This is a genomic window from Rhizobium sp. 42MFCr.1 (assembly GCF_000377185.1).
Lineage (GTDB): Bacteria > Pseudomonadota > Alphaproteobacteria > Rhizobiales > Rhizobiaceae > Rhizobium > Rhizobium altiplani.
Window position 1 is genome coordinate 1 of record NZ_KB897859.1, and the last position, 48528, is coordinate 48528.

At 61.4% G+C, this 48528-nt stretch carries 38 protein-coding genes and 2 pseudogenes; 17 read left to right on the forward strand and 23 right to left on the reverse strand.

Features of this window, described 5'->3' with window-relative positions; translation table 11 throughout:
- Positions 1 to 199, reverse strand: a pseudogene (locus tag C934_RS35430) (hypothetical protein); the annotation flags it as partial.
- An 11-nt stretch (positions 200 to 210) separates the two neighbouring features.
- On the opposite strand from C934_RS35430, the gene tam reads away from it, so the two are divergent.
- The 4 genes from tam (at position 211) to C934_RS0126640 (ending at position 3751) form a co-directional block, all read left to right on the forward strand.
- Positions 211 to 981, forward strand: a complete 771-nt coding sequence (gene tam, locus C934_RS0126625) for a trans-aconitate 2-methyltransferase (RefSeq protein ID WP_018859598.1) — start codon at positions 211 to 213, stop codon at positions 979 to 981.
- 139 nt (positions 982 to 1120) lie between these two features.
- The gene (gene zwf / locus C934_RS0126630; RefSeq protein WP_018859599.1) at positions 1121 to 2629 is read left to right on the forward strand and encodes a glucose-6-phosphate dehydrogenase; all 1509 of its coding nucleotides are present in this window, start codon (positions 1121 to 1123) and stop codon (positions 2627 to 2629) included.
- 388 nt (positions 2630 to 3017) lie between these two features.
- Complete coding sequence (locus C934_RS34840) at positions 3018 to 3209, forward strand: hypothetical protein (protein ID WP_169682815.1); 192 nt, start codon at positions 3018 to 3020, stop codon at positions 3207 to 3209.
- Between the two features lie 110 nt (positions 3210 to 3319).
- Entirely contained in the window at positions 3320 to 3751 is a 432-nt protein-coding gene (locus C934_RS0126640) for a hypothetical protein (protein WP_018859601.1), read from the forward strand.
- Positions 3752 to 3807: 56 nt separating this feature from the next.
- Here C934_RS0126640 and C934_RS0126645 read toward each other — a convergent pair whose 3' ends face one another.
- Entirely contained in the window at positions 3808 to 4203 is a 396-nt protein-coding gene (locus C934_RS0126645; RefSeq protein ID WP_018859602.1) for a hypothetical protein, read from the reverse strand.
- A 230-nt stretch (positions 4204 to 4433) separates the two neighbouring features.
- Between C934_RS0126645 and C934_RS0126650 the strand changes: the two genes are divergently transcribed.
- On the forward strand, positions 4434 to 5993 hold the full coding sequence (locus C934_RS0126650) for a helicase HerA-like C-terminal domain-containing protein (protein ID WP_018859603.1): 1560 nt from the start codon (positions 4434 to 4436) through the stop codon (positions 5991 to 5993).
- Positions 5994 to 6050: 57 nt separating this feature from the next.
- On the opposite strand, the gene C934_RS0126655 is transcribed toward C934_RS0126650, so the two are convergent.
- The gene (locus C934_RS0126655) at positions 6051 to 6353 is read right to left on the reverse strand and encodes an alkylphosphonate utilization protein (RefSeq protein WP_018859604.1); all 303 of its coding nucleotides are present in this window, start codon (positions 6351 to 6353) and stop codon (positions 6051 to 6053) included.
- A 404-nt stretch (positions 6354 to 6757) separates the two neighbouring features.
- Here C934_RS0126655 and C934_RS0126660 point away from each other — a divergent pair, with 404 nt between their 5' ends.
- Both C934_RS0126660 and C934_RS0126665 read left to right on the forward strand, forming a co-directional pair.
- On the forward strand, positions 6758 to 8278 hold the full coding sequence (locus C934_RS0126660) for an ABC-F family ATP-binding cassette domain-containing protein (RefSeq protein WP_026372108.1): 1521 nt from the start codon (positions 6758 to 6760) through the stop codon (positions 8276 to 8278).
- A gap of 120 nt (positions 8279 to 8398) precedes the next feature.
- Entirely contained in the window at positions 8399 to 8839 is a 441-nt protein-coding gene (locus C934_RS0126665) for a hypothetical protein (RefSeq protein ID WP_018859606.1), read from the forward strand.
- A gap of 193 nt (positions 8840 to 9032) precedes the next feature.
- Here the strand turns inward: C934_RS0126665 and C934_RS0126670 are convergent, their stop codons facing one another.
- Entirely contained in the window at positions 9033 to 10280 is a 1248-nt protein-coding gene (locus C934_RS0126670; protein ID WP_026372109.1) for a hypothetical protein, read from the reverse strand.
- A 322-nt stretch (positions 10281 to 10602) separates the two neighbouring features.
- On the opposite strand from C934_RS0126670, the gene C934_RS0126675 reads away from it, so the two are divergent.
- Positions 10603 to 11466 carry a transglutaminase-like cysteine peptidase gene (locus C934_RS0126675; protein ID WP_245268019.1) on the forward strand — a complete coding sequence of 288 codons (864 nt, stop codon included), beginning with the start codon at positions 10603 to 10605 and terminating at the stop codon, positions 11464 to 11466.
- A gap of 69 nt (positions 11467 to 11535) precedes the next feature.
- Here the strand turns inward: C934_RS0126675 and C934_RS0126680 are convergent, their stop codons facing one another.
- The 4 genes from C934_RS0126680 to C934_RS0126695 are packed head-to-tail and all read right to left on the reverse strand — an operon-like array spanning position 11536 to position 17032.
- Positions 11536 to 12195, reverse strand: a complete 660-nt coding sequence (locus tag C934_RS0126680) for a ribbon-helix-helix domain-containing protein (RefSeq protein ID WP_018859609.1) — start codon at positions 12193 to 12195, stop codon at positions 11536 to 11538.
- A 1-nt stretch (position 12196) separates the two neighbouring features.
- Positions 12197 to 13492, reverse strand: a complete 1296-nt coding sequence (locus C934_RS0126685) for an HlyD family type I secretion periplasmic adaptor subunit (RefSeq protein ID WP_018859610.1) — start codon at positions 13490 to 13492, stop codon at positions 12197 to 12199.
- Positions 13489 to 15651 (reverse strand): type I secretion system permease/ATPase, encoded by a 2163-nt coding sequence (locus C934_RS0126690; RefSeq protein ID WP_018859611.1) that lies wholly within the window; start codon positions 15649 to 15651, stop codon positions 13489 to 13491. The genes C934_RS0126685 and C934_RS0126690 overlap by 4 nt, the downstream gene beginning before the upstream one ends.
- A 19-nt stretch (positions 15652 to 15670) precedes the next feature.
- Entirely contained in the window at positions 15671 to 17032 is a 1362-nt protein-coding gene (locus C934_RS0126695; RefSeq protein ID WP_018859612.1) for a TolC family outer membrane protein, read from the reverse strand.
- A 517-nt stretch (positions 17033 to 17549) separates the two neighbouring features.
- Between C934_RS0126695 and C934_RS0126700 the strand changes: the two genes are divergently transcribed.
- Positions 17550 to 18110, forward strand: coding sequence for a GGDEF domain-containing protein (locus tag C934_RS0126700; RefSeq protein WP_245268020.1), 561 nt, complete (start codon positions 17550 to 17552; stop codon positions 18108 to 18110).
- Positions 18111 to 18184: 74 nt separating this feature from the next.
- Here C934_RS0126700 and C934_RS0126705 read toward each other — a convergent pair whose 3' ends face one another.
- The 4 genes from C934_RS0126705 to C934_RS0126720 form a co-directional block, all read right to left on the reverse strand.
- Entirely contained in the window at positions 18185 to 30331 is a 12147-nt protein-coding gene (locus C934_RS0126705) for a DUF5801 repeats-in-toxin domain-containing protein (protein WP_018859614.1), read from the reverse strand.
- Between the two features lie 337 nt (positions 30332 to 30668).
- The gene (locus C934_RS0126710) at positions 30669 to 31448 is read right to left on the reverse strand and encodes a VOC family protein (protein WP_018859615.1); all 780 of its coding nucleotides are present in this window, start codon (positions 31446 to 31448) and stop codon (positions 30669 to 30671) included.
- Between the two features lie 52 nt (positions 31449 to 31500).
- Entirely contained in the window at positions 31501 to 31968 is a 468-nt protein-coding gene (locus tag C934_RS0126715; protein ID WP_018859616.1) for a DUF1579 domain-containing protein, read from the reverse strand.
- Between the two features lie 36 nt (positions 31969 to 32004).
- On the reverse strand, positions 32005 to 32733 hold the full coding sequence (locus tag C934_RS0126720) for a DUF899 domain-containing protein (protein ID WP_018859617.1): 729 nt from the start codon (positions 32731 to 32733) through the stop codon (positions 32005 to 32007).
- 90 nt (positions 32734 to 32823) lie between these two features.
- Between C934_RS0126720 and C934_RS0126725 the strand changes: the two genes are divergently transcribed.
- On the forward strand, positions 32824 to 33270 hold the full coding sequence (locus tag C934_RS0126725) for a MarR family winged helix-turn-helix transcriptional regulator (RefSeq protein WP_018859618.1): 447 nt from the start codon (positions 32824 to 32826) through the stop codon (positions 33268 to 33270).
- A gap of 23 nt (positions 33271 to 33293) precedes the next feature.
- Here the strand turns inward: C934_RS0126725 and C934_RS0126730 are convergent, their stop codons facing one another.
- The 3 genes from C934_RS0126730 to C934_RS0126740 all read right to left on the reverse strand — a co-directional run bounded on the left by C934_RS0126730 (position 33294) and on the right by C934_RS0126740 (position 34902).
- A complete protein-coding gene (locus C934_RS0126730) occupies positions 33294 to 34049 on the reverse strand; it encodes an RES family NAD+ phosphorylase (RefSeq protein WP_018859619.1) in 756 nt (251 codons plus the stop codon).
- Complete coding sequence (locus tag C934_RS0126735) at positions 34009 to 34392, reverse strand: MbcA/ParS/Xre antitoxin family protein (RefSeq protein WP_018859620.1); 384 nt, start codon at positions 34390 to 34392, stop codon at positions 34009 to 34011. Before C934_RS0126735 ends, C934_RS0126730 begins: the two co-directional genes overlap by 41 nt.
- An 87-nt stretch (positions 34393 to 34479) precedes the next feature.
- Positions 34480 to 34902, reverse strand: coding sequence for an organic hydroperoxide resistance protein (locus tag C934_RS0126740; RefSeq protein ID WP_018859621.1), 423 nt, complete (start codon positions 34900 to 34902; stop codon positions 34480 to 34482).
- Positions 34903 to 35025: 123 nt separating this feature from the next.
- On the opposite strand from C934_RS0126740, the gene C934_RS0126745 reads away from it, so the two are divergent.
- Positions 35026 to 35493, forward strand: a complete 468-nt coding sequence (locus C934_RS0126745; protein ID WP_018859622.1) for a MarR family winged helix-turn-helix transcriptional regulator — start codon at positions 35026 to 35028, stop codon at positions 35491 to 35493.
- A 33-nt stretch (positions 35494 to 35526) separates the two neighbouring features.
- On the opposite strand, the gene C934_RS0126750 is transcribed toward C934_RS0126745, so the two are convergent.
- A complete protein-coding gene (locus C934_RS0126750; RefSeq protein ID WP_018859623.1) occupies positions 35527 to 37452 on the reverse strand; it encodes a BTAD domain-containing putative transcriptional regulator in 1926 nt (641 codons plus the stop codon).
- 113 nt (positions 37453 to 37565) lie between these two features.
- On the opposite strand from C934_RS0126750, the gene C934_RS32660 reads away from it, so the two are divergent.
- Entirely contained in the window at positions 37566 to 38279 is a 714-nt protein-coding gene (locus C934_RS32660) for a DUF1194 domain-containing protein (RefSeq protein WP_018859624.1), read from the forward strand.
- A gap of 37 nt (positions 38280 to 38316) precedes the next feature.
- Here C934_RS32660 and C934_RS0126760 read toward each other — a convergent pair whose 3' ends face one another.
- The 5 genes from C934_RS0126760 to C934_RS0126780 all read right to left on the reverse strand — a co-directional run bounded on the left by C934_RS0126760 (position 38317) and on the right by C934_RS0126780 (position 43823).
- Complete coding sequence (locus C934_RS0126760) at positions 38317 to 39045, reverse strand: L,D-transpeptidase family protein (RefSeq protein ID WP_018859625.1); 729 nt, start codon at positions 39043 to 39045, stop codon at positions 38317 to 38319.
- Between the two features lie 167 nt (positions 39046 to 39212).
- Positions 39213 to 40043 (reverse strand): L,D-transpeptidase, encoded by an 831-nt coding sequence (locus tag C934_RS0126765; protein ID WP_018859626.1) that lies wholly within the window; start codon positions 40041 to 40043, stop codon positions 39213 to 39215.
- Positions 40044 to 40152: 109 nt separating this feature from the next.
- Positions 40153 to 41076: an alpha/beta hydrolase family protein gene (locus C934_RS0126770; RefSeq protein WP_018859627.1), complete on the reverse strand. Its 924-nt coding sequence runs from the start codon at positions 41074 to 41076 to the stop codon at positions 40153 to 40155.
- A 108-nt stretch (positions 41077 to 41184) separates the two neighbouring features.
- On the reverse strand, positions 41185 to 42813 hold the full coding sequence (locus C934_RS0126775; RefSeq protein ID WP_018859628.1) for a cisplatin damage response ATP-dependent DNA ligase: 1629 nt from the start codon (positions 42811 to 42813) through the stop codon (positions 41185 to 41187).
- Positions 42813 to 43823, reverse strand: coding sequence for a ligase-associated DNA damage response exonuclease (locus C934_RS0126780; protein WP_026372111.1), 1011 nt, complete (start codon positions 43821 to 43823; stop codon positions 42813 to 42815). The genes C934_RS0126775 and C934_RS0126780 overlap by 1 nt, the downstream gene beginning before the upstream one ends.
- A gap of 110 nt (positions 43824 to 43933) precedes the next feature.
- On the opposite strand from C934_RS0126780, the gene C934_RS0126785 reads away from it, so the two are divergent.
- Together C934_RS0126785 and C934_RS0126790 are read left to right on the forward strand one after the other, a co-directional pair.
- Positions 43934 to 45307 carry a TIGR03808 family TAT-translocated repetitive protein gene (locus C934_RS0126785; RefSeq protein WP_156828804.1) on the forward strand — a complete coding sequence of 458 codons (1374 nt, stop codon included), beginning with the start codon at positions 43934 to 43936 and terminating at the stop codon, positions 45305 to 45307.
- 99 nt (positions 45308 to 45406) lie between these two features.
- On the forward strand, positions 45407 to 46066 hold the full coding sequence (locus tag C934_RS0126790; protein ID WP_026372112.1) for a glutathione S-transferase family protein: 660 nt from the start codon (positions 45407 to 45409) through the stop codon (positions 46064 to 46066).
- On the opposite strand, the gene C934_RS0126795 is transcribed toward C934_RS0126790, so the two are convergent.
- Positions 46067 to 46963 carry a LysR substrate-binding domain-containing protein gene (locus tag C934_RS0126795; protein WP_018859632.1) on the reverse strand — a complete coding sequence of 299 codons (897 nt, stop codon included), beginning with the start codon at positions 46961 to 46963 and terminating at the stop codon, positions 46067 to 46069.
- Between the two features lie 141 nt (positions 46964 to 47104).
- Between C934_RS0126795 and C934_RS0126800 the strand changes: the two genes are divergently transcribed.
- Positions 47105 to 47272 (forward strand): hypothetical protein, encoded by a 168-nt coding sequence (locus C934_RS0126800; RefSeq protein WP_409564059.1) that lies wholly within the window; start codon positions 47105 to 47107, stop codon positions 47270 to 47272.
- Positions 47273 to 47322: 50 nt separating this feature from the next.
- A complete protein-coding gene (locus tag C934_RS0126805; RefSeq protein ID WP_018859634.1) occupies positions 47323 to 47673 on the forward strand; it encodes an MmcQ/YjbR family DNA-binding protein in 351 nt (116 codons plus the stop codon).
- Positions 47674 to 47700: 27 nt separating this feature from the next.
- On the opposite strand, the gene C934_RS0126810 is transcribed toward C934_RS0126805, so the two are convergent.
- Positions 47701 to 48318, reverse strand: coding sequence for a glutathione S-transferase family protein (locus tag C934_RS0126810; RefSeq protein ID WP_018859635.1), 618 nt, complete (start codon positions 48316 to 48318; stop codon positions 47701 to 47703).
- A gap of 11 nt (positions 48319 to 48329) precedes the next feature.
- Here C934_RS0126810 and C934_RS35435 point away from each other — a divergent pair.
- Positions 48330 to 48528, forward strand: a pseudogene (locus tag C934_RS35435) (hypothetical protein); the annotation flags it as partial.

Sequence of the window (48528 nt, forward strand, 5' to 3'; positions counted from 1 at the left end):
GGAGCCGAACATCACTCTGTGACCGAAGCCAACGCATCAGGTCACGCATTGGAGATTGGTTCGAGAACCGAAGGGCGAGGAACCACCTGTCCAGCGGAAGCACGAGATTTAGCCGATCGGCGAAAACGTCGATCAACACGAAACCGAACCCAAGGAAAAGCTGCCAGTTGAAGGCGTTTTGCCCCTTGTGTTCTTTCATTGGAGATGGTCATGGCATGGTCTGCCAGCCAGTATGTCAAATTCGAGGATGAACGCACACGCCCGGCGCGGGATCTGTTGGCGCAGGTGCCGCTTGAACGCGTCCGCCACGCCGTGGACCTCGGCTGCGGGCCGGGCAATTCGACGGAGCTGATTGTCGAGCGTTTCGGTGCCAAAGGCGTTTCCGGCCTGGACAGCGACCTGAACATGCTGGAAGCGGCTCGCAAGCGCATGCCCGGCACGCCCTTTGTCGACGCCGACCTTGCCACCTGGCGGCCGAGCGAACCGGCGGACCTCCTCTTTGCGAATGCCGTCTTCCAGTGGCTGCCTGAGCACCTCGACATTTTCGATCGCTTGATGGACGGACTTGCGCCGAGCGGCGTGCTGGCGGTGCAAATGCCCGATAATCTGACCGAGCCGACGCATCTGCTGATGGAGGAGACGGCGCATGCCGGCCCGTGGAAAGCAGCGTTCGAGGCGCGGAGCGTTCGCCGCAAAACCCTGCCGCCGGCCTCCACCTATTACAGCCGGCTCATCGGCAAGGCCGCCCGCGTCGACATCTGGCATACAGCCTACAACCATCCAATGGCTGACGCCGCGGCAATCATCGAATGGGTCAAAGGAACGGGCCTGCGGCCCTATCTCGATCACGCAGGCGAAGAGCATCGCGAGGCGTTCCTGGCGGACTATCTCGGCCGCGTTGAAAAGGCCTACCCGAAGATGTCGGACGGGCGCGTGCTGTTGCGCTTCCCGCGGATCTTCATGGTGGCGGTCAAGGGCTGACACGCCCTGACGGATTGACGGCTCCGATTGGTCAGTCGACGGGCAAGACAGGATGCGATGACATTGCCCTGCAGGCGGCATCCTGCTTGCCGCCGCACAAGCGAGCACTATAGTCGATGGAAACAGCGAGGAAACCTTCATGGACGCCGCCCCCATTCCGTCAGCCACACTCGTCATCTTCGGCGCTACCGGCGACCTGACGCGACGCCTGCTGATACCGGCGATCATCAATCTGACGCGAAGCGGATTGGTCGGCGACGATCTGGAGATCCTCGGCGTCGGCATAGAAGCTGGCGACGACGCCTCACTGGTTGCGAGGCTGGACAGCTTCCTAGCCGGATTGAGCGACCCGATCCGCCCGGAGACCGACGACGCCTGGCGGAGTCTGCGGCAGCGTATCTCCTACATTTCAGGCGATTTCACGCAAGACGGCATATTCGTCGAGATCAAGAAGCACCTGACCAACTGTAACGCGGCCTTCTACTTCGCGGTACCGCCGCAGTTCTTCGGCCCGCTGGTCGAAAAGCTGGCCCGGCACGGCCTCACCAGCGAGACTGACGGATGCTTCCGGCGGATTGCCATCGAGAAGCCTTTCGGCACCGACCTCGCCTCGGCCCGCGCGCTGAACGCCCGCATCCTCGCCAATGTCTCCGAGAGCCAGGTCTACCGCCTCGACCACTTCCTGGGGAAGGAGACGGTACAGAATATTCTGACCGCCCGCTTTGCCAACATGATGATCGAGGCGCTCTGGAACAACAACTATATCGACCACGTGCAGATCAGCGCCGCCGAAACAGTCGACGTCGGCACGCGCGGCAAATTCTACGACGCGACCGGCGCAATGCGCGATATGATCCCCAATCATCTGTTCCAACTGCTGGCGATGATCGCGATGGAGGCCCCGAACGGATTTGGCGCCGAAGCGATCCGTACGGAAAAGAGCAAGGCGCTGAGCGCGTTGCGCATCTATACGCCGGAGGAAGCCAAAGCACATGCCGTCCGCGGCGCCTACACATCAGGCAAGCTCGACGGAAACGACATTACCGCGTTCCGGGAAACCAAGGACGTCTCGCCCGACAGCAATACCGAAACCTTCGTCGCGATGAAGCTCTACGTCGATTCCTGGCGTTGGGCCGGCGTGCCCTTCTATCTCAGGACCGGCAAGGCGCTGAAGGCGCGCGATACGGAAGTTGTCATCACCTTCCAGCAGGTGCCCTTCGCGCAGTTTCGGAAAACGGATGTCAACCGTCACCTGCCGCCGAACAAGATGGTCATCCAGGTCCAGCCCGACGAAGGGCTGAGCGTCGAGATCTCCATCAAGTCGCCCGGCCTATCTGTCGACACCGTCCCGGTCTCGCTCGACTTCCGCTATGCCGACGAGTTCGACATCGGCAAGATGACCGGGTACGAGTCGCTGCTCTACGATCTTTTCACCGGTGACCAGACGCTGTTCCAGCGCGCCGACGGCATCGAGGCCGGTTGGTCGGCGGTGCAACCCTTCCTGGATATATGGGCGAAAAGCAGCGAAACGCCGGAGTCGTACGCGCCTGGAAGCAGTGGTCCATCCTGCGCCGACGAACTGATCCGCCGCGATGGCCGGGAGTGGCATGAACTGGGCGCAGCCACCCGCAACCACGATCCAAAGTAAAGTCCGGAAATACACGCTTAACTAAAGTAAAACCGAATAGAATTTCCCGGCAGCTCGCGCATGGCGAGCATAGATATTGTACCATCTCGTATGGACGAGACCCATCGCAACACATTTATGGTGTGCTATACAAAATATGGATGTGTTGACCCTTTCGCCTAGTATAGCGAAGATTCTCCGGCTGACCGCGTTGCTTTTTCTGTGCGACAAAGAAGGCGGGGCTCGTCCAACCCCGACGGGCCCTTCTTGTATTTTTCTAGCATTTGGCGAATAAAGTATATATTAGTCGAAATTGTTAAAGCTCGATTAATATATTTACTTGCGCTCTCTCGCTGCCTTGCTAAATCTATCTCGAGGGTTTTGGGGTATTGACATGGTAGATAGTCAATTGGCTAAGAATCGTTCGATTTCCGATCAGCGTATGGAAACCTGCAGGTCGGAGTTCGAACCCCTCCTTTTCGAGCTCATTCGCAATGGCGAGAAAAGGGGATGGAAGGCAGCCGAAATCGCGATGGCTCTGGCCGACGCTGCCGACGACGTCATCCTTAAGCTTGCAAGAGAAACGAAGAGCAAGCATTAAACCGGCTGCCTTGCCGGCTTTGATGCCATGACGCTTCAGAAGTGCCTCCCTAACACGCAAGAGAAGCTGTAGCTTGTCTCCAGTGATTCTCTTGCCGGTTAAGAGGCCCGATGTCGCAGTTGATTGCAGCCGTTCTTCTTGCCTGTGGATGCGTCAGCCTCGCTGAGGTTGCCGACTGGCCACCCGCGGACAGCTATGTTCCGAAGATCGGTTGCCGGCAAAGCGACGCTGCCGAGCGCTGCGAACAGATCCGTGCTGATTGGACCGGCCTTTACGCGGATGCCATCGCCGGTCGCATCGAAAGTCAGAGGAAAATTTCTTTCTGCCTGAGCACCGGCTGCAACGAGGGCATCGTTGTCGAGCCCGTCCTTGGCTGTGCCTGGCGTCAGGTTATTGCGGCATCGCACAACCCAGAGATCAACGACACCGACCGAACCAACATCGACCGTTATTGCGGCCCGCGTGTGCTTGACGATGCCGGACGCAAGGCTGCCGGCGACCAGTCGCAAGCCTGGCTGGCCTTGCTTGGCGTCACGCCGTAACCACAAAAGCGAACGGGCGGGAACAAGCCCGCCCGCCGAAAGTCTCGTCTTGCCGCTTAGACGAACTGGCTGAGGCCCGGAACCGAGCCGACAACCTCGTCCACAACTTCCTTGCCGGCGTGCTGCTCGGCAATCGCGATGGTTTCCTTGGCAAGCGTGGTGATCTCGCCCATGCCGAGGCCTTCCGACATCAGCTGCTGGCCGAGCGCCATGATGCCGCCGCCGCCGAGCGCGCCCATGATGCTGCCGAGGATCCCGCCGCCGCCGCTCGCGCCTTCGCCGTTGTACTTGGCAACGAGGTCGGAAGCGCCCGGAATGGCTTCGATCATCTTGGCGACCGGACCGTCTGCCGCCTCGCGCTGCAGGAAGCCGAGCATCATGCCCACCGCCTTTTCGGCCAGTTCCGGAGTGATGCCCACACGCGCGGCGATCTGGTCTACGATTTCATTCATTGTCAGCCTCCTATTTTTGACGTTAACGTCAACGTTAGTCGAACTTTCCGGGCAACTCAAGCCGCCGGCCGCAAAAGCACCCTTTATCTTACTTTTCCTTTTAATGCAGACAGTTGTCCGCACCGGGCTCCCTGCTTATAACAGGGAAGCGATATTACAATGACCATGCGGAAACGACGCTCCGCATTTTGACGCAATCGGCGCCGACAGCCGCAGGGAGAATTTTCGAAATGCTCGAGGATGGCAAGATTTTCGTCGGCGTCAGCCGCAATCCGGATGACAGCGTCAACAAGCCGGAATATCTCGACCTGAAATTCGGAAACCGCCACGGCCTGGTAACGGGCGCAACCGGCACCGGCAAGACGGTAACGCTGCAGGTGCTGGCCGAGGGCTTCTCGAGGGCCGGCGTGCCCGTCTTCTGCTCCGACATCAAGGGTGATCTTTCCGGTATCGCCGCCAAGGGCGAACCGAAGGATTTTCTCACCAAGCGCGCCGAGCAGATCGGCTTCGACGATTACGAGTTCGACCAGTTCCCGGTCATCTTCTGGGACCTCTTCGGCGAGAAGGGCCATCGCGTCCGCACCACCATTGCCGAAATGGGGCCGCTGCTTCTCGCGCGGCTGATGGATGCCTCCGAGCCGCAGGAGGGCGTCATCAATATCGCCTTCAAGCTCGCCGACCAGGGCGGGCTCCCCCTGCTCGACCTCAAGGACTTTTCCTCGCTGCTGAATTACATGGCGGAGAACGCAACCGAGCTTTCCAGCCGGTTCGGTCTGATCTCGAAGGCGTCGGTCGCCTCGATCCAGCGTGGCCTCCTTGTGCTGGAACAGCAGGGCGCCGAACACTTCTTCGGCGAACCGGCGCTGAAGATCACCGACATCATGCGGACCAACAACCGCGGCTATGGCCAGATTTCCGTGCTCGCCGCCGACAAGTTGATGATGAACCCGCGGCTCTATGCGACCTTCCTGCTGTGGCTGCTTTCCGAGCTCTTTGAGGAACTGCCGGAAGTGGGCGATCCTGAGAAGCCGAACCTCGTTTTCTTCTTCGACGAGGCACACCTGCTCTTTAACGACGCGCCGAAGGTGCTGATCGAGCGTGTTGAACAGGTCGTCCGCCTCATCCGTTCGAAGGGGGTCGGCGTCTATTTCGTGACGCAGAACCCGCTCGATGTGCCGGAAACCGTGCTCGCGCAGCTCGGCAATCGGGTGCAACATGCGCTGCGCGCCTATTCGCCGCGCGAGCAGAAGGCTGTGAGGACAGCGGCGGACACCTTCCGTCCCAACCCTGCCTTCGACTGCGCCACCGTCATCACCACGCTCGGCACTGGCGAAGCGCTGGTGTCGACACTGGAGGCGAAAGGCTCACCCTCGATCGTCGAGCGGACGCTGGTGCGCCCGCCCTCCGGACGCGTCGGCCCGCTGACCGATCCGGAGCGCCAGCAGATCATGGATAAGAGCCCGGTGCTTGGGGTCTACGACGAAGATCTCAATCGTGAATCCGCCTTCGAGATTCTGGCGGCGCGCGCCAAGAAGGCATCCGACTCCGATGCAGCCAAGCAGGTGCAGCCGACCGAGCCGACCGAGGGCAGCGCCTCGGGTCGCTGGACACTGCCGGGCTTCGGCGATGATGACACCGAACCGCAGGCCAAGAGCCAGGGCCGCGCCCGCTCCTCCGGCTACCAGCGCGAAACGGTCGTGGAAGCGGCGATGAAGAGCGTGGCCCGTACGGTGGCGACACAGGTCGGCCGGGCCCTGGTGCGCGGCATCCTCGGAAGTTTGAAGCGCTGAGCGGAAGGGGGCTTATCGCCCTCGTTCCGCCCGCGAAATCCTCTGCCCGTCACGCGCTCAACGCTTGCGGACGAACTCCGTGCGCAAGACAAGGCCCTTGATGGTGTCGTGGCGGCAGTCGATCTCTTCCGGGTTATCCGTCAGCCGGATCGAGCGGATGACCGTGCCCTGCTTTAGGGTCTGATTGGCGCCCTTCACCTTCAGATCCTTGATGAGGGTGACGGAATCGCCGTCCTTGAGGACGTTTCCGGCAGCATCCCGGACCTCAGCGGCCTGCGCGGCCGCGGCAGCCATTTCCGAAGCCGGACGCCATTCGCCCGTCACTTCATCATAAACGTAATCGTCGTCACCGCCTGCCATGGCGTCTCTCCTGGAAATTTAAGAATACCTGTCGAGCCGCTTACAGCAACCATGCTGCCCAATGCAAGTTCGGGAGCGCGACCGCGCAGCACAAGCGCTTTGGTTGCATTCCTGGGTTAGCAATGCTATTTCTCCTATGCGCTCAAAGAGAAAGGAGGGTCGCGTGCAAAATTTCTATTTCCGGTTCAACCGGCAACGTGGCCCCGTCAACGCCCTGCAAATGCGTTTGCAGGGCTGACCAGAGACCGTTTCTCACAAACTCTCTTCCCTGGTCTGCCCTTCGTGGCAGCAGTTTGGGCATTCGCCCGTCTGCAATACTCATCCACCGAGCTCGAAGCACACGCACGCGATGAAGGCTGCATGCCCTCGCCCGTGTGATCGCTCGGCAAGACCAGAGCAAGATCATGACCCTTATCAATATCCGCAATCTCGGCATCACCCTCAGCGCACCGCTTTTTGCCAAGCTTGACCTCGTCATCAATGCCGGCGACCGTCTGGGGCTGGTCGCCGCCAACGGCCGCGGCAAGTCCACACTGCTCCGCTGCATTTCGGGAGCGCTCGAGGCAACCCACGGCGACATCACGCGCTCGCGCGGGCTGACGATCGGCTATGTCGAACAGGACGTGCCAACCAAGCTGCTTGACGTGCCGTTCCACGATGCTGTCCTTCAGGCGCTGCCTGCCGATCAGCAGGCGAACGAAAGCTGGCGCGTGGACATCGTGCTGGATTCGCTGGACGTGCCCGAAGCCTTGCGCAGCCGCCCGGTCAGGCAGCTCAGCGGCGGCTGGCAGCGGCTGGCGATGCTGGCGCGCACCTGGGTGATGGAGCCCGACGCGCTGCTGCTCGACGAGCCGACCAACCACCTCGATCTCGGCAAGATCGCGGCGCTTGAGGATTGGTTGAACGCCCTGCCCCGCGATGTGCCTGTGATCATCTCCAGCCACGACCGTGCCTTTCTCGATGCAGTCACCAATCGTACGCTGTTCCTGCGGCCGGAGCAGTCGCAGGTCTTCTCCCTGCCCTACAGCCGGGCGCGGGCAGCGCTTGATGAGGCGGACGCGGCCGACAGGAGACGCTACGAACGCGACATGAAGACTGCCGAGCAATTGCGCAAGCAGGCGGCGAAACTCAACAATATCGGCATCAACTCCGGCAGCGACCTGCTGGTTGTCAAGACAAAGCAGCTGAAGCAACGCGCCGACAAGCTCGAGGATGCGGCCAAGCCCGCCCATCTCGAGCGATCGGCCGGTGCGATCAAGCTCGCCAACCGCGGCACGCATGCCAAGGTGCTTGTGACACTCGACGAAGCGGAGGTCCGTACCCCTGAAGGCACGACACTCTTCCGGACCGGCAAGCAGTTCATCTGCCAGGGTGACCGGATCGTATTGCTCGGGGAGAACGGCGCCGGCAAATCACGGCTGATCGCGATGCTGCGAAAGGCAATCGGCCATCCGGAGACGGCGCAGGACGGCATCAAGGCCACCCCTTCGCTGGTGCTCGGCTATAGTGACCAGGCGCTGGCCGACTTGAAGGACAGCGATACGCCGATGGAGACGATCATCCGCCGCTTCGACGTTGGCGACCAGCGGGCGCGGGCGCTGCTCGCGGGGGCCGGCATGACCATCGACATGCAGTCGCGTCCGGTCGGGCGGCTGTCGGGCGGGCAGAAGGCGCGGCTCGGCATGCTGGTTTTGCGGCTGGCGGAGCCGAACTTCTATCTGCTCGACGAGCCGACCAACCACCTCGATATCGACGGGCAGGAAGCGCTGGAGGGCGAACTCATGGCCCACCAGGCGAGCTGCCTTGTTGTTTCCCACGACCGCAGCTTCGTGCGCGCCATCGGCAACCGGTTCTGGCAGATCGAGCGCCGGCGGCTGATCGAAGTGGAGAGTCCGGAGCCCTTCTTCGCGGCTGCACGGCCTTAGGGTCCGGACTCATGCAAGTCGGCGGCGTCGCGGACGGCGCTCCCTGGACCAAGCAGCGAATTGCGAGGAGAGGCGATAGAGAGTAGAGTTCTCGACACCATTCGACTGGGGGACTAGGCAATGAGCAGATTGTTGATCCTGTCGGCTGGTGCCATCCTGGTACTAGCGTCCGTGGCGCATGCGGCGCCCTCTATGCAACCACTCAAGATCTCTAAGGAATGTAGCCAGTACACCGGCGAGACTCCGAGCTTCTGCACGATTACGGAATCGAACCTGGCGGCGATCCCGGCGGGTACCAAGATCTTGTACTATGGGCCGGTGACCGGCAGTCCCCTTTTCGGCAGTAGCACGGCTGTTATTGCCGTCGGAAACGGAGACACGGCGGTCGGGTACTGCGTCACCTACGACACCGCCAGCCCAATGCAAGGAACCTGTGCGTTTCATGCCGGCAGCGGGACGCTCGCCGGTTTCCAGGCGGTCGTCAAGGTCACGGTCGACGACAAGCAGATCTATCACTGGGACGGAGGCTACCTACTTGGCACCGACAAGGCCGCCAAGTGAGAGCAAAAGGAATGCTGCCTGGCCGTTTGACGTGAATTCGTGCCCTGACTCCTGATTAGCAGGAGACAATGGCGGCGCGGCAACTACCCTTCCGTTTGCCGGGCGAAGCACCTGCCGGCCGGGTCTCTAAGCGCCTAGCACGGCGCTTGGTGAAGGCGGACCCATACGGTCCGATGTCCAAGTGTGTGGGTTATCAGAACGAGGCCGGCGTGGCGCCGAGCAGGCTAAGCTTGCCGCCGTTAAGGGAATAAAGGCTCATCTTGCGCTCCACGGTACCCGCCGGCGTCATCCGGAAGAGACCGGTCACGCCGCGGAAGCCGACCTTGCTGGTCAGGTTCTGTGCGTTCATTCCCTCCGGTCCCTTTGTCCGGACAATGCCCGAGGCAACGGCAACAGCATCGTAGCTGTAAGCCGCGTCGGTGGAGAGTGCGCGCTTGTAGTGCCGCTGGTAGCGCTCGGCGATCATCGTCGCGCCTTCGGGCTCGACCATGGCAATCACCGTGCCTGCCACCGAGGGATCCGTATACGTTTGCGGCGGCCAGGCGCTTGTGCCGACGAAGGTGACGTTCGTCTTGCCGCTGGCCTTCACGGCGCCGGCGATGGTCGTGGTGATCACCGTTTTCCCGAGAACGAGCACGGTATCGGCATTCTGCAGATTGGCGCCCGCCCTCTTGACCGCATCAGCGGCGGCAGCGTCCGTCAGATCGTAGCGGGCAAGGCCGAGATACGTGCCGCCGCCGGCGTGGATGGCGCTTGCCAACCGGGCCTCGTCAGCAGCGGGAAAGTCGTTTTGGGCGAAAACCAGCACCTTCTTGTGGCCGCTGGCGGCGGCTGCCTGCACGCCTTCAATGGCGCTGTCGATTTCATCGGAAACGAAGTTGTAGACATTGCCCGATGTTGGCGGCACAGGGGCGCCCAGATTGAGCAAAGCCGGCCGCTGGTCAGCCGGCACCGCAGCGATAGCCGAGGTGACGGCAGGCAATGCGTAGCTCACGAGGAGAACGGAACCGCGCGCCCTCGCCTCGCTGACCGCGGTCGCGGCGGCTGGAGCGCCGGAGGCCACGTCGACAACCTTCACGAAGACCTGGTTGCCGCCGAGTTCGCCGACGCCGAGGCCGGCACCGTCGCGCACGTCACGCGCAGCACCCTCATAGATGCCGGTCGCGCCCTTGGGCAGCAGCAGCGTGATCTCCGCTCCCGTTTCTCCGAAGCTTTCCTCGACCTCGCTCGAAGGTGCCTTGATATCGTTGGTTTTCACATTCTTGGCGATGCCATCGACGTCGGACTGGCAGCCCATGAGCGCACCGCAGGCGACGACGATCGACATTGCGAGAACGAATTTGATGAGTTTGAGGGGACCGGCGCCTTCCGAAGGCGACACTTGCCGTGTCGAGCGTAAACCATGCGAGCCTTGCACCGGCTCGATTGACTGCACTGTCACCTGTTCCCCCACCACTCGCAATCGCGGCCTTTTCCGGCCCTTTGACAGGATTTCATATCTGCACAGGCAACACCGGAAAGCAAACCCTTCGCCCAAACTTGGTTGACGGGCACACTAAACTTTTATGTTCTTTTGAAGAGATAATTTATACCAACCTTATCCACGCTTAAATACCTGATTTTTATAGATGTTTTGTACGTTTCTCGCAGCCAACGAGAGACAACCATCGATGAAGCGCAGTATAAAAACAAGCAATGTCGCTGCTTTTACTTTGTCTGCATTTTCAGCCGCATTTGCACCGAATATTTCGGCGGCATCCGTATTGCCGTCTTCGCAAATGTCAGGCGGGATCTACTCCGTTGACCTGGCGGCTGAAACGGCCCGCGCTCTGACGCTCGGCGGCGTCGCCAACGTCCTCAGCCTTGCGACGAAAAGCATCGGCACCATCGACGTTGCCGCGCTGACGCGCTCGCTACAGCCCGAGCCGGCCGGCTGGGTGAACGAGAGCGTCGCTCCAGCCCAACCGGTTGCGCGTCCGGCGATCGCCGCGCCGGCAGGTGGCGCCGCTTTCGGGACGGTTGCCATTCCTTTCAAACGACTGGCTGCCCTGAAGAAGCTCGAACCGTCCCTGTCGGAAATGACGGATGGAACCGCAATTGACTGCAGCGCAGGCAAGTGCTCCGAGGCCGCGACCGCGATCAAAGTTGCCTTCAGCAAGACGTCGCAGTCCTCGATCCGCGACAAGCTGAACGCGGTCAACATCACGATCAATCACACGATCCGCTACAGCCGCGACATCGACACCTACAAGGTGGCCGACTACTGGGCGACGCCCGCCGAAACGCTCTCGCGCCAGCAGGGCGATTGCGAGGACTTCGCGATCCTGAAGATGGCCGCGCTGCACGCCGAAGGCGTCGAGCTCAAGGACATGTCCGTCATTGTCCTGTTCGATCAGAAGCGCCATTTCTACCACGCCGTGCTTTCCGTTGCGGTGAACGGCAACCGCTTCATTCTCGACAACATGCGTGACGAGGTTCTGCCGGATACCAAGCTGCCCGACTATGTGCCGCTCTACTCGATCGCGGACGGCAAGGGCTACCTGCACGGAACACGCACCGGCGCCAAGCAGGTTGCCTCGGCATTGCCACTCGAAAAGGTCGCTCCAGGCGAAGGCACGACGTTCTGAAAATCGCCGGCAAGATGCAGAAAAAGCGGCTGAATCTCGGCCGCTTTTTTCATGTCTGGGATTTTCTGGTCAGTAACGAGAGACATAGCCGATCAGCATCGGCTTCTCATGCGTTGGCGCCAAAGCCAGATTGATCTGGCCCTTCATCGAGGCCGAGCCGACGGCTATGGTGAAGCCGGTGTTCAGCGTCTTGCCCCTGTTGCGATAGAGCGTGGCGATCGCCTCATCGATCTGCGTGTCGATCGAGAAGCGCAAGCTCTTCGTCAACTGCGCCGCATCACCAAGCGGAAGACGCTGGCGCAGCATGGTCAGGAAGGGATCGTTGAAGAGCTGGATCTTTTTTTCCTGTGTCAGCAGGATCGTCGGCGACGGCGACGCCTGGATGATGGCATTGACGTTTGCAATGGACGAGGCGTCCTCGACGGTATCCAGCCTCCGCAGCGCCCACTTGAAGCTGAGCACACGCAGCAGCGAGGCCAGGTTGCCGGACTCCGGCATCTGTGAGGCCGTATAGTGCACGAGGTCGGCCGTGCTCATCTTGCCGGCCGACGACATGCGCCCGAGGCCATCCCAGTAGATCCGCTCGAGGCGGATACCGCGGCGCTCGCCGCCTCGACCGACGACCGCACGGAAGCGCGGCTCGATCTCCTCGGCGCCGATGGCCGGCAAAGGCTCCTCGATCGGCTCGAGTTCGGTGAGTGCGTTGCTGCCTGGCTTGACGATCAGCATCCTATCGCTCCGTCAGCGCTTCGCTGCGCGCCTTGTTGATCGGCTTCATCAGGTAGCTCAGCACGGTCTTGTTGCCGGTCATGATCTCGACCGAGGCAACCATGCCGGGGATGATCGGATAGGACTTGCCGTTGCGCTCCAGCGCGGACTTGTCGGTCTTGACCTGTACCAGATAGTAGGTCTCGCCCTTTTCCTTCTCCACGAGACTGTCTGCGGAGATATTCTCGACGACGCCCTCAAGGCCGCCGAAGATCGAGAAGTCGTAGGCGGTGACCTTGACGACGGCAGGCTGGCCGCGGCGCACGAAGGCGACATCGCGCGGCGAGATCTTGGCTTCGACCAGCAGCGTGTCAGCGGTCGGAACGATGCCGGCGATGACACGGCCCGGATCGACATAGGCGCCGATGGTGTTGACCTCGAGCGTGTTGACGATGCCGTCGACAGGCGAGCGGATGTCGGTGCGCTTGACGCGGTCGGACGCGCCGCGGATGGTCTCGTCGACGACCGAAAGCTCGGCCAGCGCCTGCGCCTTGTCCGTCAGCGCCTGCTGACGCAGTTCGAGGGCAAGATCGCCGAGCTGCAGCTTGGCTTCCTGCACGGCAGCCTGCAGGCGGTCGATGCTTTCCTGGTAAACCTTGAGCTGGCCCTTCTGGTCGGTGAGATCCCGCTCGGTCTTCAGCACTTCCGTCTGCGCCACCAGCTTCTTCTGTGCCAGCGGGAAAATTAGGTCGTACTGGCGCTGGGCACCTTCGATATTCTGCTGCAGGCGATCGATGTTGGCGTGGGCTTCGCTGAGCTCGTTCTCGCGCTGGCGCACGCGCTCCTGCAAGACGCCAAGCTTGTTCTGGTAGCTGGCGCGATCGGCAGCGAAAAGCTGCTCCTCGTTTGCGCACACATCCTTCGCGACGGCCAGGATCTCTTCCGGGCAAATGAACGGCGTATCGTATTGACCAGCTTCCTCGAGCTTCAGGCGCGCAACCTTGGCACCGAGCGCACGCGCCTTGGCAACGGATTCGCCAAGGGTGGAGGTCGTCGTTGTATTGTCGAGCTGGACGAGTAGCTGACCTTTGCGGACGACCTGACCGAGGACGACGGCGATCTGCTGGACGACCCCGGGCTCCGACGACTGGATGATCTGCGTCTTCGAGACCGGAATGACCTTGCCCTCGCCGCGGGCGATCTCGTTGATGTCGGCAATAGCCGCCCAGGCGACGAAGCTCGCAATGACGAGCGCCACCAGTGCCAGAATGCCGCGGGCGAGAAGCGGAGGATTGTCGTGACGATTGCTGAGGCTCATGACTGCGCCCCTGCTGGTTTACGCTGCATGGCCTCGATGACCGCACCCTTCGGACCGTCGGCGATGATGCGTCCTTTATCGATGACGATCAGGCGATCGACGAGTTCAAGCATGCTGTAGCGGTGGGTGGCGATCAACAGCGTCGCGTCACGGCTGATAGCCTTCGACAGGCGCGCGATCAGATTGCGCTCGGTCGCCAGATCCATGGCGCCCGAAGGCTCGTCGAGAAACACGATCTTCGGTTTCGTCAGCAACAGGCGCGCAATCGTCAGCGCCTGCTTCTGGCCGCTCGACAGGTTGGTGCCGCGTTCGCCGACGGGCATGTCGAAGCCGCGAGGATGATTGCCGACGAACTCGTCGACACCGGTCATGCGGGCGACCTCGAGCAGCTCCTCGTCGGTCGCATCGGCGCGTCCGATCAGCAGGTTTTCCTTCACCGTTCCCGAGAAGAGATCGGACGACTGGCCGGCCACGGCGACCGCCGAGCGAACCTCGGCCATGTGGTACTGGCGGATATCGACGCCATCGATCAGCACGCGACCACCCGAGGGAGAAAAGAGCCCGTCGAGCAAGCGGCCGAGCGTCGTCTTGCCCGAGCCGATGCGGCCGATGATGCCGACGCGCTCGCCGGGCTTCACGGTAAAGGACAGCTTGTTGATGACGGGATAGTCCGATCCCGGATACTGGAAAGACACATCCTGGAAGCTGAAAGCGCCGCGGGTGATCTCGCGATTGACGAAGCCGACCGTGGACGGACGGTCGTCGGGCTGCTCCATGATCTTGTCGAGAATGCGAAGCGACATGGTCGCCTGACGGAACCGCGCCAGCGTCATGGCGATCTGGCCGAGCGGCGCGCCGGCGCGGCTTGCCAGCATGACCGTCGCGACGATCGCGCCCATGGCAATGCGGCCTTCGGAGAACTCGTAGGTGCCGGCAATCACGATCAGGACGCTCACCATCTGCTGGATGAACATCGTCATGTTGATGGCGTTCATCGAGATGTGCTTGATATCCTCGCTGGTGCGGCTCGAATACTTTGTCAGTTCCTGCCAGCGGCGCAGCATAGTGGCTTCGGCGCGCAGGCTCTTCAGCGTTTCGATCGTCGAGATCGTTTCCACCAGCAGAGACTGGCGACGCGACGCCTCGTTGGCGGCCGTCGCCATGCGCTTGCCGATCGCGGCCTGCGCCCACAAGCCGATCGCGACCGACAGGACGAAGGCGACCGCTGGGATCACGACGAGCCAGCCGGAAATCAGATAAATGACGCCGAGGAAGATGAAGACGAACAGGCTGTCGATCAGGACGCCGATCGTGTTCGACGTGAAGAACTCGCGAACGAATTCATACTGCGTCACGCGGTTGGCATATTCGCCCGTCGACATCGGCCGCGAGGCGAGCGTCGAATTCAGCACCTTGTCGAACAGCAGCTGCGACAGGCGCAGATCCGCCTTGCGTCCGGCATAGTCGATCAGCGACGAGCGAGCGGTCTTCAGCAGGAAATCGAAGACATAGGCAAGCGAGATACCCGCGGCCAGAACCCAGAGCGTCGGGATCGCCTTGTTCGGCAGCACCCGGTCATAGACGTTCATCGTAAAGAGCGGCGAGCCGAGCGCGATCAGGTTGATGAAGAGTGCCGCGACCATGACGCGGACATAGGTGCGCCAGTAAGGCGCAAGCGTCGTTGCCAGCCAGTGCCGCTTCTCGATCTCGACGGCATTGCCGACCAGCGCCTCTTCCGAGGCGTTCTGATAGTAAAGCGTAAAGGCAAAGGCCAGTTGCGGCTTCAGCGCCAGGAATTCTTCCCGCGCCAGACGAATCGCGTTGCCGGCAATCGGAACGATATCAGTGACATAGGAGCCGTCCTCGGCGACCTCGAGCAGCGGCAACACGCTGCCGTCGGCAAACGCGACGATCGCCGGGCAATCGAAATTGCTCTGGCGGCACTCGCGCTCCTGATGCTTGATCACCTGCAGGCCGATGCGCTCGGCCATGCGCTCGACATCGTCGATCTCAAGCGACTCGGTCACCTCATCCGGGAGACCGGAGAAGAGGACCGTGTCGGAGCTTGGTCGGCCATAGAACGCAGCCACGGATTTGAATGCGGCTTTGAATGTCTGCAGCGGTGTGCTGCTGGAGGTCCCGAGCGCTACGTTCAGCATTGTTCCATGGCCACGTCGACTATTGCTGTCGAATTGGCGCTAGAAGGTCCAGGGGCATACCGGCCTTCTGATGTGAATCAAGCTCGACATATCCAGGATTCGCGACGCCCGCGGGGACAACAAACTCTTCCCGCGCATAAGGTTTGGACTGATCGACCGGCTTCAGCTTCATCGTCTGAAGCAGATTGCCCGACGCCGCCAGGATCTTGTACTCGGCAAACTGCGACGCAACGCGCGCGGTATCAGCGAGAACCTGAGTGTTGAACTTCGTGTTCTGCGCATCGAGCACATCGAGCAGCGAGCGCTGGCCAACCTTGAACTGCTCGCGGTAGGAACCGACGAGCTGGTTGTTGATCGAGGCCTGCTTGTTGAGGATGCCGGACAGCTCGCCGCGGCTGACGCGCTCGTTCCAGGCGGAACGGACCGACTCCGAGACCTCGCGCTGAACCTGGGCGAGATTGTAGCGCTGCTCGCCGGCACGACGGATCTGTTCCTGCTCGCGCGCAACGTCGATGCCGCCGCGATAGAGGTTCCAGCGGGCAACGACACGGACCTGATAGTCGTTGGTGTTGCCTTCGTCGCCATCGATGTCGTTGCCGACGCGGGCCGAGCCTTCGAGATTGACCTTCGGCAGGTAGTTGGCGCGCGCACCACGAACCCCGGCATCGGCCGCATCGACGTCGGCATTGGCCGAATAGATGCGCGGGCTGTTCTTGGCGGCGACGAAGACCGCGTCGTTCAGCGTCTTCGGGACGTACTTGCCAACGGACGGCGGCGTCTGCGCATTGGTGATTGGCTCGCCGACGACCTGAAGGAAGCGGATTTTCGTCTGCTCAAGCTCTTCGAGCGCTTCGCGCAGCCGGGCCTTGGCGGCCTGCAGACGTTCGCTGCCCTGAAGGCGGTCAGCGTCCGTGAGCGCACCGCCCTTGATGCTCTCGTCGATGTCGCCGACCATCTGCGTATGGAACGCAACGTTCTGCTTGGCGGCAGCAACGATCTGGTTCTGGAGCATGTATTCCAGATAGTCCTGCGTCACTTCGAGTGCGAGCGACTCAGACCGTTCGAGAACCCGAAAGGACGCGCCATCGACGCGCGAAGCCTGCTGTTCGACCTGGGCGCGGCGGCTGCCGCCATCATAAAGTGTCTGCGAGATCGTCAGACCAACATCGCCCGGCGACAGATAGTCATGGTCATCTCTCAGCGAACCGGAACTTTCGTTCGACAAGCGACGGCGCCCGATCCCGCTCTCCAAATCTACGGATGGCAAGTATAAACCGCGCGCTTGACGTAGTTCAAACTCGATAGCTTCTCTATCCTTCGCAGCCTGCAAGATCTGCGGGTTCGTGTTCATCGTCTTTTCGATGGCCTGCTGCAGAGACATTGCATTTGCATCAGCATAAAACGAAAAACTCAAAGCAACCGTCGCAGACAATGCTGCAAAAATTCTTTTGTCCTTAATCAAGTTCGATGCCCCTCAACATCAAAGATTCACTCGGCGTACCCGTATACCAAAGATTTTCTTTGGCAAAGAAGTAACACCAATCTTTCCACATTCCAATCGCAGCTTCAGACATTCCTGCCAAGACAGTTAATCCCAGTGGACAACTGCCTAAAGCGAGAATTTTACAGGATTTTTTAACGGGGGCTTTGCCCGAACCTGTTTATCTGGCATTACTTTCAAACGGACATGACCCGCGATGAATTTTAGCCAGCGTTACTCTTCCGCCACAATCGTTTCAGCTCTTCGGATCGCAACCCTCGGTGCTGTCTGCTACGTGGCTGGATCCGTCGGCGTTTTACTTATCTTAAACCTTCTCGTACCGGATCGACCATTTTTGGTGGGATTTGTCGGCGCAGGTTTAATTTCGCTTCTTGTTGCATTTCCGCTGCTATTGATCTTGCAGCTCAAAGTCGGCGACCTAAAAAAACTACAAGAAACGATTAACTATACTGCGCGCCACGATGCCGTAACCAAAACGCTGAACGGGACAGCCTTTGCTGCGGCCGTCGAACACTACATCGATCGGCGCAAGCGAATCGCCACCGACGCTGGCGGCGTGATGATCGCCGTCGTCATCGATACGCTCGACGAGATCAGTCGGCGCTACGGCCCGCAATGGGCAGACACGGTCATGCAGTCGCTCGCCGCGATCATCCAGTCGTCGGTGCGAAAGGGCGACTTGGTTGCGCGCCTCGCCACCAACGAGCTGGGCGTCTTCCTCCCGGGCGCGACCAGCGAAAACGCCCAGGACGTCGGCACCCGCATCCGCCGGCGCGTTGCGGAAGCCTCTTTCTCGGCGGAGGGATCGCCGATGACGATCGGCGTCCGGCTCGGCGGCGCCGTTTTCGAGGGACCGACCGACTTCACGCATATCCGTCAGTTGGCAGACGAAATGGCCATGGAGCGCGGCGGCGAGCGCGAAGACGCCATTCCGCTGTCGCGGCTGCCGGCCGCCTGACCTAGTCTAGCCGAATCCCGAAAATGGAAAAGGCGCCGAAGGGCGCCTTTTCCTTTTGTCGGTTTGTCCGAACATCAGCCGACATGCGGTGCCGTCGTCGTGTCATGCTTGTCGTCGAAGAGGATCTTGACCGCTTCCGTGGTGTTCTGGAGAACCGCCACGTCGTGCCACCCGCCATTGGCATTGACGCTGACCACGGTATCCGCGCCTGACACCGTCGTCTTGACGCTGGCGAGTGCTTCCGCCTCGCTCGCCTCGTGGCCGAGCAGGCTGTCGAGGAGCTTCGAGACGTCGAGCGTATCGCCTTCGCTTGCCTTGTAGTCGGTGATGACGTCGGCCATCGACACGTCCTTCAAGGCGTCGGTGTCGAGGACGAAGGTGTCAGCCCCTGCCCCGCCGGTCATCGTGTAACCGCCGCTTCCCGACAGGATGTCGTCACCGTCGCTGCCGATCAGCGAGTAGGCGTTGCTGCCGTTTTCGCTGCCACCGAGTGCCGTGTCGAAGGCGACCTCGACGAAGTGGCCGGTCGAGCCGTCCGTCAGGGTGTAGCGGCCATCGGCAAGGATCGATTGACCGTTGATCTCCGTGCCGGACGTGCTGGCATCGAGCGAGATGCTGCTGATCGACTGATCCGCCAAGCTCGAAAGCTCGCCGCTGTCGGTAATGCCGTTGTGGTTCAGGTCCTGCCAGACGGTCAGCTTCGAGAAGGCCTCGTCGGTCGCATCGACCTTGCCGTCATGGTTCGTATCGAGCGTCGAAAGCGCCGCCAGCCCATCCGTATAATGGCCGCCGGCAAAACTCGGCGAGAAGATCTCGCTGCCATTGTCGATCTTGCCATTGCCGTCGGCGTCGAGGGCAAGAATACCGTCGTGGCCAGCGGTCCACGCCATCTGATCCTTGTGCCCGTCGGCGTTGATGTCGAACTGGACGCCGTTTTCCTGGGAGGTCAGGGTGACGCCGTTATGGTCGAGATCGAGGACGATCGGGTCGGCGCCGATAACCCAGCTGAGATGGTCGACGGTGTGGTCGGTGCCGTTGAAATATAGCACAACGGAGGTCGCACCGGTCGCCGCGCCGAGCAGCTTGTAGGCCTCGACATAGCTGTTGCCGCTACCGCTTTGGTCGAAGCGGATGCTCAGATCATCGCCGACAACCACGACCTTCACGTAGCCGTTGAGCGACGCGATGTTGCCGACCAAGGCCGAGATATCGATACGCTCGTTCGTCGCATAGCCCTTGATCGTATCGGCATTGGCCGCCGTCAGCGCTTCGCTGCCCCACCGGTAGGTATCGTTACCCGCGCCTCCGATAAGGACGTCCTTGCCCGCGCCGCCCGACAGCGTATCCGAACCGGCGGCATTGCCGATGAGCAGGTCGTTGCCGCCGTTACCGTTCAGAACGAAACCGTCTGCCTGATGCGAGGACGTGGTTACGGTGGGGTTGGGCTGGTCGGTGGGCGTGGTGCCGGCATGAGCCAACTCAACGTCTCCGGTCAAAGCGGTATTGCCGTTGTTCTTTGTAGCCGCCGTGGACGTTGCCGAAATGGTGACTGAAGAGGTCGTGGAGATTGTAAACGTATTCGTATTCTTGTCGTAGCTGGCATCCACGCCGTTGAGATTATCCAGCGTGCTGCTAAGGGCTGCCGCCGCGCTATCGAAGCGAGCCTCATCGTTGCTTCCGCTAGTTGCACTAGCGGAATAGGTTGAATTGCCAATCTTGATCGAGATCGTCTCTTGGCTGTTGTCGAACTCATATGGCTTCGCGAAAGCGACCGTATATTCATATGGCTGCGCAGCCACATCTGTCGTCGCAGAAGCAACGCTAAAGGTCGTGCCTGGCGTGCCGGTCAGCGTGGCCGTGTGCGTCGCGGAGTCGTAGTCACCCCACGACACGCCCGCGGGAAGCGTCGTCATCTGAGCCTTCAGCGCCGCGTAAACCTGATCGGCGGAGGTATTGCCGGCCTTGACCGTGTACTTATACTGGTTGCCGCCCAGCGTGATCGAAACCACGTCGCCCACGTCATAACCGCCGGCGTTGAAGGCAATGGTGGTCGTCTGCGTCGGCTGCGGCAGCGGGCCGGTGGCGATGATGATGTCGTTACCCTCGGTGCCGTCGATACTGCCCACGGTGTCGGACGAGATCGTGGCCGTGGCGCTGGCCGTGCCGCCGTGGCCGTCGGACACGGTGTAGGTGAACTGGCCCCAGTCCCCATCGCGGTTGTTGGTGACGGTGACTGCGCCGCCGTTGAGCGTAGCCGACGCCAGATCGCTCGGGTTGCTCGTCGCGCTGATGTGCAGCGGATAGCCGGCGGCATCGCTGTCATTGGCGAGCAGGATCGCCTCCTCCAGGCTCAGCGTGCTGCCGGTGGCCGCATTGGTGATGATGTTGTCGGCAGTCGCCACCGGAGGGGGCACGACGTGGATAACGAGGTCGGCGCCTGCCGTGTCGTTGTCGCCGTCCACCAGCACGAAGTGGAAGCTTTCGTCGACCGGGCTCGTGACGTTGGTCGGCGCCGTATAGCTGTAGTCGCCGGCGTGATGGCCATCCCCGTCCGCGAAATAGAAGGTGAGCGAGCCGCCATGTCCGGTCGCGGCCGTGACGCTGGTGTGAGACCCGTCGTAGTTATACGTCACCCCGTTGATGACGATCGACTGTACATGGCCGCCGTCGGCGCCGAAGGCCCCTGTGACGACGCTGTCCTGGGTCAGGACGCTGCCGGGGACGGGCAGGGCCGTGACCACGTTCAGCAGCGTCGGCAGCAGGCTGGAGAAGTCGTCGACGAGAATGACGCTGTTGCCATGGCCATCGACATCCACCTGGGCCAACTGCGCCTCGTGCGCGCCGGACCCGACACCGATCGAGGTGATGTTTACCCCATGGCTGCTGATCCAGTTGGTCCAGGCCGTCTTTTCGGCAGAGCTAACCACTTGAAGGACGTTGTTTTGGGTGCCGCCGGTGTTTTGGTTCGGATCGCCGTCGCTGATGAAGAACAGCTGGTTGTTCTTGCCGTCGGCGGGCGTGTAGTGCGCCATCACCTGGTCCATGGCAGCCTTATAGTCGGTGCCGCCCGTCGACACGCCGCCACGGTTGCTGTCCGTCCTCAGCGTGGCCATATAGCTGTCGAATGTCCCCTTGTCGCTGAACGTCGACAGCACCTTGGCGCCATCGGCGAATGCGATGAGCGTGATCGAAGTATTGCCCGCCTGGAACATGGCGTCGCCTGCCGCCTTCACGGCATCGATCTCGTTCTGGTAGTTGGTGCCGCTGATGCTCTGCGAGAAGTCGAGGACGAAGCAGGCATTGACGTCCTGCGTCGTCTGGCCGACGACGATCTCCTTTGTGACGGTGGTCGCGGTCGGCGTGTCGTCGCCGATCGTGATCGAAATGTAGGCGGGAGCGTTCTGCGAACCGTCCTTGTCGGTCACCGTGACGGCGAACCCGATGGTCGCCGGTGAGTCGCCGGGGCCGTTTAGCACGGGGTTCTTCAGCTCGTAGCTGTAGGTTACCGTGCCAGTCGACGAATCGAACCCGGTGAGCGTGAGCATGCCCGTACCCTGATCGCTGGTAATAGCGACCGCGGTCGGGGTGTCGCCCTGCAGGCTCGTAAGCTCGTCAGCCGTGAGCGTGTGTCCGAAGATCGTGATCGTTTTGATGCCGTCCGGCGCATGGATCGTGAAGCTGCCGTACGTGGTCAGGGCAGCAGGGTTCGGGTCGGTACCGTCGTGGAGGTTCGCTTCGCTGACCATCGATGTGGCATTGGTTGTATCAATGGTTACCGCGTCGTCGACGCCATTGATCGTGATGTCAAGCGTCGTCGTCGAGGTATCGCCGTCATGGTCGGCGATGGCGTAGGTGAAGCTGTCGGTCGCGTGTTGGCTGCCCGTCAGTGCCGCCAGAGCGGTCTTTGCCGCGGCATCGAGCGTATAGGTGTAAGTGCCATCCGCGTTGACATGCAGCTTGCCGTAAGCACCCTGAATGTCGATGCCGACAGTGGTGCCGTCCGTCTTCACAGTTCCGCTCGCCGTCACACCGACCACGCCGCCAAAGCCGTCGGCGCCCGCATGGTCGTTGTGGAGCAGGCCCGTTGTCGTTGTTGCGGCGTTGCTGAACGTCCCGTTTGCGGCAATGCTGCCGGTGTCGTTCGTGGCGATCGGCGTGTCGTCGATGACCGTGATCTTGAAGTCGGAGACCGACTGGTGATCGCCCGTGTCACCTTTATCGGTGACCGTGATACGGCCGCCGAGGTCGATGACCAGCGCATCCTCGCCCGTCAGTGCGTCGCCGCCCACGGTCGGCTGGTCGATCGCATGCAGCAGCGTGAAGGTATAGGCGCCGTTCCCGCCCGTCGGGTCGATCGTGACGTCGAAGACCTTGACGCTGCCGTCCGTGTAGCCGCTCGAGCCATCGGCATTGGCGTAGCCCACGATTTCCGTCGCGCCGACCCAGTGGAAGTAGACTGGGTTTCCGTCGGACTTCAACGCAGTCGCACCGGCCGTGGTGACAGCAACGGTATCGGCCACCTGGTCAAAGGTGAACATCAGCGGACCATCACTGCCGCTGATGGTGAGGGCTGTGGTCAACGTGCCCGTTGCGGACGCGCCGAGCTTGGACAGGTCCCCAGCAATGTCGGCATCGAGGTTGCCCGCAGCGATGATGTCGTCATTGCCGATAACCGCGATCCCCTCTTCCTCGACCGTACCGGTCACCAAGCCGGTGATCTCCAGCGGCGTGGTCTGCTGCGGGGCGGTTATTTCCAGCGTCGCGGTGTCGGAGTCGCCGTCGCCATCCGTCAGCGTGTAGGTGAACGTGTCCGTGCCACCCGCATGGTCGCTCGCGTCCTGGGCGTAGCTATAGTAGCCGTCAGCATAGAGCGTCAGCGTGCCGTGGGCGCCGTGGACCTCGAAGCCCGCACCGTGAGTAACGTCCGTGACGTTCGTCACAGTCGCATTGCCGAAGCTGACCGCGCTGACTTGCGCGTTATCGGCGCCCGTCACATCCTTGCCGGCTGTGTCGCTGGTGGTATCGACGCCTGTGATCACATTGCCGTCGGTCGAGAACGTGCCCTTGGCGAACGAGTCCGTATCGTCATTGGCCGACGGGCCGTCGTCGTTGATGGCAATCGCCAGCGTGTCGGTGGCGCTGTCGCCGTCGGTGTCCGTGACTGTGATTCCGTAGTTGGCGAGGACCTGGTCGGAATTGTTATGGGTGGTGCTGTCTGCAAGCGTGAACTTGTAGGAGACCCCATGGGTCGTGGCGTTGTAGCCGGTAATCACCAGCGTTCCCAGCGTCGACCCGCCCGTGACCTTGATGGGCGACTGCGCCGAAGCGTTAAGCTGCGCAAGCGTGATCGTATTCGTGCCGATCTGAAGCGTCGCGAGTCCATCGGGCGCATTGATCGTAAAGGCGCCAGTCGTGGTGACGGGGGTTCCGGCCGGGGTCAGGGGAGCCGACCCGTCGGACAGGTTGGCCTCCGAAACCACGGCGTCGCTATTGGAGGCGGCGGTGTGGAGGTCGCCGATCGCCACGCCCTTGTCCGAAATCGAGATCGTCAGCGTGGCCTGCGAGCTGTCGCCGTCGCCATCGGTGAGCGTGTAGCGGAACACGTCACTACCTGTAAGCGGCTTGCCGTCGGTGCGATGATAGGTGTAGCTGCCGTCAGGGCCGATCTTTAGGGTGCCATATTCACCCGCAAGCGTCAGCACGCCAACCGGATCTCCTGAGACATGTATCCCGCTATGGCCCGACGCATTGTTCCTGGTGACGTCCGTGACCGTTGCGCCGTCGGTGCCGACCGTATCCTTGCCGGCCGCGTCGGTAATGACGTTGCCGCTGGCGTCGGCGCCGGTCACGCTCTTGGTGTCGTTCACCGCCAGCGGACCATCGTCCTGGAACTGCACCCTGAGCCCTACCGCGGACACGGCGCTTGCCTTGTCGCCGTCGGCGTCAGTCAGGGTCCCCTTGATGTGAAGGTCGGCCGCTACGGTGGCGATGTCGTCGTAGGCGGCCGCCGTGTTGCCCGCCTCATCGTTGTGAATCGCCTGGTACTGGGCGATCCAGACATGGCCGGTGCCGTCGACATAGACCTTGAAGACATCGGTCGTCGTTTGGCCATTGACTGTATAGCCCACCAACGTGCCGTCACCATCCGTCTTCAAGAAGATCGTCTGCTGACCGGCAGTCGTGGTCAGGCCGGAATCCGCGCCGTTGAAGCCGTTGCCGGCCGCATCGGTGATGGCGAACGTCCAGGCGCCGCCGCCCGAGGCGTTATGATCGGCGCCGACCGTGCCGTTGAACAGCGCTTTGAAAGTGCCGTTCGTGGTGAGCACGCTCTCGGCTGACTCGGCATAGCCGATGGCACCGGACTTGTAGATCGCGCTGTAGGCGTCGGTCCCGGAGGCCGGCGCGACGTGATCGATCGATGCGTTGGGATCGGCTGAATTGTTAATCCCGGCGCTCTCGTCCTCGCTGATGGCGAACGTCTCCGGCGTAGACGCGTCAGCCGAATGTGCCCCGATGTCGAAGATGTCGAATTTGCCGGCGCCGGTGTTTTCCACCACCAGCTTGTCGAAGGTCGCGCCACCCTCGCCGCTAACGGCGATAACCGCACCATTGGTTAGCCCAGAAATGGTGTAGCCCGAGCCGTCCGGGTCTGCGGTGACAATACTACCGGCAGGGTGCGTGATGTTGAGGGCAACCACCGCGCCGCCCGCGCCGATCGCGTCGATATGGATAGTGTAGCCTTCGTCGGGTGCCTTGCCCTGCTTGTCCATCGTGAACGTTGCAGAGGACTGTTCCTCCGGCGTCGTGCCATCGCTGGTGACGAAGGCCAGCTGCATGCTATCGCCGTGATCGAAACCGCCGCCCGATCCGATCCAGGCTTCGTTGTTACTCGTGTTGACGGTGCCGCCGCTGGGGCTCGTAAGCACGAGGCCGTGTTGGGTGCCGGTGCCGCTGAAGAAGCGGCTATCCTTGTTGCCGCCCTGGAAATCCCAAATGCTGCTGTCGCCGACGTGGGTCACAGAGCCAGCGTCGCGCGCCGAAATGACCGGGATATCGTCCAGCACGTTGACCGTGAGGCTGCCGCCGCCGAGAGTGATGCGGGCGCCATCGCCGTCGGTTGCGGTGATGTAGCTGGAGAGATCGAAGGTCAGCGTGTTTTCGCCGTTGCCGGTCGGGTGGTCCAGTTGCTCGATCAGCGTGAAGGTGTATTTGCCATCAGCGCCGAGAGCCAGGGTGAAGACTGCCTTGTCATGCGCCGAATTATAACCGGCGCCACCGCCTGCCTCGACATAGCCTGTCAGCGTCGAACCGTTGGTTACGATATAGACCTGCTGGTGCGCCGACGTGATGCCGGCGAGTACCGTGCCGTTGACAGACTTCAGGGTGAACCCGCCATTGGCGCCAGGGCCGTCCGCGCCGAAATCGACCAGCGCCGACAGGCTTCCGGTTGCCGTCAGGTGGTTGCTCGGCGTGCTGGTGTCGGTGTCGGCATTCTCGCCTGTGCGGTTCGCATCGGCATTCGCCGCTGCGAGCCCGTCTTCGTCGACTTTAGCGGTCACCGTCGCATTGGCGATCAGCTTCGGCTCGTCGTCGGAGAATTTGATGTTGCCGCCGAGATCGATTGAGGCGCTGTCGGTCGCCTTGTCGCCGTCGTAATCGGTGACCGTCACCGTTTCCGTCAGGGTGATGAGGTGACTGTCGAGCGAGATTGTCGTGCCATTGCCGTATCCGACATGGTCAATCGCGGCGTACTGCGTCAGCGTGACCTTGCCATCGTTGTCCACCGTGATGTTGAACACGGTGTTCGAAGCGCCGACATCGTTCGCGTTCGACGCGGTCGAGCCGACGATTGCGCCGTTGACCTCGTAGAGGTGAATTGAATGGCCGTGGCTATCCAGGCCGGAATCCCTGCCGTTCTGGCCCGTCACGTCCAGCGAATAGGTCTTGTCGGTCTTGCCTGCGCCATCGGCTCCGTAGGACGAGCTGAACGAGAACACACCGCCGAAATCCGCGGCTGAGACCGCGGTATCGGTCTTCCCGTCGGCCGTGTCGGCGTCCTGCGTCTCCAGCTTGACGTTGAGATCCCAGCCGGCCCTCACGTGAACGCTCGGACCATCGTCGGCGAACCGGATGTTGCCGCCGAGATCGATCGAGGCGCTGTCGGTTGCCTTGTCGCCGTCGTAGTCGGTGACCGTCACGGTCTCCGTCAGCGAGACCAGGTTGCTGCCCAGCACCGCGGTCTGGTGGTCATAGTGGTTGCCGGCCCCGGGGAGCGAATGGTCGATCGCGTCGTATTGGGTCAGCGTCACCTTGCCATCGTTGTCCACCGTGATCTTGAACACGGTGTTCGAATTGCCGACATCGTTCGCGTTCGACGCGGTCGATCCGACGATGGCACCGTGGACCTCATACAGGTAAATCGAATGGCCATGGCTATCCAGGCCGGAATCACTGCCGTTCTCGCCCGTCACGTCCAGCGAATAGGTCTTGTCGGTCTTGCCGGCGCCATCAGCACCGTAGGACGAGCTGTACGAGAACACACCGCCGAAGTTCGCGGTTGAGACCGACCTCCCGTCGATCGTTTCCGCGTCCTGCGTCTCCAGCTTGACGTTGGCATCCGAACCGGCCGTTACGTGAACGCTCGGACCATCGTCGGCGAATTTGATGTTGCCACCGAGATCGATCGAGGCACTGTCGGTCGCCTTGTCGCCGTCATAATCGGTGATCGTCGTCGTGGCCGTCAGCTTGACGAGATTGTTGGCGAGCGAAACGCTCGAGCCGTTGCCGTAGCCGACATGATCGATCGCGTCATACTGGGTCAGCGTGACCGTGCCCTTGGTGCTGTCCACGGTGATCCTGAAGACAGCGTCGTGCGAGACGTTCGAAGAGGTCGAGCCGTAGATCGCATTGCCGATCTGATAGAGATAGATCGTATGGCCGTGGCTATCGAGGCCAGAATCGACAGCGTGATTGCTGCCCTGGTGGCCGGTCAACGAAAGTGCATAGCTAGTGGCGGTGCTACCCTCGCCATCGGCGCCATAGGATGAGGTAATCTTGAACGCCGTCGAGAAATTGGCGCTCGAGGTATCGTTTTGGTCGATGGTGTCGTGGTCCTGCGTCTCGAGGGGCGGCGCCAACGAATCGGAAGCCGAGATCCTAGCCTCGGGCACGTCGTCGCGGATGGTGACCTTCAAGCCGCCCTCGAGCGTGATGCTGTCGCCATCGCCATCGGTCGCCTTGATGAGGCTGCCGAAATCGATGTAGGAGGCTTCGCTCCCCTTCAGGCCGGTGTTCTGGCCCTTTGCGGTATCGTGATCGAGCTGGTCGAACAGGTCGAATGTATAGTGACCGTCATTGGTCAGGGTCAGCGAGAAGACGACGCGATCACCCGCTTGGGCAGTGAGAACGGAGCCCAGAGCGCCGTTCGCGACCTGGTAGGTCAGGGCGTCGCCATGCGAGGAAAGGTGGAGCGCGCCGAGCGCTGTCTGAATGGCGCCCTGGTCAACGAAGGAGAAGCCTCCCCTGCCGTCGCTGCCGAAGTTCACCGCGCTCGCCAGCGAGCCCGTAACTTCCGCGGCGCCCGGCAGGTTCTGGGTCGGCAGGGCCGTGTAGGAACCGTCGAAATTGCCGTCATTCGGGCTGGTGCCGTGCGAAAGCGAAGTGTCGATGTCGTCTTCATCGACGACGATGCTGTCCAGCCTGGACTCGTTGATCTTCGGACCGTCGTCCTGGAAACTGAAATAGCTGGTGCCGCCCCCCTCCTGGCCTGTCGTCTGCGTGATGAGGTCGATGCTGGCGGACTGCGAAACCGTGTCGCCATCGGCGTCGGTACGGGTGACTGTGTCGGTGAGCTTGATGGATGCGTCGCCGACGAGGTGGAGAACCGAGGTGGTGTCGAAGTGGTTCCCGTCACCGGCCTGGCTGATTGCCTCGTAGAGCGTCGTCCGAAGCTGCGGCTCGCCTTGAACCAACACGATCGCAATGCGGAAAACGACATCGCCATGCGTATCGACTCCGACGATGTCGCCGGCGTGAGCGTTCGGACCGAGGCTGCCGTTGTCGAGATAGAGTGAAATTGCCCCGCCATGAGTGGCGGAAAGGTTGGTAGCAACGCCTTGCGCCTCCCCACCGAAGGTATGGAGGCCGGCACCGGTAAAGGTCAGCGCATGCGTCGTCGTTCCCTTCCCGTCAGCGCCGTAGGTGCTGGAGTACGGGTCTGAATTGGCAGGGGCGTAGTCGCCGACGATCGAGAACAGCGAGGCGAGGCCGCCCTGGCCCGAGCCGATATCGGTCGTAACGCGCCCGAGGACGGCGAACTTGTCATCGGTATTTTTGTCGGCATCGCCCGAGGCGCTCTCGCCGACAGCGACATTATAGCGGTCACCCCCGACAGTCTCGTCCAAGATGGTCTTGAGGCCATCGAGATCATCCGCGTTCGTGGTCGCGTGCACTTCGATATGCGGCGAGTCGTCGTTGACGACGACCTTCACTTCACCGGTCTGCGTGTCGCCGTCATAGTCGGTGAGCGTGTAGTTGAGGTGCAGGGTGATGTTGTCTTCGAAGGCCTGCGATCCGTTGTCGGAGTTCGGATCGGATGTCGTCGGATGGTTCAGCGCATGCAGCAATGCGAAGTCGAAGCTGCCGGTGGTCTGGTTGATGTTGAAGAGCTTGAAGGCCGAGTTGCCGTCATCGACCACCTGGCCCTCTGTCGCCCAGGTTGCGTAGAGCACACCGTGGGCCGCGTCCCAGTAATAATGGAGTGCGGTCGTCTGACCGTTGAGGTCAACGGTGATTGCAGCCGGCGACTCGCCGCCCTCGACGTCGCCCATGACCGTGCCGGTCATCTCGGCGAAGGAGATGCTGATGGCTTTTGCGTCATGCGGGTTGGCGCCGTCGGCGCCGAGCGGCAGATAGCCGTGGAAAATCGATGAGTCCGAGTGGTTGCCATCCTCATCACCCTGGTTATCGCCGGGCGCGTAGAAAGGATTACCGCCCAGGAGACCGGTTTCGTCGACTTCCAGCTCGACAGGTTTCAGCGCCTGCGGCGCGTCGTCATGCACGGGGATGATGAGGATGTTGCCGGAAAGGTGCTGGGTGTGGTTGCCGCTGCCGTTGCTCGCCTGTAGCGCTGCCGTCAGGTTGAGCGAGAGCACGTTGCCTTGGCCAGCGGCGGTGTGATCGAGCTGGTCGTTCAGCGTGAAGGTGTAGTGACCGTCCGAGCCCACCTCGAGGCGGAAGATCAGGCGGGAAGGCATGTCGCCCTTGGCGTCTGTCCAGCCTTCGATCGTGTGTGCATCGACGTATTGGAAGTGCACGTCCTGGCCGATCGAAGTGACGAAGTGGCCGTTTGCGTCGCGCACGAGTTCGTTGGTGTTGAAAACCGAGAACCGAGGAGCCCCCCGCAGATCCCCTGTCACGACGACGCCGTGGCCGTCATTTGCCTCGGCGTGATTGCTGCCATCATAGGAGAAGGCCGTGCCCCATCCGGCGAGTGAGGAACCGAGCGGGCCACCGGCGTTCAGGTGCGATTCGTAGGCGTCGCCGCCGAGCAACGAAGTGACGTTGAAATCCGGCTCAGGCTTATCGACGCTCGGCGGATTCACGCCCAGGAGGTTGCCGTTGCCGCCGTCGCGGCCGCCGAAGAGGCGACCGGGCTGCCCGTCCGGCTGGTTCGTGTTCGGCAGGAGGTCCGCGATCAGCGGCGGCAGATGAGGAGGCTGCTGGATCGTGTCGAAGTTACCGCCCGAGCTTGGGGAGCCTGAATGGGCCGAATAGGAGCCGTCGGGACCCGCCGCGACGTTGATGTTGTTCTGCTCGAGGGCGGCGATCACGGCCTGCTGCGGCAGCTCGACTTCGCCGAGCAGGAAGGTCGGCACGTGCAGAGCGCCATTGACGATGACGATCTCGGTGCCGTCTGCCTGGACGAGCACGAGATTGTTACCTTCGACGCGGATGTCATCGATCGACACGTCAGCCGGCAGGTGGGCGACGTTGTTCTGATCCGGAACGATTTCGGCCGGATGGGCGCTGGCGGCTGCCGTCTGGGGAGCCGCCGGCACGCGGTCGGTCTTCTCCGGCTGCTGGTTACTGTCGGCTTGCGCGACCTCAACGCCCTGACGAGCGGAAGTCTCAATACTTGCGTCTTCATGAATGTCCTGGCGGAAATCGTGCGAGACGTTTTCGCTTGCAGTAGCGGAAATGCGCGGATCTTCGATAGACATAACAAAACAACCCCAATGATAAACTGGGGCCAATCAATTACGCGGAAGAGCCAAAATCAATACTTGCAGCCGCTTCAGGCATAGCCGGTTATGCTTCCACCCAAAAATGTTTTAGGAAGAGTTAACGCCGCGGCCCCGAACCTCGCAGGAAACGCTAAAATTCTAATAAAATTAATGAAATACAAACGTGCTCCGGCAGCGTATCCCGGCTTCGCCGATTCGACGCTCACGCGGCCATCAGCACTTTCCGCCAGAGCTCCTGGACCCCTCTCAAACAGTTCAGCGCGAGACGGCGTCCGGCCATCTCGCGCTGAGCTGAAATCGTCGTCTGCAGCGCCTATCGGGCGGGCGCCACGAGGCAGAAGAATGCGCCCTGGGGATCGGCCGCCTGGATAATCCAGCTGCCGCCGGGCACTTCCATCGGGCCGTTCAGCACCGTGCCACCGCCGGCCTTGACGCGTTCGATCGCCGCATCGATGGCCGGCACATTGAAATAATAGGCCCATGCAGGCATGGGGACGCTCGGCGGCTTGGTCATCATGCCGCCGATCTGCGTGCCGTGCTCAGCGAAGATCGTGTAGGCGCCCATTTCGCCCATATCCATGTCCTGGTCCTTCGTCCAGCCGAAGACCTTCGAGTAGAATGCGAAGGCTTCGGCGCCGTTGCCGGCATAGAGTTCGTGCCAGCCGATATGGCCGGGCGTACCCATCGGCGCCGGCGGCGACGGATTGTCCCTTGGCAGCGGCGTCATGATGCAGATGACCGCCCCATGCGGATCGGCGACGACGGCAAAGCGTCCGACCGTCGGAATATCCGCCGGCTCGCGGCGAACCGAGCCACCGTTGGCGGCAAAGTCCTTCGCCGACTTGTCGACATCATCGACCGCGACATAGCCCGTCCAGTTCGGTGGAATGCCTTTCCCTTCCAGCTCGGCGGGAAAGTCCATCAGGCCGGCGACGCCTGCGCCATTCGCTTCGAAGATCGTATAGGGCGGCAGGTCCTGGATCGTCATGTCACTTGTCGTCCACCCGACAACCTTGCCGTAGAATTCGGCGGCGGCCTTGGGATAGGGGGTCATCAGTTCGCACCAGATGAATTTGCCGTGGGTTTCGGACATGGTCTTCTCCATTTGGATTTGGACTTGCGACGAACGGCAGCGCCGTCCGCAGCTATTGCTTGCGGGTGTAGTGCGCTTCCATGAACTGCTTCCAGGAACCGTCGGGCTGCCTGGCAGCAGAATTGAACGTGCGGTGATCGCGATCGTGGAAGATGAGCTGCTCGCGATACTCGGCGAGTTCGTTTCCGCCGATAAGATCGGGGCCCGTGGTATAGAGGCTCAAGGTCTTGCCGTCGTCGGAAACCTCACCCTCGTAGACCCACATGTGGTCCATCATCGTCCCTATCCAGGTTCCGACATATCTTCCCTTGTCGGCGCTGTAGCCGAGAGTAAGTACCGTCGTTGCCGCGCTACCGCCCGGCATCGTGCCGGAGCCTTCGGCGACGAACCAGATGCCATGAAGCGACCGCACGATCTCCGTCCACGGTTCCTGTCCGGTCATTTCGGGTGCCGTCACGTCCCATACGCCAACGAGGTCTTCGAGGAACTCGTGCTCCTTCAGAACTTTCGCTTGCTGCATCGTCCTTCTCCCTTGGGATGATGGTCGCAGATATTATCAGTGACAGCAGGATGGCGCGCTCTTGGCCGGCTCGTATTCGTCGTGACGCTTGACGAAATCCATGGTCGCGTCTTCGTTACGTCCCTTCGGCGCGCGATCGAGGATCATCAAGGTGCCGACCGCTTCTTCGAGGCCGCGGGCGTAGCTCGAGTAGGTATGGAAGACTTCGCCTGCGTCGTTCTTGTAAAATGCGCTGAGACCGGGAAGCTCGTCATTGGCGTTGGCCGGATCAATCGCCTCGAAATTGTAGAAGACCTTATCCTTCGCCAGATCCTCCGGACTGAAGGACACATGGTAGTCGAAGTTGAAGCTGTTATCGAAGGATGAGACCCAAGGGAATTTCCAGCCCATGCGCTTCTTGTAAGCCTCGATCCTGGCGAGCGGCGCGCGCGAGACGGCGACCCAGGTGACATCATGGTTGTTGAGATGTGGCAGCGTTCCATCGACGTGATCCGACAGGAACGAGCATCCGGGGCAACCGGCCTCCCAATCGGGGCCAAGCATGAAATGATAGATCAAAAGCTGGCTGCGCCCATCGAAAAGGTCGGCGAAACCTTTCTTGCCCTGCGGCGTGTCGAATATGTAGTTCCTGTCAACCTTGACCCATGGCAGGGCCATGCGTTCGGCGTTGACCTTGTCCCTCAGATGCGTCGCTTCCTTCTCCTTGAGAAGCAGTGCACGGCGGGCTTCCAGCCATTCTTCACGGGAAACGACTTGGTTCTGCATCACGTGCGCCCTCCTCCGGCGCGGTCGAGACGTGCTTGGTTCATGCTCCTTTTCCTTGACTAATTACATTGATATCAATAGAAATTGATCATGTCAAACGCGGTAGAGATTCCCTATTCAACGACACTTCTGGTACGTGACACGTGCCTGTGCCTGCATGTGCAGCGCGCGGCGCGCGCACTGGCGCGGCTCTTCGACGATGCCCTTCGCCCTGTCGGGCTCACCAACGGCCAGTTTTCGCTGATGATGTCGCTGAACCGCCCGGAACCGCCGCCCATGGGACCGGTCGCGACCCTGCTTGCGATGGACCAAACGACATTGACGGCAGCGCTCAAGCCATTGCAGCGTCGTGGTTGGGTAAATGTAACGCAGAACGCGAAAGACAAGCGCCGGCGCCTGCTAAGCCTGACGCCCGAAGGAAAGGCCGTGCTCGCGGCAGCGGTGCCGATCTGGGAAAGCACCCACGCCAGCCTCGAGGAAGCCCTGCCTGATGGCGACATGGGAAGGTTGCGGCGCGACCTGCAGGCGCTCGCCTGAAGATCGGGCCGCCTGCGACATAGTCAGTCGCGCGGCATGCGCGGGTCGCTGGCGAAATCCTCCACCGAGAATCCAATTCTGACCTTCGGGAAATCGCAAAGCGCCTGGACGCCGATTCCCGACAGCCGGATCCTCCATGTCTGACGCTCGACAGGCTCGCGGGCGGCAAGTGCCGCTGCCGTCAAGAGCGCGATATTGCGGCCACCTTGCGGATCGCGCACGGATTCGTAGAGGATTGCCTGGCAACCCGCCTCGCGAGCAGCGTCGGCCAGGGCCTGACAGGGCGCATAGTTCTGAGGATCCGTCCATATCGCCCGATCGGCATCGAGAGGCGCGCGGGTCAGGTCGATTGCCGATGCGGTCGCGATGGCCGCGGAAAAAGCCGTGTACTCGGCGGCATTGACGGGAAGCGATGTCGCGGGCGACTCCGAATAAAACAGCAGTCGGTAGAACGCCATTTCGGCAAGCGCGGTTTCCACCCGCTCGGACGCATAGAAGACGCCCAGCGTGCGCCCTGCCCGGCGGAAACGCGAACCATGCGGATAGACGGCGCCATAGCGGAACGGAGTCGCCAGCAGGTAGTCCAGCCCGATGCATTCCGGCGACAGCGCCGGTTTGCTTTCTTCGAGCAAGGCTTCGAGCAGCGCCTGCTTATCGAGCGTGTCGACGAGCTTCAGCGTCGAAATCTGGTGCTGCGCCTCGACCAGACGCCAGAACCTGCCCGAGATCGCCCGCGTCTCAGACGATAGCGCGGCGGGCGTCCAGATAGGCAAGGACATCGGTCAATCCCGAAATGCTAACGATCTTTTCGAGCGGCGTGGCGCCGAGCGCCGTGTTGGCGTTGCGCAGCCATTGCCGGGCAACGGTCTCGTCGCCGCCGACAATCGCGTCGAGCGAACGAAACAGACGGACCAGCAGGATCGCGAGCTCAAAGGACTTCGAGCCGCGCTCAAGCAGATAATCCTGCCGCTTCATGCGCGAGACAGTCGCCTCGGAAACGCCGAGCACCGCCGAAAGCGTTCTGGCGTTGAGGCCGAGACGATCAGCGGCATTGACGGCGGCCTTGGTGATCACGGCCGCCTCGGGAGCCCGGGCGCCGGAGATCGGATGTGCTACAGCCATGCCATACTCCTTTCACAGGAAAGAATATAGCATCTAAATTTCATATGAAAAGAGCGCCGCATTACGCGACGCTCCTTTTCGCCTTGATCAAGCGACGGTAACCGGAACTTCCGTCGATGTACGCATTGCATGGCTATAGGGGCACACGATGTGGGCCGCAGCGGCAAGCTTTTCGGCGGTCGGCTTGTCGAGGCCGGGAATGTTCACCGTCAGGGCGACTTCAATGCCGAAGCCCGTGCCGTCGTCACGCGGGCCGATGCCGACCGTGGCGCTGACCGTGGTGTCCTCGGGAATCTTGACCTTTTCCTTGCCGGCGACAAATTTCAGCGCACCGAGGAAGCAGGCCGAATAACCGGCTGCAAAGAGCTGTTCAGGGTTGGTGCCGGTCGCGCCATCGCCGCCGAGTTCCTTCGGAACCGTCAGCGTCACATCGAGAACGCCGTTTTCGGAAACGGCGCGGCCTGCGCGGCCACCGGTGGCCGAAGCTTTGGTCGCGTAGAGGATAGGCATGTCAGTCTCCTTTGCGTTGGGGTTGGATTTTGTTTATCGCACAATTAAATTGTACGCAAGTGAATTTTGCAAATTGCATTTCGAATTCGAAAAGAGGACAATCGAGCCCGTGGAAGGACGACAATGAAAGCGCATCTGGCCAAGACGATGGAAATTCCGGAAGAGGAAAAGCGGCTCGAGAACCAGCTCTGCTTTGCTGTCTATTCGACGGCGCATGCCTTTACCCGCGCCTACAAGCCGATCCTTGACAGGGTCGGCCTCACCTATCCCCAATATCTCGTGATGCTGGCGCTTTGGGAGAAGTCCGAGCAGCCGGTCAAGGCGATCGGCGAGCAACTCGATCTCGATTCGGGCACGCTGTCGCCATTGCTCAAGCGCCTGGAACAGAATGGCCTGATCAAGCGCACACGCGATTCCCGCGATGAACGGCAGGTTATCGTGTCGCTGACCGACAACGGCCGCGCGATGCGGAGCGAGATCGACACCATCATGGGCGCAATCGGCCAGGCCGCAGGCTGCACGCTCGAGGAAATGAAGACGATCCGAGGACTGTTGAAGGGCCTGCGCTCCAATCTGACATCGGCGGCTTGAGCACAAGACATTGAAGCCGGAGCCGAGACGACATCATGCCCACGGCAAGCCCGCGGCCTCCAGCCGTAACCACAAATCATGCCGGAACGATGAGCCGCGTGCCTGAAGCAGCCGCTCGAGATACCGACCGTTCAACAAAAGCGTGCTTTCCCTCACATAGGCCACGTCGCCCCGCGCCATCAGGTCCCTGCCCAGCGCTGCGTATGACGCCGCTCGCAGGAGTCGCGCCCAATGATAGTCCGGCAGCACGGTCAGGAAGCGATCAAGGCAGGCGATCGCTTCCTCATACTTCCCGGAGGCGAAATGGGCATCGCCCCGGAACAGGAAGATCGGATGATAGTCCGGACTGATCTGATCGGCCTGATCGAACGCCATATGCGCCTCGCCGATCAGACCGGCGACGGTCAGTCCGATGCCGAGCCACGTGTGGAATTCGGCGTCGTTGGGGTTGAGGTCGACGGCCCTTTGCAACGCCTCCAGGCCGGCCCTGGCGTTTCCAAGATAGGTTTCAGCAAGGCCGAAGGCGCTGAGCAGGTAGGGTTCGTGGTCATCCAGGCCCAGCCCCACCAGAACGATTTCACGCGCCTGCTGGAAGCCCCCTACGGGATCGTCCAGCCAGCCGTTGAAACAGGAGTGGAAATTTATCCAGGCGAGGCTCTCGCGGACCAGAACGTGATTGGGATCGATGGCCAGGATCCGCTCGCAGAGACGTCGGGCACGGATCATCCCCTTCAACGTCGGCCGCTCGACATGATTGAACACCTGCAGATACAGCTTGTCCGTACCGACTTCGCCCTCCGGCTCGGTGGCCGAACTGGCTGCCGCGTGCTTCATCACGATATGATAGAGATTGCCGCTGATCTTGCGGACAAGCCGGTCCTGCCCGAGGTCGGAATTCGTGCTTTCGTCGAGATATTTGCGGCTCCATATCTGTGTGCCGCTTTGCACGAACACGAGTTGCACCATCGCCCAGCCGGCCTCCCCGTCGCCCTGAACCGCAGTTTCCAGGACATAGTCGGCGCCGACCCGTCTGCCGATTTCCTCGACAGTCTCGTGCCTCGCATTGACGGCAAACATCGTTGCGGCGGCGACCACCGAGAGCGGCGAGAACAGGCCGAGTTCCCCGATCAGTTTGCGCGTCAGGGATTCGGCGACGAGACTGTCGTCTCCATCATGTGAAAGGCTCCTGATTGGCAGGATCGCGATCCTGGGCTTGCCATTGGTCAAGTCCACGGACGGCTCCTGCTGTTCGCGAATTCGATCGATGAGCTGCTGCGTTTCGAGATCAGGCGCGACACCGAGATTGGCCTCCAGCAATACCTTCAGGCCTTCGTAATGCCTGATGGCACGGGCGCGCTCGCCTCGGGCCTTGTGATGGCGCAGGATCGTTCGATGAGATGGCTCGTGGTAGGGATCCTGCCGCAAAAGGCATTGCGCAGCGAGAACCGCCTGCTCCGTGCTGCCCGCCCTCTCCAAACCTTCGGTTAGATCCGCAAGGCAGTCGGCCAGCAAATTGTGGTGTCGGCCGCGTTCAATCCGAAGCCATGTTTCCAATGTCTCGTCGTTGAAGCTCAATCCCTCGAGAAACTCGCCCTCAAAAGCATCCAGTGACGGCGGCAGAGATCCCGCCTTTGCGCTTTCCGCAAGAGTCTGAATGTCGGTGACAATGGCATCAGTTCTCATCCAGCCGGCGCCGCTGTCGAAGACGAGAGGTGACACGCCGTGGCCGTTGACCGCATGGCGGATTGCAAAGAACGCCTGGCGGAGACTGTTGCGTGCATGCTCCTCGGTGCGCTCGGACCACAGCATGCCCGCCAGTTTCGATCGTGAAACAGGCTTGCCGTTCGACAACGCCAGCATCGCAATCAGCGCCTGATGCTTGCGCGAAGCGATCACAATGCTCTCGCCCGCGGGGGAGAGCAGCTGGAATCGACCGAACAGGCGCAGCATGAACCGCATCGCTACTATCTCAACTTCTAATTTAGCATGAGCAAATAACGGCGGTATAACAGCAGGAAAGCGACCGCTTGTCATAGTCAATTTTGGGCTATGGGCGAACGAGGGATGCGGAAATGCTCAAGATGCTGATTGGTATGGCCGCGGCTGTGGTTTTGATACTGCCCGCGTCTCCATCCTTGGCCTGCGCGGATATCGCGCTGGTTGTGGCCGTCGACGGATCCGGTAGCATCACCGACGAAGAATATGCCTTTCAGAAGTCCGCGATCGCCACCGCCTTCCGAGACAACGACGTCCTGGCCATCTTGAGAAGTGCTGGCAACGTTGCGGTATCCGCAGTCTTCTGGGGAGATGGTGAATTCTCCACCCAAAAACTGGATTGGTTCGTCATACACAACGGGAACGGTGCCGAGGCCTTCGCGGCCGCGATCGACGCCAACCAGCGCCGGGTGTTCGGCAACACCGACATCGGCAACGGCATGTGGTCCGCCCTCGATATGCTCGCCGATCCCCGCTTCTGCGCCGTCAAGACCATCATCAATGTCTCCGGCGACGGCAAGGAGACGGTTGCGCCAAAACGACGACAGACGCCGTCGCTCTATCAGGCGCGACAGCGCGCCATGAAGATGGGGACGACCGTCAACGGATTGGTCATTTCCGACGAGGAACCCGATCTTCCCGACTACTACGAGACGCGCGTCATCCTCGGCGAGGATGCCTTCGTGATGGAAATCAGGAGCTTTGCTGATTATGCGACGGCGATCCGCAAGAAGCTTATCAGGGAATTGTCACCGCCTACAGAAGTTCAGGTCGCCGAGCACCGGCAGTGAATGCGACCAGCCAATCAGCTGGCCGCACCCTCTTGGATCATTGCAGAACCACCACCGGAGCCTTGTTCGGCACGCGGTCATAGAGATCGATGATGTCCTGGTTCAGGAGGCGGACGCAGCCGGATGAAACGGCCTTGCCGATGGAGCGCCATTCCGGATTGCCATGCAGGCGGTAGAGCGTGTCTTCGCCATTCGAGAAGATATAGAGCGCCCGCGCGCCAAGCGGGTTCTTCAAGCCCGGCTCCATGCCACCGTTCTCGATCGAATACTTGGCGAGTTCGGGCTGACGCGCGACCATCTCATTCGGCGGCTTCCAACGCGGCCATCTTTGACGCCACTGGATGACGCCGGAACCCTGCCAGGCGAACCCTTCGCGGCCGATGCCGACGCCATAGCGCATGGCGGTGCCGCCCGGCTGAACAAGGTAGAGGAAGCGCGAGGGTGTATCGACGACGATCGTGCCGGGCGCCTGACCGGTCGGATCAACCACCTGCTGACGGTAGAAGCGCGGATCGATCTGCTGGTAGGGCACGGCCGGAATGAGAAAGCCGCCGTCCTCGATCGGGCCATACATGACCGCCAGCTCGGCGTCACCTGGCGTCTGCGGCGCCTGGAACATGTTGACCGGACTGCGCATGACGACCGGCTGAGCCGTGGCATAGGGCGGCGGTCCAGCCGTGGATGCACACCCCGTCAGCGCCGAAGCTGCGGTCACTGCCGAAAAGGAAAGGAAGCTGCGGCGGGAAAGGGGTTTTTCGAAGCTCATACGCGGGTCTGGTTTCCTGTTGCGCGGGAAGGACGGACGCCCTTCGCGGAAGGTGGCTCAACGCCGGTGACAACACAAGAAATCTATCGCCATACGTTAAATAAACCACCACCTCACGAAGTCGTGTCCGTCTGCCGCGAGACGATATCACCAGAGCTGTTGCGCGACTACATCACGACGATTTCGGCCTTTGCCGGAACGCGGTCATAAAGGTCGACCACATCCTGGTTCAGCATGCGCACGCATCCCGACGACGTGGCCTTTCCGACCGACTGCCAATCCGGCGTGCCGTGGATGCGGTAGAGTGTATCCTGCCCGTCCTTGAAGATGTAAAGCGCGCGCGCGCCGAGCGGGTTGCCGAGGCCCGGATTCATTCCGCCGTTCTCCGCAGAGAAGGCCCGGACATCCGGCTGGCGAGAGACCATTTCGGCAGGCGGCGTCCAGCGCGGCCACTTCTGCTTCCACTGGATGACGCCGCGGCCGGACCATGCGTAGCCGTCACGGCCGAGGCCGACGCCGTAGCGCATCGCCTTGCCGCCCGGCTCGACGAAATAAAGGTGCTTGGTTTTCGTGTCGACGATGATCGTGCCGGGCTTCTCGTTGGTCGGATAGTCGACCTCCTGCCGCAGATATTGCGGATCGATGCGGCTGACCGGTATGGCCGGCAGCGTAAAGTCGGTATCGCGCACCTGGCCATACATCGCGCCATTCACCGGATTGGTGACCGGCAGGCCGTAGGTCCGGCTGAAATTCGCGCCTGGGATACCATAGGTCTGGTTATAGATTGTCGGCGGCACACCCGGCCTCTGCGGGACCGGCGTTTCCAGCGGCTTCACGCGCATCGGATCCACACCGTTATAAAAAACAGGCGACGTTTCCTGCACAAAGCGGGCGGGATCGGTGGCACCGGTATCCGGGACAAGGATGTTGCAGCCGCTCAGGCAAAGAGCAGCGGCCGCAAGCCCGGCAAATGGCGACACCCGGCTGAGAACAGTCATAAAACACCCTCATCGACAACAGCGAGACGTATGGCTGCGGCGAGGATGACACCTGCGGCTGGCGCGAGGCTGGTCACCCGGTCAGCCTCGCATGGATGTCAGACCGCGATCAGGCCGCGACGCCGTGGAAGAACCGTATGCTCTGCTCGATTTCCGCCGGCAGCGCCGACGTATGGTTGCCGGTCACCGTATCAGTTTCGATGCGGACACCGCCGGAGCGAGCGCGACTGGCAAGCAGACCGGCGCGGTCGTTGAAATGTGCCTCTTCGGTACCGTGAACAACGCGGACGGGGCACTTGAAGCTCTTGGCATAGCAGAGCGCGCTGCGGACCTCGAATTCGTGGGCGTTGCTGTCGTCGAAGCGAATGTCCTGCGGGTAGCGATTGAAGAAACGGAAAGCATCCGGATTGCCGGAGATCGGCGCCGCCGCACGAAACTTGTGGCTGCTCATCGCCGCAAGCATGGTCAGCGTGCCGCCGACACTGTGGCCGGCAATGAACAGGCGATCGGCATCGACGCCCGGAAGGTGTTGCAGCCGGTCGGCCGCCGAGAGCACGTCGTCGACCTCGTCGTAGAAGCCCGAGAAATTGCCCATCTGGCCGTTCTCGCCGCGCAGCGACGGCATCATCACCACGAATCCGGCATCGACATAGGCCTTGAGCAGGACCCAATGCCCAAGCCCCATCGCGTTGCCGCCATGCAGGAACAGCACGCCCGGCTTCGGCTTGCTGCCGCGCTTGTATCTGGAAACCCAGGCGACCAACTCCAATTCGCCGCCGTAACCCGAACGATAGAAGATCTTCTCGCCTTCCGGCGGAGCGTCGAGCGGTTCGTACTTGTCGGGAGCCGGCCCCTTCTGCAAGAGCTTGGTATGGAAGCGCTTGCGGACCTTTGCATAATCGTGATCGATCAGCCTCGGCACCTCCGGAACGTCGAATGCGCTTGCGATGCGCGGGAGCAGGAGGGCTCCAGCCAGGCCTGCAAGAACCGTGCGGCGCTGGCGGAGAAAAGAATTACCTTCGTCTGACGTCATTTCACACTTCCATGGTTCCCGGCGATTCGAAAATTGCACCGGAAGCGTGCGACCGCCAACACACGTTGTGTTGAAACGGTGGCCCTGCGGCGTTTTGCGTCAGAAAACCTACTGCTCGCCCTTGGCATCGATCATGGCGACCAGCGTCTGAAGGCGGTCCGCCTCGTAGGACGGCTTATCGGGCCGCAGGCGGGAGATCCGCGGAAAGCGCATCGCAACACCTGACTTGTGGCGGGTGGAGCGATTGATGCCTTCGAAGGCAACTTCCACGACGAAGCCGAAATCCTTGTCCGCCCTGACGGCCCGCACCGGACCGAAGCGCTCCGTCGTGTTGTTGCGCACGAACTTATCCAGCAATTCCAACTCGGCATCGGTGAAGCCGAAATAGGCCTTGCCGACAGGCACCAGCTGTTCTCCCTCCGGCGTCTCGGTCCAGACGCCGAAGGTGAAATCCGAGTAATAGCTGGAGCGCTTGCCATGGCCGCGCTGCGCATACATCAGCACGGCGTCGACGTTATAGGGATTGCGCTTCCACTTGAACCACGGACCCTTCAGCCGCCCGGCCTGATAGACACTGTCGCGGCGTTTGATCATCACCCCTTCGATGACAGGATCCGGCGGTGACGACCGCAGTTGATCCAGTTCATCCCACGACGAGAACTCGACCAGGGGCGAAAGATCGAAACGGTCGTGCGGCGCATGATCGATGACCTCCGCAAGACGCGCGCGGCGATCGACATAGGAGCGCCCGCGCACGTCCTCCTCCCGATCGAACAGGAGGTCATAGGCACGGATGAAGGCCGGATACTCGTCAAGCATCTTCATCGTCACCGTCTTGCGGTTCAGGCGTTGCTGCAGATCGGAGAAGGTACGCGTCGGGCTGTTCGAACGGGTGGTTCCGCCAACGAGGAGTTCACCGTCCATCACCCCGTCGAAGTTGATCGAATCGACGATATCGGGAAACGCGCCCGAGATATCGTCGCCGGAACGCGAATAGATCTTGCGCGTGTCGCCGGAGCGCGACAGCTGTACGCGAATGCCGTCCCATTTCCACTCGGCGGCGTATTCGGCCGGCTCGAGCTGATCGAGATCGCCCTCCTCGACCGGATTGGCGAGCATGACGGAATGGAAGATTGCAGGCGTTGCCAGCACCGGCTTGTCGCCCTGCCCTTCCAGCCAGCGAAACAGCGGTTCGTAGGGCGGCTGCAGACCATGCCAGAGCGTCTCGATTTCGGTCACATCGCGGCCGCCCATATCGGCGAGCGCCTGTTTCGCCAGACGAGACGAGACCCCGATGCGGAGCGCCCCGGTCGCAAGCTTGATGAAGGCGAAGCGACCTGATGTGTCCAGCCGATCGAGCAGGTCGCGCACGAAGCTGCGAACCTCGGTGCGCCCAAGCGCGTTCATCTGCCTGACGACATCGCCAAGCCGCGGCTGGGCAAGTGCTGACCGTTCGATGTCCTTCTCGGCGTCCCAGACAAGGGAGATCGTCTCGGCGAGATCGCCGACATAATCATAGGAATAGCGGAAGAGCACTTCATCCATCCGCTCCAGCACCAGCTCGCGCAGCATGGCCGGCTTGACGTTGCGCACTTCAAGCGTGCCGGCGATGGCGGCAAGCCCGTAGCCGCGATCCGGATCCGGGGTGTCGCGGAAGTAGTCGGAGAGCAGTTTCAGCTTGCCGTTGCGGCTGGGGGTGAGCACGAGGCGGTCGAGAAGGTCGGCGAATGCTTTCATCAGTCGGCCTCGTCTTCATAACCGACCAGGTGCAGCGGCCGGGCCTTGATGCCCTGCAACTGGCACCAGCGAACCAGCGCCTCCTCGCGACCATGCGTCACCCACACTTCCTCGGGGCGCAGATCACTGATCGTCTCCGTCAGTTCCGGCCAATCGCAATGGTCGGAGATGACTAGCGGCAGCTCGACGCCCTGCTGCTTGGCGCGCTGACGCACCATCATCCAGCCCGATGCAAATGCCGGCAAAGGCTCGTTGAAGCGTCGTGCCCAGCGATCGGCAAAGGCGGAGGACGGGCCGACGACAATGGCTCCCTTGAAGGCTGACTTGTCGCGACTTTCGATGGTCGCCGGGCAAAGCTCACCGAGCTCAATGCCCTGTTCCATGTAGTAGTCGCACAGCCTCTCCATCGCGCCGTGGATATAGATCGGCTGATCGTAGCCGGTATCGTGCAGCAGGCGGATGACGCGCTGCGCTTTGCCGAGCGCATAGGCGCCGATCAGGTGCGTACGCTCCGGAAATTGCCGCAGCGAGGCATAAAGCTTGCCCATCTCATCGACCGGATCGGGGTGATGAAAGACCGGCAGTCCGAAGGTGGCCTCGGTGATGAAGACGTCGCAAGGCACCGGCACGTAGGCCGCGCATGTCGGGTCCGCCCGCCGCTTGTAGTCGCCCGAAACGACGATGCGGGTACCGTTCTTCTCGATGGCGATCTGCGCCGAGCCGAGCACGTGGCCAGCCGGATGAAAGCTGACCTTTACGCCGTTGATCAGGATCTCCTCGCCGAAAGCGGCAGCCTGTTCGCTTGCGCAGAATCCATCGCCATAGCGGATCTGCATGATGTCGAGCGTCTGGCGTGTCGCAAGCACGTTTGCATGGCCGGGCCGCGCGTGATCGGAATGACCGTGGGTGATTAGGGCTCGCTCGACCGGCCGCACGGGATCCACATAGAATCGTCCCTCGGGACAATAGAGCCCCTCGGGGGCGGGATAGAGCAATGCATCTGGTCTCATGCCTGCAAAGATAGCGGGAAAGGACGGAAGGGCCAGTGGGCGACGGGAAGATGCCTATCTGTACCAAAATGAAACAGGCGCGCCGGCACGTTTCCTGCAAGGCGGTCGAAATGAAGGAAAGTCCGTTAACCTCCCGTCGTGACCTGCTCCGTCTTGCGGGAGCATCCGCCTTTGCGCTGATGGCATCGCGCAGCTTCGCGACTACGCGCGATGGTGGCCTGCGCGGCGCGATTGACGCGGCAGATTACCAGCCAACGCCAGGCGCGCCGGACCGCAAGCGCGTCAGCCTGCAGAAGATGATCGACCAAGCGGCGGCGGAGAACGCACCGGTTTTCCTGCCACCAGGCACCTACAAGGCTTCCAATCTCGTGCTGCGGGAGAATACGCGCATCACCGGCGTTCCCGGCGTATCGCGCATCGTCTACACCGGCGGTGGTAACCTCTTCAGCGCTGAGAAGGTCAAGCACATCGAACTCTCGAACATCATCATCGACGGGCAGAATCGCTCGCTCGGTGATGATACTGGCGGGCTGCTGCAATTCACCGGCGTCGCCAAGGTAATCATCGACAATTGCGAGATCGCCAACAGCCGCAAACATGCCGTTCGACTGGAGCGATGCGGCGGCCGGATCACGGGCAGCCGCATATCGGGCTCCGGCCAATCCGGCATCTACGCCGTCGAATCCGACGCGCTTTCGATCACCGGCAACGAGGTCTTCGACTGCGGCAATGGCGGTATTCTCGTGCATCGCTGGACGAAGGCGGCTGATAACAGCGTCGTCAACGGCAACCGCATCTACCGGATCAAGGCCAATGACGGCGGCACCGGCCAAAACGGCAACGGCATCAATATCTTCCGCGCTGACAACGTCATGGTCGCAAACAATCACGTGTCGGACTGCGCATTTACCGCCATCCGCGCCAATTCGGCCTCGGATATCCAGATCACCGGCAACCAATGCCAGCGCTCGGGCGAGACGGCTGTTTATGTCGAGTTTGAGTTTGTGGGCGCTGTCGTGTCCAACAACATGGTGGACGGTGCGGCGAACGGCATCTCGATCGCCAATTTCGACCAGGGCGGCAGGCTGGCGAGCGTTACCGGCAACGTCGTGCGTAACCTGACGCTCAAGGGTCCCTACGAGCACGAGGTCGGCTTCGGCATCGGCATTGCCGCCGAGGCGGACACACTGGTCTCCGGCAACATCATCGAAGGTGCGCCACGCTGGGGCATGCAGCTCGGCTGGGGACCCTATCTGCGCAACCTCGTCGTGACCGGAAATATCATCCGCAAGGCCCCGATCGGCTGTGCGGTCTCGGTGGCGGAAGGTGCAGGTGCGGCCATCATCACCGACAACGTGTTTCAGGAAACGCCCGGTGGTGCCATCCTCGGTTTCGAATGGGACAGGAAGGTGTCGGGCGAACTGGCGACTACAGGCTCCTCGCGCTTTGCGCAGCTGACGGTCGAGCGCAACCGCATCTCCTGAAAAGCATCAAAAGCTTTCATCGATTCATAAGGCTTGGCGGCTTCCGCTGCGACGCTTCGGCTCCTACCCTGCGCCCAGCCGAACAAGGGGTACATCGAGATGCTGACAATTTACGGAGTTTATCGCTCGCGCGCCTCGCGCGTTTACTGGATGGCTGAGGAACTGGGTCTCGAATTCGAGTCCCTGCGGGTCATTCAGGCAAGGCGACTTGCCAATCCGCTTGCCGCCGATGCGCCTATCAATACGTTGTCGCCTGATTTCCTGGCGGTCAATCCGATGGCGCTGATCCCCAGCATCAAGGACGACGACCTCGTGATGCACGAGTCGCTTGCCATTACCCTTTACCTCGCCCGCAAGCATGGCGGACCGCTGGCCGGCCAAACCGTCGCGGAAGACGGTTTGATGGCGATGTGGACCATTTGGGCGGCCACCGAGGTTGATCCGCATACGGTGAAGATCGTCTATGTCTACGACGACGAGAAGCAAAACAGCGACGAGGGCAAGGCAACGATCAGCGTCGCCGTCCGATCGCTGAAGAAGGCGTTCGCGACGCTCGACAAGCATCTGGCGACCAACGAATACGTTGTCGGCAACCGCTTCACCGCAGCTGATCTCAATATCGCGGAAGTTCTTCGCTACGCGCAGACGGAACAGGCGCTGTTCGACGCCCATCCCAATGTCAGCGCCTGGATCAAGCGCTGCCAGTCACGGCCGGCCTATATCGCAATGCAGGCGACGCGGTCGCAGGAACCGGTTTGATCAGGGAAAGAGCTTGAGGGTGCTGGCCATTTCCTCGCGGATCCAGGCCTTGAAATCCTTCACCTTCTTGGGTTCGCGCGCGCCTTCGGCCGTTACGAAATAGTGGCCGAAGCCGGTTTTCGCGCGAATGCCGAAAGGCGCAACCAGCTGCCCCTGCTGCAGGGCAAAGTCCGCGAGCGTCTGCCAGGCGAGCATGACGCCCTGCCCTGCGATAGCCGCATCGAGGCAGAGCGAGGCATCGTTGAAGACGTGGCGCGTCTCGAGCGTCGCGCCCGACAATCCGGCCTCGCGCATCCACACTTCCCAAGTGAACATGGCGCGACCGTCGATGACCGCCGGCAGCGACAGTATATCGGCGTGCTCGTGCAGTCGCGCCGCCATAGCGGGCGAGCAGACCGGGAAGACCTGCTGCAGCAGCAGCAGTTCGGCCTTCACGTCCGGCCACTGACCGTTGCCGACGCGGATGCCGACATCGACATCGCAGAGCGCCGGATTGACGAGCCGGGTGGTGGCATCCATCCGCAGGCTGATCTCAGGATGCCGTTCGGCAAAGCGATCGAGCCGATAGACAAGCCAGCGCGCGGCAAAGACCGGCGCCACAGAGATCGTCAGAATGCTGTCGTCCCGCCGCTGCGTCGTCGCGACGGCCTGCGACAGCGCATTGAAGCCCTCGGTCAGGCCGGCTAGCAGGCGCGTGCCCGCCTCAGTCGCGACCATGCCTTTTGGCGTGCGCTCGAAGATCACGTGGTCGAGCTGCGCTTCGGCCTTGATGACCTGTTGGCTGACAGCGCCGATGGAGACGCCCAGTTCCTCTGCGGCGGCCTGTAGGGAGCCAAGCCGGCCGACAGCCTCGAGCGCGCGCAATCCGTTCAAGTGAACCGAGCTCAGGATTCTCATATAGTTTTTCTATACCGAGAGATTCGTAATCTCAATTGAAACCTGGCTGGCCGCCCGCGATAATCCGCCTGTGTTGAGCAGATGCTCCGTTCGCCATTCTGGAAGGAAGCGAGGCGCGCCATGCAAATACTAAAGTTTTTCTTGAGCGTGGAAACAATCGAACCGCCCTACAGCGCGGACAGCAAGCGGGATCCGCTCTACCATCCCGATCTGGCCCGCATGTCACCGACGGCGTTGGCAGACCTGCCGCTCGGCCCGCAACCACGCGCGCCCGAGCAGGAACCGCTACAGCTCGCAAAGTGCGCATAGCCCGGTAAAATCTGCTAGTCTTGGCCCGCTTCAGTTTCGAGCGGGCTCACATGACCAGTGTCGATACGATCTTTGCGCGCCTCATGCGTCTTTCGGCGGAAGCCAATCTGCCTGACGTCGAGGAGAGCACGTCCTACGGTAACCCGGCGCTGAAAGTCGGCGGCAAATCATTCGCGACGGTCAAGAACAACGAGACCATCGTGCTCTGCATCTCGATCGACGACAAGGAACGGCTGATCGAGATGGCGCCCGAGATCTACTATCAGACACCCCACTATATCGGCTGGCCGTATATGCCCCTGCACGCCGCGATGATCAGCGACGCCGAACTGAAGGAACGGCTGATCGGTGCGTGGCGGTTCCGCGCGCCAAGGCGGCTTGCCGCGAATTTTCATGGCTGATGTGCCCGGCGGCCGGGCGACGTCTGTTTAGGCCTGTTCGCGTTCCAATGCCCGCAGCACGGCCGCGCGCTCCATCATCTGCGCATAGTGCGCCGTCGCTTTCCGGAAGCGGGCCGGATCGACGCCATCGGACCGCAGCCAGCCGGTCATGACAAAGAGGTAGGGATCGGCGACCGAATAGTACTCGCCCATGACCCAGGGGCCCTCCAGCATCTTCGCCTCGATGATCTCGAAGCATTCGGCCATGGTTTGCGGCACCTTCGCCTTCATCGCTTCATGGGCTGTCGGATCATCGGCCCACCGACTGCCCCGGCGGCCGTGCGCGTGGTTCACATGCACGGTCGAGCAAAGATAATTGTTGAAGGCCTGCATGCGAGCGAACTCGAAAGGATCAAGCGGGGCCAATTGCGCGGCGGAGGCGACCTGAGCGATATAGGCGAGGATTGCCGGCGTTTCGGTAACGATGCCGCGATCCGTCACCAGAGCGGGAACCCTGCCCTTGGGATTGATCGCCAGGTACTCGGGAGAACGCTGCTCCGCTTCGGCGAAGTTCAGCTTCTTCGTTTTGAACTGCAGGCCGGACTCCTCCAACGCAATGAGGCTTGCGAGCGCGCAGGTATGCGGCGCGTAGTACAGTGTCAGCATGATCGACTCCAATGAAAGAACACAAGGGGCAAAACGCCTTCAACTGGCAGCTTTTCCTTGGGTTCGGTTTCGTGTTGATCGACGTTTTCGCCGATCGGCTAAATCTCGTGCTTCCGCTGGACAGGTGGTTCCTCGCCCTTCGGTTCTCGAACCAATCTCCAATGCGTGACCTGATGCGTTGGCTTCGGTCACAGAGTGATGTTCGGCTCC

What these genes read in the sequence shown, in the direction of transcription:
- tam (WP_018859598.1), top strand. Translation starts at nt 211, where the DNA reads ATGGCATGGTCTGCCAGCCAGTATGTCAAATTCGAGGATGAACGCACA.
- zwf (WP_018859599.1), top strand. Translation starts at nt 1,121, where the DNA reads ATGGACGCCGCCCCCATTCCGTCAGCCACACTCGTCATCTTCGGCGCT.
- C934_RS0126640 (WP_018859601.1), top strand. Translation starts at nt 3,320, where the DNA reads ATGTCGCAGTTGATTGCAGCCGTTCTTCTTGCCTGTGGATGCGTCAGC.
- C934_RS0126645 (WP_018859602.1), bottom strand. Translation starts at nt 4,203, where the DNA reads ATGAATGAAATCGTAGACCAGATCGCCGCGCGTGTGGGCATCACTCCG.
- C934_RS0126650 (WP_018859603.1), top strand. Translation starts at nt 4,434, where the DNA reads ATGCTCGAGGATGGCAAGATTTTCGTCGGCGTCAGCCGCAATCCGGAT.
- C934_RS0126655 (WP_018859604.1), bottom strand. Translation starts at nt 6,353, where the DNA reads ATGGCAGGCGGTGACGACGATTACGTTTATGATGAAGTGACGGGCGAA.
- C934_RS0126660 (WP_026372108.1), top strand. Translation starts at nt 6,758, where the DNA reads ATGACCCTTATCAATATCCGCAATCTCGGCATCACCCTCAGCGCACCG.
- C934_RS0126665 (WP_018859606.1), top strand. Translation starts at nt 8,399, where the DNA reads ATGAGCAGATTGTTGATCCTGTCGGCTGGTGCCATCCTGGTACTAGCG.
- C934_RS0126680 (WP_018859609.1), bottom strand. Translation starts at nt 12,195, where the DNA reads ATGCTGATCGTCAAGCCAGGCAGCAACGCACTCACCGAACTCGAGCCG.
- C934_RS0126685 (WP_018859610.1), bottom strand. Translation starts at nt 13,492, where the DNA reads ATGAGCCTCAGCAATCGTCACGACAATCCTCCGCTTCTCGCCCGCGGC.
- C934_RS0126690 (WP_018859611.1), bottom strand. Translation starts at nt 15,651, where the DNA reads ATGCTGAACGTAGCGCTCGGGACCTCCAGCAGCACACCGCTGCAGACA.
- C934_RS0126695 (WP_018859612.1), bottom strand. Translation starts at nt 17,032, where the DNA reads ATGTCTCTGCAGCAGGCCATCGAAAAGACGATGAACACGAACCCGCAG.
- C934_RS0126705 (WP_018859614.1), bottom strand. Translation starts at nt 30,331, where the DNA reads ATGTCTATCGAAGATCCGCGCATTTCCGCTACTGCAAGCGAAAACGTC.
- C934_RS0126710 (WP_018859615.1), bottom strand. Translation starts at nt 31,448, where the DNA reads ATGTCCGAAACCCACGGCAAATTCATCTGGTGCGAACTGATGACCCCC.
- C934_RS0126715 (WP_018859616.1), bottom strand. Translation starts at nt 31,968, where the DNA reads ATGCAGCAAGCGAAAGTTCTGAAGGAGCACGAGTTCCTCGAAGACCTC.
- C934_RS0126720 (WP_018859617.1), bottom strand. Translation starts at nt 32,733, where the DNA reads ATGCAGAACCAAGTCGTTTCCCGTGAAGAATGGCTGGAAGCCCGCCGT.
- C934_RS0126725 (WP_018859618.1), top strand. Translation starts at nt 32,824, where the DNA reads ATGTCAAACGCGGTAGAGATTCCCTATTCAACGACACTTCTGGTACGT.
- C934_RS0126730 (WP_018859619.1), bottom strand. Translation starts at nt 34,049, where the DNA reads ATGTCCTTGCCTATCTGGACGCCCGCCGCGCTATCGTCTGAGACGCGG.
- C934_RS0126735 (WP_018859620.1), bottom strand. Translation starts at nt 34,392, where the DNA reads ATGGCTGTAGCACATCCGATCTCCGGCGCCCGGGCTCCCGAGGCGGCC.
- C934_RS0126740 (WP_018859621.1), bottom strand. Translation starts at nt 34,902, where the DNA reads ATGCCTATCCTCTACGCGACCAAAGCTTCGGCCACCGGTGGCCGCGCA.
- C934_RS0126745 (WP_018859622.1), top strand. Translation starts at nt 35,026, where the DNA reads ATGAAAGCGCATCTGGCCAAGACGATGGAAATTCCGGAAGAGGAAAAG.
- C934_RS0126750 (WP_018859623.1), bottom strand. Translation starts at nt 37,452, where the DNA reads ATGCGGTTCATGCTGCGCCTGTTCGGTCGATTCCAGCTGCTCTCCCCC.
- C934_RS32660 (WP_018859624.1), top strand. Translation starts at nt 37,566, where the DNA reads ATGCTCAAGATGCTGATTGGTATGGCCGCGGCTGTGGTTTTGATACTG.
- C934_RS0126760 (WP_018859625.1), bottom strand. Translation starts at nt 39,045, where the DNA reads ATGAGCTTCGAAAAACCCCTTTCCCGCCGCAGCTTCCTTTCCTTTTCG.
- C934_RS0126765 (WP_018859626.1), bottom strand. Translation starts at nt 40,043, where the DNA reads ATGACTGTTCTCAGCCGGGTGTCGCCATTTGCCGGGCTTGCGGCCGCT.
- C934_RS0126770 (WP_018859627.1), bottom strand. Translation starts at nt 41,076, where the DNA reads ATGACGTCAGACGAAGGTAATTCTTTTCTCCGCCAGCGCCGCACGGTT.
- C934_RS0126775 (WP_018859628.1), bottom strand. Translation starts at nt 42,813, where the DNA reads ATGAAAGCATTCGCCGACCTTCTCGACCGCCTCGTGCTCACCCCCAGC.
- C934_RS0126780 (WP_026372111.1), bottom strand. Translation starts at nt 43,823, where the DNA reads ATGAGACCAGATGCATTGCTCTATCCCGCCCCCGAGGGGCTCTATTGT.
- C934_RS0126785 (WP_156828804.1), top strand. Translation starts at nt 43,934, where the DNA reads ATGAAGGAAAGTCCGTTAACCTCCCGTCGTGACCTGCTCCGTCTTGCG.
- C934_RS0126790 (WP_026372112.1), top strand. Translation starts at nt 45,407, where the DNA reads ATGCTGACAATTTACGGAGTTTATCGCTCGCGCGCCTCGCGCGTTTAC.
- C934_RS0126795 (WP_018859632.1), bottom strand. Translation starts at nt 46,963, where the DNA reads ATGAGAATCCTGAGCTCGGTTCACTTGAACGGATTGCGCGCGCTCGAG.
- C934_RS0126805 (WP_018859634.1), top strand. Translation starts at nt 47,323, where the DNA reads ATGACCAGTGTCGATACGATCTTTGCGCGCCTCATGCGTCTTTCGGCG.
- C934_RS0126810 (WP_018859635.1), bottom strand. Translation starts at nt 48,318, where the DNA reads ATGCTGACACTGTACTACGCGCCGCATACCTGCGCGCTCGCAAGCCTC.